Origin of the sequence: Actinoplanes sp. NPDC051346, assembly GCF_040682215.1 — a bacterium.
Lineage (GTDB): Bacteria > Actinomycetota > Actinomycetes > Mycobacteriales > Micromonosporaceae > Actinoplanes.
Map to the genome: position 1 here is coordinate 616,285 of NZ_JBFBAJ010000002.1, position 56,184 is coordinate 672,468.

General features: G+C 71.0%; 54 protein-coding genes and 3 pseudogenes (2 of these 57 cut by a window edge). 31 read left to right on the forward strand and 26 right to left on the reverse strand.

The genetic code is table 11. The annotated features are described in order from the left end of the window. From AB0M36_RS07025 to AB0M36_RS07035, 3 genes and pseudogenes are all read left to right on the forward strand, one after another. Window positions 1-2,430: pseudogene (locus tag AB0M36_RS07025) on the forward strand (amino acid adenylation domain-containing protein) (its annotated part extends 2,061 nt beyond the left edge of the window); the annotation flags it as partial. A gap of 10 nt (window positions 2,431-2,440) precedes the next feature. Further along, entirely contained in the window at window positions 2,441-3,901 is a 1,461-nt protein-coding gene (locus AB0M36_RS07030; RefSeq protein ID WP_364154285.1) for an MFS transporter, read from the forward strand. Beyond that, complete coding sequence (locus AB0M36_RS07035; protein ID WP_364153619.1) at window positions 3,901-4,941, forward strand: methyltransferase; 1,041 nt, start codon at window positions 3,901-3,903, stop codon at window positions 4,939-4,941. The genes AB0M36_RS07030 and AB0M36_RS07035 overlap by 1 nt, the downstream gene beginning before the upstream one ends. 3 nt (window positions 4,942-4,944) lie before the next feature. Here AB0M36_RS07035 and AB0M36_RS07040 read toward each other — a convergent pair whose 3' ends face one another. From AB0M36_RS07040 to AB0M36_RS07050, 3 genes are all read right to left on the reverse strand, one after another. Beyond that, window positions 4,945-5,292, reverse strand: coding sequence for a hypothetical protein (locus AB0M36_RS07040; protein ID WP_364153622.1), 348 nt, complete (start codon window positions 5,290-5,292; stop codon window positions 4,945-4,947). A gap of 27 nt (window positions 5,293-5,319) precedes the next feature. Next, a complete protein-coding gene (locus AB0M36_RS07045) occupies window positions 5,320-5,646 on the reverse strand; it encodes a hypothetical protein (protein ID WP_364153624.1) in 327 nt (108 codons plus the stop codon). A gap of 152 nt (window positions 5,647-5,798) precedes the next feature. Further along, window positions 5,799-5,951 carry a hypothetical protein gene (locus AB0M36_RS07050; protein ID WP_364153627.1) on the reverse strand — a complete coding sequence of 51 codons (153 nt, stop codon included), beginning with the start codon at window positions 5,949-5,951 and terminating at the stop codon, window positions 5,799-5,801. Between the two features lie 17 nt (window positions 5,952-5,968). Here AB0M36_RS07050 and AB0M36_RS07055 point away from each other — a divergent pair, with 17 nt between their 5' ends. The 8 genes from AB0M36_RS07055 to AB0M36_RS07090 all read left to right on the forward strand — a co-directional run bounded on the left by AB0M36_RS07055 (window position 5,969) and on the right by AB0M36_RS07090 (window position 14,864). After that, entirely contained in the window at window positions 5,969-6,289 is a 321-nt protein-coding gene (locus AB0M36_RS07055; RefSeq protein WP_364153629.1) for a hypothetical protein, read from the forward strand. Window positions 6,290-6,465: 176 nt separating this feature from the next. Then, window positions 6,466-7,431 carry a hypothetical protein gene (locus AB0M36_RS07060; protein ID WP_364153631.1) on the forward strand — a complete coding sequence of 322 codons (966 nt, stop codon included), beginning with the start codon at window positions 6,466-6,468 and terminating at the stop codon, window positions 7,429-7,431. A gap of 21 nt (window positions 7,432-7,452) precedes the next feature. Continuing rightward, complete coding sequence (locus tag AB0M36_RS07065) at window positions 7,453-7,746, forward strand: hypothetical protein (RefSeq protein ID WP_364153633.1); 294 nt, start codon at window positions 7,453-7,455, stop codon at window positions 7,744-7,746. A gap of 310 nt (window positions 7,747-8,056) precedes the next feature. Beyond that, window positions 8,057-9,013 (forward strand): AraC family transcriptional regulator, encoded by a 957-nt coding sequence (locus AB0M36_RS07070; RefSeq protein WP_364153636.1) that lies wholly within the window; start codon window positions 8,057-8,059, stop codon window positions 9,011-9,013. A gap of 89 nt (window positions 9,014-9,102) precedes the next feature. After that, window positions 9,103-10,254 (forward strand): CaiB/BaiF CoA-transferase family protein, encoded by a 1,152-nt coding sequence (locus AB0M36_RS07075; protein WP_364153639.1) that lies wholly within the window; start codon window positions 9,103-9,105, stop codon window positions 10,252-10,254. Beyond that, window positions 10,251-11,393 (forward strand): acyl-CoA dehydrogenase family protein, encoded by a 1,143-nt coding sequence (locus AB0M36_RS07080; protein WP_364153642.1) that lies wholly within the window; start codon window positions 10,251-10,253, stop codon window positions 11,391-11,393. Before AB0M36_RS07075 ends, AB0M36_RS07080 begins: the two co-directional genes overlap by 4 nt. A gap of 31 nt (window positions 11,394-11,424) precedes the next feature. Then, window positions 11,425-12,639 carry an acetyl-CoA C-acetyltransferase gene (locus tag AB0M36_RS07085; protein WP_364153645.1) on the forward strand — a complete coding sequence of 405 codons (1,215 nt, stop codon included), beginning with the start codon at window positions 11,425-11,427 and terminating at the stop codon, window positions 12,637-12,639. A gap of 35 nt (window positions 12,640-12,674) precedes the next feature. Beyond that, the gene (locus AB0M36_RS07090) at window positions 12,675-14,864 is read left to right on the forward strand and encodes a 3-hydroxyacyl-CoA dehydrogenase NAD-binding domain-containing protein (protein ID WP_364153648.1); all 2,190 of its coding nucleotides are present in this window, start codon (window positions 12,675-12,677) and stop codon (window positions 14,862-14,864) included. Window positions 14,865-14,900: 36 nt separating this feature from the next. Here the strand turns inward: AB0M36_RS07090 and AB0M36_RS07095 are convergent, their stop codons facing one another. Then, window positions 14,901-15,122 carry a helix-turn-helix transcriptional regulator gene (locus AB0M36_RS07095; RefSeq protein WP_364153651.1) on the reverse strand — a complete coding sequence of 74 codons (222 nt, stop codon included), beginning with the start codon at window positions 15,120-15,122 and terminating at the stop codon, window positions 14,901-14,903. Next, entirely contained in the window at window positions 15,122-15,607 is a 486-nt protein-coding gene (locus tag AB0M36_RS07100) for a DUF2975 domain-containing protein (RefSeq protein ID WP_364153654.1), read from the reverse strand. The genes AB0M36_RS07095 and AB0M36_RS07100 overlap by 1 nt, the downstream gene beginning before the upstream one ends. Window positions 15,608-15,835: 228 nt before the next feature. Between AB0M36_RS07100 and AB0M36_RS07105 the strand changes: the two genes are divergently transcribed. Further along, window positions 15,836-17,692: a glycosyltransferase gene (locus AB0M36_RS07105; RefSeq protein ID WP_364153657.1), complete on the forward strand. Its 1,857-nt coding sequence runs from the start codon at window positions 15,836-15,838 to the stop codon at window positions 17,690-17,692. 31 nt (window positions 17,693-17,723) lie between these two features. On the opposite strand, the gene AB0M36_RS07110 is transcribed toward AB0M36_RS07105, so the two are convergent. From AB0M36_RS07110 to AB0M36_RS07120, 3 genes are read right to left on the reverse strand one after another with little or no spacing between them, the layout of a single operon-like run. Further along, window positions 17,724-18,185 carry a hypothetical protein gene (locus tag AB0M36_RS07110; protein ID WP_364153659.1) on the reverse strand — a complete coding sequence of 154 codons (462 nt, stop codon included), beginning with the start codon at window positions 18,183-18,185 and terminating at the stop codon, window positions 17,724-17,726. A gap of 12 nt (window positions 18,186-18,197) precedes the next feature. Continuing rightward, window positions 18,198-19,256 (reverse strand): hypothetical protein, encoded by a 1,059-nt coding sequence (locus AB0M36_RS07115; protein WP_364153661.1) that lies wholly within the window; start codon window positions 19,254-19,256, stop codon window positions 18,198-18,200. Further along, on the reverse strand, window positions 19,253-20,179 hold the full coding sequence (locus AB0M36_RS07120) for a tetratricopeptide repeat protein (RefSeq protein ID WP_364153663.1): 927 nt from the start codon (window positions 20,177-20,179) through the stop codon (window positions 19,253-19,255). The genes AB0M36_RS07115 and AB0M36_RS07120 overlap by 4 nt, the downstream gene beginning before the upstream one ends. 156 nt (window positions 20,180-20,335) lie before the next feature. Between AB0M36_RS07120 and AB0M36_RS07125 the strand changes: the two genes are divergently transcribed. Then, the gene (locus tag AB0M36_RS07125) at window positions 20,336-23,464 is read left to right on the forward strand and encodes a BTAD domain-containing putative transcriptional regulator (RefSeq protein ID WP_364153665.1); all 3,129 of its coding nucleotides are present in this window, start codon (window positions 20,336-20,338) and stop codon (window positions 23,462-23,464) included. On the opposite strand, the gene AB0M36_RS07130 is transcribed toward AB0M36_RS07125, so the two are convergent. Together AB0M36_RS07130 and AB0M36_RS07135 are read right to left on the reverse strand one after the other, a co-directional pair. Then, window positions 23,461-24,354, reverse strand: coding sequence for a hypothetical protein (locus tag AB0M36_RS07130; RefSeq protein ID WP_364153668.1), 894 nt, complete (start codon window positions 24,352-24,354; stop codon window positions 23,461-23,463). The two genes, AB0M36_RS07125 and AB0M36_RS07130, sit on opposite strands and share 4 nt — an antisense overlap. Before the next feature lie 156 nt (window positions 24,355-24,510). Continuing rightward, window positions 24,511-25,707, reverse strand: coding sequence for a hypothetical protein (locus AB0M36_RS07135; protein ID WP_364153671.1), 1,197 nt, complete (start codon window positions 25,705-25,707; stop codon window positions 24,511-24,513). A 233-nt stretch (window positions 25,708-25,940) separates the two neighbouring features. Between AB0M36_RS07135 and AB0M36_RS07140 the strand changes: the two genes are divergently transcribed. Further along, window positions 25,941-27,581 (forward strand): BTAD domain-containing putative transcriptional regulator, encoded by a 1,641-nt coding sequence (locus tag AB0M36_RS07140; RefSeq protein WP_364153674.1) that lies wholly within the window; start codon window positions 25,941-25,943, stop codon window positions 27,579-27,581. A gap of 231 nt (window positions 27,582-27,812) precedes the next feature. Beyond that, window positions 27,813-29,249 (forward strand): glycosyl hydrolase, encoded by a 1,437-nt coding sequence (locus tag AB0M36_RS07145; RefSeq protein ID WP_364153677.1) that lies wholly within the window; start codon window positions 27,813-27,815, stop codon window positions 29,247-29,249. On the opposite strand, the gene AB0M36_RS07150 is transcribed toward AB0M36_RS07145, so the two are convergent. After that, a complete protein-coding gene (locus AB0M36_RS07150) occupies window positions 29,233-29,367 on the reverse strand; it encodes a hypothetical protein (RefSeq protein ID WP_364153679.1) in 135 nt (44 codons plus the stop codon). The two genes, AB0M36_RS07145 and AB0M36_RS07150, sit on opposite strands and share 17 nt — an antisense overlap. 16 nt (window positions 29,368-29,383) lie before the next feature. On the opposite strand from AB0M36_RS07150, the gene AB0M36_RS07155 reads away from it, so the two are divergent. The 3 genes from AB0M36_RS07155 (at window position 29,384) to AB0M36_RS07165 (ending at window position 31,663) form a co-directional block, all read left to right on the forward strand. Next, on the forward strand, window positions 29,384-29,788 hold the full coding sequence (locus AB0M36_RS07155) for a hypothetical protein (RefSeq protein ID WP_364153681.1): 405 nt from the start codon (window positions 29,384-29,386) through the stop codon (window positions 29,786-29,788). Between the two features lie 153 nt (window positions 29,789-29,941). Beyond that, entirely contained in the window at window positions 29,942-30,895 is a 954-nt protein-coding gene (locus AB0M36_RS07160; RefSeq protein ID WP_364153683.1) for a serine hydrolase domain-containing protein, read from the forward strand. A gap of 252 nt (window positions 30,896-31,147) precedes the next feature. Then, window positions 31,148-31,663, forward strand: coding sequence for a hypothetical protein (locus AB0M36_RS07165; protein ID WP_364153685.1), 516 nt, complete (start codon window positions 31,148-31,150; stop codon window positions 31,661-31,663). A gap of 82 nt (window positions 31,664-31,745) precedes the next feature. Here AB0M36_RS07165 and AB0M36_RS07170 read toward each other — a convergent pair whose 3' ends face one another. Then, complete coding sequence (locus tag AB0M36_RS07170) at window positions 31,746-33,578, reverse strand: alpha/beta hydrolase (protein WP_364153688.1); 1,833 nt, start codon at window positions 33,576-33,578, stop codon at window positions 31,746-31,748. Window positions 33,579-33,732: 154 nt separating this feature from the next. On the opposite strand from AB0M36_RS07170, the gene AB0M36_RS07175 reads away from it, so the two are divergent. Continuing rightward, window positions 33,733-34,356, forward strand: coding sequence for a hypothetical protein (locus AB0M36_RS07175; protein WP_364153690.1), 624 nt, complete (start codon window positions 33,733-33,735; stop codon window positions 34,354-34,356). Here the strand turns inward: AB0M36_RS07175 and AB0M36_RS07180 are convergent. Beyond that, window positions 34,319-34,678, reverse strand: a complete 360-nt coding sequence (locus AB0M36_RS07180; RefSeq protein WP_364153692.1) for a hypothetical protein — start codon at window positions 34,676-34,678, stop codon at window positions 34,319-34,321. The genes AB0M36_RS07175 and AB0M36_RS07180 overlap by 38 nt on opposite strands. Window positions 34,679-35,024: 346 nt before the next feature. On the opposite strand from AB0M36_RS07180, the gene AB0M36_RS07185 reads away from it, so the two are divergent. After that, on the forward strand, window positions 35,025-35,528 hold the full coding sequence (locus AB0M36_RS07185; RefSeq protein ID WP_364153695.1) for a hypothetical protein: 504 nt from the start codon (window positions 35,025-35,027) through the stop codon (window positions 35,526-35,528). A 185-nt stretch (window positions 35,529-35,713) separates the two neighbouring features. On the opposite strand, the gene AB0M36_RS07190 is transcribed toward AB0M36_RS07185, so the two are convergent. From AB0M36_RS07190 to AB0M36_RS07200, 3 genes are read right to left on the reverse strand one after another with little or no spacing between them, the layout of a single operon-like run. Continuing rightward, the gene (locus AB0M36_RS07190) at window positions 35,714-36,505 is read right to left on the reverse strand and encodes an SDR family oxidoreductase (protein WP_364153698.1); all 792 of its coding nucleotides are present in this window, start codon (window positions 36,503-36,505) and stop codon (window positions 35,714-35,716) included. Then, window positions 36,502-37,167, reverse strand: coding sequence for a TetR family transcriptional regulator (locus AB0M36_RS07195; RefSeq protein ID WP_364153701.1), 666 nt, complete (start codon window positions 37,165-37,167; stop codon window positions 36,502-36,504). Before AB0M36_RS07195 ends, AB0M36_RS07190 begins: the two co-directional genes overlap by 4 nt. 60 nt (window positions 37,168-37,227) lie before the next feature. Further along, window positions 37,228-37,695 carry a MarR family transcriptional regulator gene (locus tag AB0M36_RS07200; RefSeq protein WP_364153704.1) on the reverse strand — a complete coding sequence of 156 codons (468 nt, stop codon included), beginning with the start codon at window positions 37,693-37,695 and terminating at the stop codon, window positions 37,228-37,230. On the opposite strand from AB0M36_RS07200, the gene AB0M36_RS07205 reads away from it, so the two are divergent. After that, complete coding sequence (locus AB0M36_RS07205; protein ID WP_364153707.1) at window positions 37,696-37,923, forward strand: methyltransferase domain-containing protein; 228 nt, start codon at window positions 37,696-37,698, stop codon at window positions 37,921-37,923. Between the two features lie 91 nt (window positions 37,924-38,014). On the opposite strand, the gene AB0M36_RS07210 is transcribed toward AB0M36_RS07205, so the two are convergent. Genes AB0M36_RS07210 through AB0M36_RS07225 form a run of 4 tightly spaced genes read right to left on the reverse strand, consistent with a single transcriptional unit; the run spans window position 38,015 to window position 39,901 of the window. Beyond that, window positions 38,015-38,425, reverse strand: a complete 411-nt coding sequence (locus AB0M36_RS07210) for an arsenate reductase ArsC (RefSeq protein WP_364153709.1) — start codon at window positions 38,423-38,425, stop codon at window positions 38,015-38,017. A 19-nt stretch (window positions 38,426-38,444) separates the two neighbouring features. Beyond that, entirely contained in the window at window positions 38,445-39,203 is a 759-nt protein-coding gene (locus AB0M36_RS07215) for an MIP/aquaporin family protein (RefSeq protein WP_364153712.1), read from the reverse strand. Then, window positions 39,200-39,508 (reverse strand): metalloregulator ArsR/SmtB family transcription factor, encoded by a 309-nt coding sequence (locus tag AB0M36_RS07220; protein ID WP_364153714.1) that lies wholly within the window; start codon window positions 39,506-39,508, stop codon window positions 39,200-39,202. The genes AB0M36_RS07215 and AB0M36_RS07220 overlap by 4 nt, the downstream gene beginning before the upstream one ends. 27 nt (window positions 39,509-39,535) lie before the next feature. Further along, a complete protein-coding gene (locus AB0M36_RS07225) occupies window positions 39,536-39,901 on the reverse strand; it encodes a metalloregulator ArsR/SmtB family transcription factor (protein ID WP_364153717.1) in 366 nt (121 codons plus the stop codon). Between the two features lie 76 nt (window positions 39,902-39,977). Between AB0M36_RS07225 and AB0M36_RS07230 the strand changes: the two genes are divergently transcribed. From AB0M36_RS07230 to AB0M36_RS07240, 3 genes are read left to right on the forward strand one after another with little or no spacing between them, the layout of a single operon-like run. After that, window positions 39,978-40,187, forward strand: a complete 210-nt coding sequence (locus AB0M36_RS07230) for a hypothetical protein (protein WP_364153719.1) — start codon at window positions 39,978-39,980, stop codon at window positions 40,185-40,187. Window positions 40,188-40,215: 28 nt separating this feature from the next. Continuing rightward, on the forward strand, window positions 40,216-41,661 hold the full coding sequence (locus tag AB0M36_RS07235) for an NAD(P)-binding domain-containing protein (protein ID WP_364153722.1): 1,446 nt from the start codon (window positions 40,216-40,218) through the stop codon (window positions 41,659-41,661). After that, a complete protein-coding gene (locus AB0M36_RS07240) occupies window positions 41,661-42,899 on the forward strand; it encodes an MFS transporter (RefSeq protein WP_364153725.1) in 1,239 nt (412 codons plus the stop codon). The genes AB0M36_RS07235 and AB0M36_RS07240 overlap by 1 nt, the downstream gene beginning before the upstream one ends. Here the strand turns inward: AB0M36_RS07240 and AB0M36_RS07245 are convergent. Together AB0M36_RS07245 and AB0M36_RS07250 are read right to left on the reverse strand one after the other, a co-directional pair. Then, the gene (locus tag AB0M36_RS07245) at window positions 42,896-43,744 is read right to left on the reverse strand and encodes a hypothetical protein (protein WP_364153728.1); all 849 of its coding nucleotides are present in this window, start codon (window positions 43,742-43,744) and stop codon (window positions 42,896-42,898) included. The genes AB0M36_RS07240 and AB0M36_RS07245 overlap by 4 nt on opposite strands. Before the next feature lie 14 nt (window positions 43,745-43,758). Next, window positions 43,759-44,847 (reverse strand): NAD(P)/FAD-dependent oxidoreductase, encoded by a 1,089-nt coding sequence (locus tag AB0M36_RS07250; RefSeq protein ID WP_364153731.1) that lies wholly within the window; start codon window positions 44,845-44,847, stop codon window positions 43,759-43,761. Window positions 44,848-44,919: 72 nt separating this feature from the next. Between AB0M36_RS07250 and AB0M36_RS07255 the strand changes: the two genes are divergently transcribed. After that, window positions 44,920-45,225, forward strand: coding sequence for a metalloregulator ArsR/SmtB family transcription factor (locus AB0M36_RS07255; RefSeq protein WP_364153734.1), 306 nt, complete (start codon window positions 44,920-44,922; stop codon window positions 45,223-45,225). Between the two features lie 101 nt (window positions 45,226-45,326). Then, window positions 45,327-45,638 carry a DUF6506 family protein gene (locus tag AB0M36_RS07260; RefSeq protein WP_364153737.1) on the forward strand — a complete coding sequence of 104 codons (312 nt, stop codon included), beginning with the start codon at window positions 45,327-45,329 and terminating at the stop codon, window positions 45,636-45,638. Window positions 45,639-45,700: 62 nt separating this feature from the next. Here the strand turns inward: AB0M36_RS07260 and AB0M36_RS07265 are convergent, their stop codons facing one another. Beyond that, a complete protein-coding gene (locus AB0M36_RS07265) occupies window positions 45,701-47,698 on the reverse strand; it encodes an ATP-binding protein (RefSeq protein WP_364153739.1) in 1,998 nt (665 codons plus the stop codon). 359 nt (window positions 47,699-48,057) lie between these two features. Between AB0M36_RS07265 and AB0M36_RS07270 the strand changes: the two genes are divergently transcribed. After that, window positions 48,058-48,348, forward strand: coding sequence for a hypothetical protein (locus AB0M36_RS07270; protein WP_364153741.1), 291 nt, complete (start codon window positions 48,058-48,060; stop codon window positions 48,346-48,348). 172 nt (window positions 48,349-48,520) lie between these two features. Then, window positions 48,521-49,465: a hypothetical protein gene (locus AB0M36_RS07275; RefSeq protein WP_364153744.1), complete on the forward strand. Its 945-nt coding sequence runs from the start codon at window positions 48,521-48,523 to the stop codon at window positions 49,463-49,465. 373 nt (window positions 49,466-49,838) lie between these two features. Here the strand turns inward: AB0M36_RS07275 and AB0M36_RS07280 are convergent, their stop codons facing one another. Continuing rightward, window positions 49,839-50,243 carry a hypothetical protein gene (locus AB0M36_RS07280; RefSeq protein ID WP_364153747.1) on the reverse strand — a complete coding sequence of 135 codons (405 nt, stop codon included), beginning with the start codon at window positions 50,241-50,243 and terminating at the stop codon, window positions 49,839-49,841. Window positions 50,244-50,498: 255 nt separating this feature from the next. On the opposite strand from AB0M36_RS07280, the pseudogene AB0M36_RS07285 reads away from it, so the two are divergent. After that, window positions 50,499-51,692, forward strand: a pseudogene (locus AB0M36_RS07285) (phage holin family protein); the annotation flags it as partial. 430 nt (window positions 51,693-52,122) lie between these two features. Here AB0M36_RS07285 and AB0M36_RS07290 read toward each other — a convergent pair. Beyond that, a complete protein-coding gene (locus AB0M36_RS07290) occupies window positions 52,123-53,733 on the reverse strand; it encodes a glycoside hydrolase family 13 protein (protein ID WP_364153750.1) in 1,611 nt (536 codons plus the stop codon). 412 nt (window positions 53,734-54,145) lie between these two features. Between AB0M36_RS07290 and AB0M36_RS07295 the strand changes: the two are divergent. Then, window positions 54,146-54,514: pseudogene (locus tag AB0M36_RS07295) on the forward strand (alkaline phosphatase PhoX); the annotation flags it as partial. A 539-nt stretch (window positions 54,515-55,053) separates the two neighbouring features. On the opposite strand, the gene AB0M36_RS07300 reads toward AB0M36_RS07295, so the two are convergent. Next, window positions 55,054-55,317, reverse strand: a complete 264-nt coding sequence (locus AB0M36_RS07300; RefSeq protein ID WP_364153752.1) for a hypothetical protein — start codon at window positions 55,315-55,317, stop codon at window positions 55,054-55,056. 132 nt (window positions 55,318-55,449) lie between these two features. Here AB0M36_RS07300 and AB0M36_RS07305 point away from each other — a divergent pair, with 132 nt between their 5' ends. Then, on the forward strand, window positions 55,450-56,184 hold the 5' portion of the coding sequence (locus AB0M36_RS07305) for an alkaline phosphatase PhoX (RefSeq protein WP_364153755.1). 705 nt of this gene lie beyond the right edge of the window; only the first 735 of its 1,440 coding nucleotides appear in the window; it begins with the start codon at window positions 55,450-55,452; its stop codon lies beyond the right edge, outside the window.

A 56,184-nucleotide genomic window follows, 5' to 3' on the forward strand; every position in this document is an offset into this window, starting at 1 on the left:
GACGTGTTCCCGGCGCTGGTCAGCGGGGCCGCGCTGGTGCTGTGTGAGCGGCCCGCGGAGCTGACCGGTGCGGCGCTGCTGGCCTTCTGCGCACGGCACGGCGTCACCGCCGTCGACGCCCCCGCGCCGCTGTGGCGCCGCTGGGTGGCCGACCTCGCCGACGTCCGCCCCGCCGAGATCCCCCGGGCACTGCGGCTCATGATGGTCGGCGGCGAGGCGGTTCCGGTCCTCGCCGTGCGGCGGTGGGCCGCGCTGACCGGCGGCAGGGTGCCGCTGGTCAACCACTACGGCCCCACCGAGGGGACGGTCTGCGCCACCACCCACCGCAGCGTCGACGCCGCCGAGACCTCCGGCGCCCAGCTACCGATCGGCGTTCCGCTGCCGAACGTACGGGCGTACGTGCTCGATGGCGCCCAGCGTGAGGTGCCGGTCGGGGTGACCGGCGAACTCCACCTCGGCGGCGCCGCCCCGGCCCGCGGCTACCTCGCCGACCCCGCCAGCACCGCGGACCGATTCCCGCCGGATCCGTTCGCGGACCGGCCCGGCGCCCGCATGTACCGCACCGGCGACCTCGCCCGGCAGCGGGCGGACGGCAGCCTGGAGTTTCTCGGCCGCGCCGACCGGCAGGTCAAGATCCGCGGGCACCGGATCGAGCTGGGCGAGGTCGAGGCCGCGGTCGCCGCGCTGCCCGGCGTCCGTCAGGTCGCCGTGGTCGCCCGCCCCGAGCTGATCGCGTACGTGGTCGGCGACGACCCGCCACCGGCGGTCGCCTGGCGGCGGGCACTGCGCGAACGCCTGCCCGAATATCTCGTACCGGCGGCGTTCGTGGCCGTCGCCGCGCTGCCGCTGAACCGGCACGGCAAGCTGGACGAGGCGGCTCTGCCACCGCCCGGCTCGGCCACCTCGGCGGCGGCACATGTTCCCCCGCGAACCGGCACCGAGAGGCACCTCGCGCGGATCTGGGCCGACCTGACCGGTACGGCGACACCGATCGGTGCCGGGGACAGCTTCTTCGACGTCGGCGGGCACTCGCTGCTGGCCGGACCGCTGATCGCCCGGATCGCCGGGGAACTGGGCGCCGAGCTGCCCGTCCGGGCCGTCCTGGCCGCCGCCGACCTCGGTGCGCTGGCCTCCCTCGTGGACGGCGCCCGGTCCGGGACCTCGACGGACGGTGGCGCGGCGGCGGAGCTGGAGCGGACGCTGCGGGCCGACGCGGACCTGCCCGACGATGTCTGCGCGGCGCTACCCACCGGGGCGCCGCCGGCCGTACCGGTGTCCGCACTGATCACCGGCGCTACCGGCTTCCTCGGCGCCTACCTGTTGCGCGACCTGCTCGACGCCGGTACGGCCCAGGTGTACTGCCTCGTGCGAGCCGCCACCGGCGATGCCGCGCTCGCCCGGGTCCGGGAGAACCTGGCCCGCTACGGGCTCTGGCGCGCCACCGACGCCGAGCGCCTCACCGGGCTCCCCGGCGACCTGGCCGCGCCGAACCTGGGGCTGACCGCCGCCGTCGCCGACCGGCTCGCCGACACGGTCGACGCCGTCTACCACAACGGTGGCGCCGTCAACTTCCTCCATGCGTACGCGGCCCTGCGCCCGGCGAACGTGGCGGGCACGCTCGAGGTGCTGCGACTCGCCGGGCGGGGCCGGCCGTGCGCCGTGCACCTGGTGTCCACGCTGGGCGTCTACCTGACCTCCGGCCGGATCGGCACCACCGTGCGCGAGAGCGACCCGCCGGACGACAGCGGGCTCGGCGACGGGTACAACGCCAGCAAATGGGTGGCGGACGCCCTCGCCCGCGCCGCCCGCGAACGCGGCCTGCCGGTCTCGATCTACCGACCGGCCCGGGTCACCGGCGACGCCACCACCGGCGTCGGCAACGTCGACGACTGGTTCAGCCGGCTGCTCGTCACGTGCGTGCAGCTCGGCGGCGTACCGGATCTCGGCATGCCGGCCGACCTGGCCCCGGTGAACCACGTGGCGGCGGCGATCGGCCGGCTGTCCCGCCAGGGCGCCGCAAGCGACTGGCACTTCTACGGCCGGACCCTCGGCCACGACGAGCTGGCCGCCGCCCTGGCCGGGTACGGCTATCAGGTCGAGCCGATGCCGTACCCGCGCTGGCGGGCGGCTCTGCTCGCCCGCCCCGACGCCGCTCTGGCGGCGTTCGCGCCGCTCTTCCCACCGCCGGCCGATGAGGCGGGGACGCCGGGTGGCGGCCAGCCCCGCTTCGACTGCTCGGCGACCGAGGCGGCGGCCGGTGCGCCCTGCCCGCCGGTCGATGCCGCGCTGCTCCACCGCTACCTCGACCACCTCGTCCGCGCCGGTGCCCTCGACGGTCCGGCCACCGTCCGCGCCGGTGCCCTCGACGGTCCGGCCACCGTCCGCGCCGGTGCCCTCGACCGGCCGACCATGGGGAGCCGACGTGCCTGAGACTGCCACTGTGCCGCCGGAGCGCGTCGACCCCCGGCGGGTCCGGTTGCTGGTCACCGTCTGGGCGGGACAGCTCGTGTCGCTGGTCGGCTCCAGCCTGACGGCGTTCGTCCTGGGCGTCTGGGTGTACCAGCGCACCGGCTCGGTCAGCCAGTTCGCGATGATCTTCCTGGCGAGCACACTGCCGGCGATCCTGGCGGCGCCGTTCGCCGGCGTTCTCGCCGACCGGTGGGACCGGCGCCGGTTGATGCTGGGCGCCGACGCCGTCGCGGCGCTCGCCACCGGTGCCGTCGCAATCCTGTACACAGCCGATGTGCTGGCGGTATGGCATATCTACGTCACCACCGCGGTCGGTGCGGCGGCCGGCGTGCTGCACCAGATCAGTTACGCGTCCCTGACGCCGCGACTCGTCGGCAAGCGGCACCTCGCCCGGTTCAACGGGATGATGCAGGCCGGGCGCGCCGTACAGATCGCGGCGCCACTGCTCGCCGGAGCTCTCGTCGCGTCGATCGGCGTGGGCGGCGTGATCGCGCTCGACCTGGGCACGTTCGCGGTCGCCGCGGCCACGCTGCTCGTGGTGCGGATGCCACTAGAGGTGACCCGGCCGGCCGGCGCGGGCGGCGCCGGGACCCCTGCCGGGCCACCGGGACCGGCCTGGCGGAATGCGGCGGCGGGCTGGCGTCACCTGCGCGAGCGGCCCGGGCTGCCGGCACTGCTCGTCGTCTTCGGCCTCTACAACGCGCTCTTCGCCCTCGCCGGGGTACTCGTCCAGCCCCTCATCCTGTCCTTCGCCACGGCGGCGACCCTCGGCGCGCTGATGTTCGCCGGAGGTGCCGGGCTCTTCGCCGGAAGTCTCCTGATGAGCGCCTGGGGCGGGCCGCGCCGGCGGGTCACCGGCATCCACGCCGGACTCGCCGCCGGCGGCGTGGCGCTGGCGCTGCACTCCCTCGCCCCGTCGCCGTGGCTGATCGCGGTCGTGGCACCGGCGTTCCTGTTCACCCTGCCGGTCATCAACACCGCGGCGATGACGCTGCTGCAGACCAAGGTGGAGTCGGCCGTGCTCGGCCGCGTGATGGCCACCGCCCGGGTCGTCGGCGACGCCGCCGTGCCGCTGGCGTACGTCGCCGCCGGGCCCCTGGCGGACCGGGTCGCCGAGCCACTGATGCGCGACGGTGGTGCGCTCGCCGCCGGCCCGGGCGCGCTGCTCGGCACCGGCCCCGGCCGCGGCATCGCCCTGATCTTCGCCGTGACCGGCGTGGCGATGCTCGCGCTCGCCGCCGCCGCGTACGCCGTGCCCAGCCTGCGCCGGGTGGACGACCTGCCCGACGCAAAGGACCTCGACACCGCCCCGCTCGCCGCGACCGCTACCGATGCCCGCCCGCCCGGCAGAGACGCCGGCCCGCCCGGCGGAACGGCCGCGTCGGCAGCCGGAACGTCCGAGGATTCCACCGTCCGGGAAGGAGTCGGCTGATGCCGGTACCACTGACCCCCGAGGAGGCCGCCGGGATCCCGGGCGCCCACCTCGACCTGCTCAGCACAGTCGGTTTCCACGCCGCCGGAACCGCGCAGCGGCTCGGCGTCTTCGAGGCCCTCACCCACGGGGCGCTCCCTGCGGACGAGCTGGCCGACCGATTGGACCTCGACCCCGTCGGCGCCCGCGTCCTGTGCGACACCCTCGTCGCCTTCGGGTATCTGACCCGCGCCGGCGGCGCGTACACCAACAGCCCCGACGCGGCCCGCTGGCTGTTGCGCGAGAAACCCGACAGCTACGCGCCCGTACTGTCGTTCTGGCACACCGTGCTGACCGAACGGTGGGGCGGCTTGGAGGAGTCGCTGCGACGCGGCAAGCCGGACGGTGACTTCTACGCCTGGCTGGACACGCGCCCCGACACCCTCGCCGACTTCCACACCATGCTGCGCCGACTCGCCGGCTGGCTGGCCACGGAGGTTGTCCCGCGGGTACCGGTGCCGGCCGGGCCGGCCAGCCTGCTGGACCTCGGCGGCGGGCACGCCGCGTACCCGGTGGCACTGTGCACCGCGTACCCAGAACTGCGGGCGAAGGTGGTCGACCTAGCCGGCGCGCTGGAACAAGGCCGGGCGACCGTGGCGGCCGCGGGCCTCGCGGACCGCGTCGAGCTGTGCCCGGGAGACCTCTTCACCGCCGACCTCGGCACCGGGCACGACGTGGCCCTGCTGTTCAACATCGTGCACGGCTACCGCCCGGCGGAGGTCGCGACGCTGCTCGGCCGGGTGGCGGCCGCCCTGCGCCCCGGAGGCCGGCTGCTCCTGCTGGAGCCCCTCGCCGATGCCGGCCGGCCGCCGGGGCCGGGGGAGGCGTTCGTCGAGGCGTTCAGCCTCAACCTGTTCCACACCCAGGGCGGCCGGGCGTACGGCTACGCCGAGCTGACCACGCTGCTGACCGACGCCGGCTTCACCAGCGTGGACCGGCACGTGCTGGAACGCTCACCCACCGACCATCTGGTGACGGCCGTACGGGCGTCCAGATCGTAGGTGTCAGAAGAAGGCGGTCAACAAGATCCAGGCGGCCTCGGTGAGGACCAGGGCGGCGATGCCGAACCAGCGAGCTCGGGGCAGCAGGAACCACCAGGTGATGATCGGAATTGTGAGGCATACGGGTATGCCGAGCGTGTAGAGCGCGAGCAATGGCAGCCGAGGCTCGTCGGCCAGGAAGCCTCCGCCGTATTGGAAGACCGCCATGATGGTGCAAAAAGAGGCTAGCGCCGCGCCGATGACCATCGCGACCGCAGCGACGACTACCCGGATCGCCAGCGGTATCCGGGTGGCGAGGCTCTGGGCCGGCTTGCCGGCTGCGCCGAATCCCCCGCTGTCGTTACTTGCCACTCGCTCTCCCGCTGGCAAGGCTGTGGATCAACTCGACGGCGTTACGCGGTAGTAGACGAATACCGCGATCCAGATGGTCTGGAGCGCCAGCAATGCGGCGGGCCCGAACCAGCGGGCCCGGGGCAGGAGCAGCCACCAGGCGATGCTCGGTACAGCGATGCACGCTACGACGCCCGCGCAGAACAGTGTGAACCAGAGTTTCCAGGGATGATAGGAGATCGGGCCCCCTCCGTAGTTGAGCGCCGCTACAAAGCTGAAGGCGGCGGCGAAGTACGCGCCGACGGCCATGAGGATGCTCGCGATGATTACCCGTACCGGCAGCGGTAGCCGTTGGGTCACGTCGCTCGCTCGCATGCTGTCGCTTCTTTCGTGTCGGGCCGGCGGTGTCGCGGGAATACGATCGGCCGGTGTGGCCGGTCCCGGCAGAGCGCGTTGGTGTCATGTCCCGCGGTACTGGCGGGGTATGAACGCGGCGAAGGTGACGAAAGGGGCCGTCATCATGAGTGCTATTTCAGCACCCGGATGGTGTCGGCGCCGATGAACCGGACACCGTTACGCAGCGTTCCGTACAGCGGCACGGTCGCTACCAGGCGATGCGGTCGCGGCCACGGCGCCTGACTGGTGCCCGCCATTGACCATGGTCCGGCGACGCCGGTCATGCCTGTACCCTCGGGCAATGTCATTTCGTGAGGAGCTTCGGCGTCAGTTCGCGGCGGAGTCGGAGAGCGATGCCGTCGGGCGCGTCCGGTTCTACGCCGCTGCACTGAACATCCTGGGTGGCATCTTCGCGTTTGCCCTAATTTTCTTGATGGTGGGCGGTCGTCTGTCGTGGGCGGCCGCGCCCGGATGCGTACTCCTGATCGCCGGTGGGGTGTTGGGAGTCATTGTCCAGCTGACCAGGGACGTTTTCGCAGGGCGACAGCGTCTCTGGTGGGCGTGGGGCTGCACCGTTCTAGGCGTTCTGGAAATCGTCGTGGTGGCGAACCTGGCGTCCTGAACAGGGCAAGTGTGCAAGTCAACGGGGGAAGGCAGTTCATGACGTTCACGGTGGCCCCGGAGGGTCTCGACGGGTACGCGAAACAGGTCGGCCGGGCTAGCGGGGACGCCCGCGCGATCGGTGGCTACCTGCACCGGTACCCGCCGCCGGACGGAACATGGTCCAGCGGCGGGTTGATGAAACTCTTGGGGGAGAACGGGCCCCGCGCGTTCGCTGCCGCGCAAGCGAATCTGAACAAAGTCGGCACGTTGCTCGAACATGACCAGGACGGGCTTACCGATTCCGCCGCCTATTACCGCCGGACCGATGTCAACGCCGCGGCGCGTATGGACGCTACCCTGCCAGACCGCCCCGACCGCGCCGGCCTGACGGCGCTGGAGCAGGCGTGGGCTGGTAACCCCTGTGGTCCCTCGTTCGCGGACTCCCGCGATCCGTCCGGCCGCTTGGCCGCGGTGGGTGACGTCGAGCTGAGTCACCCTCTGGCCGTCCTGGACAACATCAGCATCTCGCACTGGGCGCTCAAGGGTATCGACTGGGTGTTCGGCTACGACATCCTCGGCGAAGCGACCGACTTCTTCCTCGGCGACTGGCAAGCCCTCGCCAAGGCAGGCAAAGCACTCGGCAACGCCGCGGACGCCACCACCGACCTCGGCTACAACCTCCAGGGCGGGGCCATCTCGCTACGCGCGCAGTGGCAGGGCCATGCGGCCGAGGCCGCCGATCAGCACTTCACCGACCTCGCCGCAAAGCTGGACGCCATGGGCCATCCCATGCGCGTGGTGGCCAAGCAGTTCGAGCTGGCGGCCGAGGGCGCGTACAACGCCGGCGAGTCCGTCTCCGGCATCATCAAGGGACTACTGGACGCGGCGATCATCGCCGGCATCGCCGCCGCGGCCGGCACCGTCACCGCGGAAACCGGCGTCGGCGCGGTTGTCGGCTACGGCGTTGCCGCCATCGAGGTGGCTCGCATGCTCGACATGTGGGCCGAGGCCACCAAGGTCATGGCCAGCGTCTACGCCGCCACTCAAGCCCTCATCGGCATCACGCAGACCGGCGTGGCCAGCTTGGAAAGCGTTCAGATGCCGGAGGTCGCCGGCGGTAGCTACCGCAACCCCCTCGTCCCCGAAGACCCTCACCGATGAGGAACATCGATGCATGACAGTGTGTATGAGATCGCCGGCGACCCTCGGCTCGCCAAGTTTCTGCGTACCAGCCTCACGACCCTGGCCAACGGCTCCGAGCCGCTGCTGCGGGAGTTGGCCGAAGGCGTGCTTTCCGGGCGGGTCAACCTCCGCGAAGCCGTCGCTTCCGATGCCTACGGCGAGGCGCTCAGCTCAGCCTTCGAGCGCTTCTCGGCATACTACGACCGGCTCGATGGCGACGAGAAGGAACGGCTGACCAGCGAGACCGCACAGCAGCTCGACGACCTCCTCGATGAACGGCATCCGAAACCGTAACCAAGGATTCGCATCTGGCTTGAAATCACCAACATCGCCGCTAGTAGGCGATCGCAGCGACGATTACCCGGATCGCCAGCGGTATTCGGGTGGCAAGGCTGCCGGCGCGGGACAGCGCGAACCGGTGTCCGGGGTGGACCCGTGCAGCATCAGGTCGGCGCGTCAGGCGTTGCCGTCGGACACCGCGCTCGGGTACATCAGCTCTGCTGGACGTACGATCATGGGTCATGAGCCCGCCACTGACCTCTGTCGGTCGGATCGGGCGGTCGTCGGCATGGTGACCCGATCGGTGGCCATCCACCACGTACGAATGGCTCTGCGCGGAGCCCGCCGTCAAGGCGTGGACACCACCGCGATGCTGCAGGCGGCCGGCATTCCGCCGGCGCTGGTGGAGCTCGACCGCGCCCGGGTGTCGACGGAGCAGTTCGCCCGGCTGATCCGATTGTTGTGGGACACCCTCGACGACGAACTGCTGGGCCTGGCCGCGAAGCCCCTCAAGGTCGGCACGTTCGCGATGATGTGCCACGCGGTCGTGCACTGCCCGGATCTGCGGTCAGCGCTGCGTCGCGGCGGGGACTTCTACCGGCTCTTTCTGGACGGCCCCCAGCCGTGTTTGGCCGAGTCCGGCGGCGAAGCGTCGATGAGCTTCTCCGCCGAGGTCGACGACCCGGACCACTTCCTGGCCGAAACGGCGCTGGTGGTGTGGCACCGCTTCGCCGGTTGGTTGATCCGGCGCCGGATCAGCCTGCTTCGCGTCGAGTTCGCCTATCCCTGTCCGCCGCACGTTCTGGAGTACGAGCTGCTCTTCGGCGCTCCCTGCGTCTTCGGGGCCGAACGCACCGCAGCCGTGTTCAGTGTCGCTTTGCTCGACGAGCCGGTGCTGCAGGACGAGGCTGGTCTGCGCACCTTCCTTCGCCGCGCCCCGGCCGACGTGCTCGCCCGGATCGACTACGGCAGCACGGTGGCCGCTCGGGTGCGGCGGGTGATGAGTCAGTCGCTACCGGAGCGGCTGCCCGGACAGGACGAGGTGGCCGCCCGACTGTCGGTCAGCGCCCAGACCCTGCGCCGGCAACTCGCCGCCGAGGAGACCTCCTTCCAACAGGTACGCGACCAGCTGCGCCGCGACGTGGCCGTTGCCGCTCTGACCGGAGGGCGGTTCCCCATCGAACAGCTCTCCGCGCAGCTCGGCTTCTCCGAGCCGAGCGCCTTCCATCGGGCGTTCAAGCGCTGGACGGGATCGACGCCGCGCTCGTATCAGCCGGGCTGAGGACGATCGGGCACGCTGGCCGCTGCGGTCAATCACTATGAGCGCTGAGGTCATGGGGACCGGTCGGCCTCGAGCCGTAGCGTGCGGGCATGACCGACGCGGCAGCCACACCCACCGGTCCGCTCGACGGCGTGCGGGTGGTGGAACTGGCGGGTATCGGTCCCGGTCCGTTCGCGGCCATGCTCCTCGCTGACCTGGGAGCCGACGTCGTACGGGTCGACCGGCCCGGAGACGTCGGACTGGGCGTCGACCCGGCGCGCGACCTGACCAACCGCAACAAACGTTCGGTCCTGCTCGACCTGAAGACCGAGGACGGGCGACGGCGGGTTCTCGATCTGGTCGACCGGGCCGATGTGCTGATCGAGGGCTACCGGCCGGGCGTCGCCGAGCGCCTCGGTGTCGGGCCGGAGGACTGTCACGCGCGTAACCCCCGGCTGATCTACGGGCGGATCACCGGCTGGGGCCAGGCCGGGCCGCTCGCCCGTGCCGCCGGTCACGACATCGACTACATCGCGGTCACCGGCACGCTCGGCATGCTCGGCCCCGATTCGGACGGGCCGCCCACGGTCCCCGCCAATCTCGTCGGGGACTACGCCGGCGGCTCCCTCTACCTCGTCATCGGAGTCCTCGCCGCTCTCCGGCATGCGCGCGAGCACGGCGAGGGCCAGGTCGTCGACGCCGCCATCGTCGACGGCGCCGCCCACCTCACCACCTTTATCCACGGCCTGCTCGCCTCCGGTGCCTGGCAGGACCGGCGCGGTGTCAACCTGCTCGACGGGGGCTGCCCCTTCTACGGGACATATCCAACCTCGGACGGTGAATACCTGGCGGTGGGCGCCCTGGAGCAGCGGTTCTACGACGAATTCGTCCGCCTGCTCGACCTCGGGGAGATCGCCTCCGCGCGGCATGACGTCGGCCGCTGGCCCGAGCTCCGGTCCGCGGTCGCCGAGCGGTTTCGCGCCCGTACGCGGGCGGAGTGGACGGCGGTCTTCGAGGGCACCGATGCCTGCGTGGCCCCCGTCCTGTCGCTGCGGGAGGCTCCCACCCACCCGCACCTCGCCGCCCGCGGCACGTTCGTCGAGTACGCCGGAATGGTCCAGCCCGCCCCGGCACCCCGCTTCTCCGCCACCCCCGGCGCGGTCCGCACCGGCCCGGCGCGGCCGGGCGCCGACGCCGACGAGGTCGCCCGAGACTGGGCCGTACCGTCCCTGAATTCCGAGATCCGGGAGCCCTGTGCATGAAGCGCCAGCTCTACACCGCCACCCACGACGCTTTCCGGGAGACCGTACGGAACTTCCTCGCCAAGGAGGTCCTGCCGCACTACGCGCAGTGGGAGCGGGACGGCGTCGTCTCTCGTGAGGTGTGGCGGGCCGCCGGGCGCAAGGGCCTGCTCGGCCTCGCCGTCGATGAGCGATATGGCGGCGGCGGTGATCCCGACTTTCGCTTCAGCACCGTGCTCGCCGAGGAGTTCGCTCGCGCCGGCACGCCCGGCCTCGCCCTGGTGCTGCACAACGACATGGTCGGTCCGTACCTCACCTCCCTGGCCACCGAGGAGCAGAAGCGGCGCTGGCTGCCCGGCTTCTGCAGCGGTGAGCTCGTCACCGCCATCGCGATGACCGAGCCCGGTGCCGGCTCCGACCTGCAGGGGATCCGCACCCGCGCCGAGGACCACGGTGACCATTGGCTGCTCAACGGCGCCAAGACGTTCATCTCCAACGGCGTTCTCGCCGACCTCGTGATCGTCGTGGCGAAGACCACCCCCGAGGGCGGCGCCCGCGGCTTGTCCCTGCTCGTGGTCGAGCGCGCCATGGCGGGCTTCGAGCGTGGCCGCAACCTCGACAAGATCGGCCAGAGGGCGCAGGACACCGCCGAGCTCTTCTTCCACGACGTACGCGTACCCAAGGAGAATTTGCTCGGCACGCTCAACGGCGCCTTCATCCACCTGATGACCAATCTCGCCCAGGAGCGGCTCGCCATCGCCGTCGCGGCCATCGCCGGCGCCGAACATCTCCTGGAACTCACCACGGCGTACGTCAAGGAGCGCGAGGCGTTCGGACGCGAGCTCGCCCGGCTCCAACACGTCCGCTTCGAGATCGCCGAGATGGCCACCGAGTGCGCCGTCACCCGCACCTTCCTCGACCGCTGCGTCGCCGACCATGTCGACGGCGAACTCGATGCCGTCCACGCCTCCATGGCCAAGTGGTGGGCGACCGAACTCCACAAACGCGTCGCCGACCGTTGTCTCCAACTGCACGGCGGATACGGGTACATGACCGAGTACCCGGTCGCGAAGGCTTTCACCGACAGCCGCGTACAAACCATCTACGGCGGCACGACCGAGATCATGAAGGAACTCATCGGCCGGTCCCTGCTCTCCTGACGCCGCCCGCTTGCCCCGAAAGGCCGCCGACATGAGTACCGAAGCGTACGTGTACGACGCGATCCGCACCCCCCGCGGACGCGGCAAGTCCAACGGTGCCCTGCACGGCACCAAGCCGATCGACCTCGTCGTGGGTCTCATCCACGAACTCCGCCGCCGTTTCCCGGGACTGGACCCCGCCGCCGTCGACGACATCGTGCTCGGCGTCGTCAGCCCGCTCGGCGACCAGGGCTCCGACATCGCCCGCATCGCCGCCCTCACCGCCGGACTGCCGCACACCGTCGCCGGAGTCCAGGAGAACCGCTTCTGCGCCTCAGGTCTCGAAGCCGTCAACCTGGCCGCTGCCAAGATCCGCTCCGGCTGGGAGGACCTGGTGCTCGCCGGCGGCGTCGAATCGATGTCGCGGGTACCCATGGGATCCGACGGCGGCGCCTGGTTCGCCGACCCGATGACCAACTACGAGACCGGCTTCGTCCCTCAGGGCGTCGGCGCCGACCTCATCGCCACCATCGACGGCTTCACCCGCCGCGACGTCGACGAGTACGCCGCGCTCTCTCAGGAGCGGGCCGCCACCGCGTGGAAGGACAACCGCTTCGACCGGTCCGTCGTCCCGGTCATGGACCGCGCCGGACTGACCGTCCTCGGCCACGACGAGCACATGCGGCCGGGCACCACCGCCGACTCCCTCGCCACCCTCGCGCCGTCCTTCGCCGGGATCGGCGAACTCGGCGGCTTCGACGCCGTCGCCCTGCAGCGGTACCACTGGGTCGAGAAGATCGACCACGTCCACCACGCCGGCAACTCCTCCGGCATCGTCGACGGCGCCTCCCTCGTGGCCATCGGCACCAGGGCGGTCGGCGAGCACTACGGGATGACACCCCGCGCCCGGATCGTCTCCGCCGCCGTTTCCGGCTCCGAGCCCACCATCATGCTCACCGGTCCCGCCCCCGCCACCCGCAAGGCGCTCGCCCGGGCCGGACTGACCATCGACGACATCGACCTCGTCGAGATCAACGAGGCGTTCGCCGCCGTCGTCCTGCACTTCGCACGCGACCTGGACCTGCACCTCGACAAAATCAACGTCAACGGCGGAGCGATCGCCTTCGGGCACCCGCTCGGCGCCACCGGCGCCATGATCCTCGGCACGCTGATCGACGAACTCGAACGCCGGGATCAGCGGTACGGCCTGGCCACGCTCTGCGTCGGCGGCGGCATGGGCGTCGCCACGATCGTCGAACGTCTCTGACCCGCACCGGCCCACCTCGTAACGGAGAACCCCTCATGAGCGCGTTCGGCACCATCCGCTGGGAACAGGACGAGACCGGCGTCGTCACCCTCGTCCTCGACGACCCCGATCAGTCCGCCAACACCATGAACCAGGCCTTCAGGGACTCGATCACGGCGGTCGCCGACCACGCCGTGGCGGGCGGGGACGGCATCCGCGGCATCATCGTCACCTCCGCCAAGAAGACGTTCTTCGCGGGCGGCGACCTCAAAGACATGGTGCGGCTCCGCCCCGAGGACGCTCAGGCTACCTTCGACACCACGATGGCGATCAAGCGATCCCTGCGCCGCATCGAGACCCTCGGCAAGCCCGTCGTCGCCGCCATCAACGGCGCCGCGCTCGGCGGCGGGTACGAGATCGCGCTCGCCTGCCACCACCGCATCGCCCTCGACGCGCCCGGCTCCACGATCGGTCTGCCCGAGGTCACCCTCGGCCTGCTCCCGGGCGGCGGCGGTGTCACCCGCACCGTGCGGCTTCTGGGCATCACCGACGCACTGCTGAAGGTGCTGCTCCAGGGCACCCGATACACACCCCGGCGCGCGCTCGAGACCGGCCTCGTGCACGAGGTCGCCACCACTCGGGAGGAGATGCTCGCCAAGGCCCGCGCGTTCATCGACGCCCACCCCGAGTCCCGCCAGCCGTGGGACGTTCCGGGATACAAGATCCCCGGCGGCACCCCGTCGACCCCGAGATTCGCCGCCAACCTCCCGGCGTTGCCCGCCACCCTCAAGAAGCAGCTGAACGGCGCCCCCTATCCCGCGCCGCGCAACATCCTCGCCGCGGCGGTCGAGGGCACCCAGGTCGACTTCGAGACCGCACAGGTCATCGAGTCCCGCTACTTCACCGAGCTGGTCACCGGACAGACCGCCAAGAACATGATCCAGGGTTTCTTCTTCGACCTCCAGACGGTCGAATCCGGTGCCAGCCGCCCGACCGGCATCGAGCCGCGTCGAGTGAGCAGGGTCGCCGTGCTCGGCGCCGGCATGATGGGCGCCGGCATCGCCTACGCCTGCGCCCGCGCCGGCATGGACGTCGTCCTCAAGGACATCAGCCAGGAAGCGGCCGACAAGGGCAAGGCCTACTCCGAGGTCCTGCTCACCAAGGCTCTGAGGCGAGGCCGCGTCACGGAAGCCGACAGGGACGCGCTGCTGGCCCGGATCACCCCCACCGCCGACCCGCAGGGCCTCGCCGGCTGCGACGCCGTCATCGAGGCCGTCTTCGAGGACACCGCGCTCAAGCACAAGGTCTTCCAGGAAATCCAGGACATCGTCGCCCCGGACGCGCTGCTCTGCTCCAACACCTCCACCCTGCCCATCACCCTCCTCGCCGAAGGCGTCACCCGACCCGAGGACTTCATCGGCCTGCACTTCTTCTCACCGGTCGACAAGATGCCCCTCGTCGAGATCATCAAAGGCGAGGGCACAAGCGAAGAAGCGCTGGCCCGCGCCTTCGACCTGGTGCGGCAGCTCCGCAAGACCCCGATCGTCGTCAACGATTCGCGAGGGTTCTTCACTTCGCGGGTCATCGGCCACTTCATCAACGAGGGCCTGGCAATGGTCGGCGAGGGCGTGGACCCCGCGTCGGTCGAACAGGCCGCCGCCCAGGCCGGTTATCCCGCCAAAGTCCTGGCCCTCCTCGACGAACTGACCCTCACCCTGCCGCGAAAGATCCGCAACGAGAGAAGGCAGGCGGTCGAGGAGTCCGGCGGCACCTGGGCCGCGCACCCGGGCGAGACGGTCATCGACCGTATGGTCGACGAATTCGGCCGCCCCGGCCGCAGCGGCGGCGCCGGGTTCTACGACTATGTGGACGGCGAACGTGCCGGCCTGTGGCCGGGCCTGCGTGAGCACTTCAAGGCCGCTGAGGGTGGTGATATCCCCTTCGAGGACATGAAGGAACGGATGCTCTTCGCCGAAGCACTGGACACCGTCCGCTGCCTGGAAGAAGGCGTCCTCACCTCTGTCGCCGACGCCAACGTCGGCTCCCTGATGGGCATCGGCTTCCCCGCCTGGACGGGCGGCGCGCTGCAATACATCAACGGCTACGAAGGGGGGCTACCCGCCTTCGTAGCCCGGGCGCGGCAACTGGCCGACCGTTACGGCGATCGGTTCCTCCCACCCGCGATGCTGATGGAGAAGGTGGAGCGCGGCGAGTCGCTGACCGACGGGCCCGGTCGCGTCGGCTGATCGGAGTCAGGGGTCCGCGCGCCGACCTGGGACACGTCATGGGCCCGCGGACTCCTCGGCCTCCCAGCGCAGCAGGTCGCCTGGCTGGCACTCGAGCACCTCGCAGAGGGCGGCGAGCGTCGCGAAACGCACTGCCTTGGCGCGGCCGTTCTTGAGTACCGCCAGGTTGGCGGGTGTGATTCCTACCCGGTCCGCGAGCTCGCCCACGGACATCTTCCGCTTGGCAAGCATCACGTCGATGTCGACGGCGATCGGCATCAGATCACCTCGTCCAACTCGGCCCGCAGCCGCGCTGCTTCGCCGTCGCGCGTGACGGCCTGGGCGAGCAGCGTCCGCAGCACGCGCACGATGAGCGCGACCCCGAGGATGGCCACGCCGACCCCGCCCATGATGACCGTGACGCCCGGGTCGTCCCGCTGGCCCGGCGCGTTGACGGCCGTGACCGCGAACCACACGAGGGCGGCCGCCACGATCGCTCCGGTCATGACGTCGACGTACCGGAAGGCGGCGTGGGAGAACACGGTTCCGCGTCGCACCATCGTCACCAGCCGCCATACGCAGACCAGGGCGACCTGGGCCGACGCCATGCCCAGGATCGTGATCACCCTCAGCGGGGTCAGCGGGAGTGCCCCGTCCTCCGGGTCGGTGGCCAACGCCCACACCATCATCACCTGTACGAACACGGTGCCGGCGAGCACCACCACGAGCACGACGCGCAGCGCATGCACGGTCAGCTTTCCCATGGCCCGTCCTTCCATCGAATGACGATCGAATCCTATCGAGTCTCGATAGACTGGGCAAGGACGGGACCTGTCGATCGGGCCGGGGGAGACGGCCGGCAGATCGGGCACACGTCCGTACGGCACCCGCAGTCCGAGCCGCGAGGTCGCTCTGGGCCGCGAGCAGGCTGCCGACAGGCAGCGAGGCGCCTGGGCAGACAGCCGTTGCGGGAACGGTTTAGGGTCCGACCTGTGAAGGTCCTTTTCCTGCTGAACGACGGCTTCGGTATTGGCGGCACGATCTCCACGACCTTCAATCTCGGCAGCGCCCTCGCCGAGCGCGGTCATCAGGTCGAAGTGCTCAGCACCACGCGCGGGCGCGACATGCCCCAACTGCCGTTGCACCCGGCCGTGCGGCTGATGTCGCTCGTCGAGACACGAGCCGGACATCCCGACCACGCCGGAGACGATCCGCAACGCGGTCAGCCGGCGCGGTTCTATCCAAAGGCCGACTACCGGTCCAGCGACTACGACCGGATGGTCGAGGAGCGGTACGCGCGGTACTTGGGGAGCAGCGACGCCGACGTGGTGATCGCCACCCGGGCCGGTCTGATCGCCTATGCCGGCCGATTCGCCCCGGAGCGGATGATCAGGATCGGTCAGGAGCACCTGACCCGGCTTCAGCAGCGCAAGGCGATGCGCGAGGAGTTGCCGCGTCACCTGCGCAAGCTGGACGCGTTCGTGACCGTCACCGCGCGTGACGCCGAGGACTACCGGGCGCACGTGCGGCTCCCGAAAACCGAAGTGACGTTCATCCCGAACAGCGTGCCGGCGCCGGCCGTGCCACGGTCGCACGGCCGGGACAAGATCGTGGTGGCGGCCGGCCGGCTGATCCCCAGCAAGCGGTACGACCTGCTGATCCAGGCCTTCGCCACGGTGGCGGCCGAACGTCCGGACTGGCAGCTTCGGATCTACGGCCAGGGCAAGCTCAGAAACAACCTGCGCGCTCTGGTCGCCGAGTTGGGGCTGCAGGGCAACGTGCTGATGATGGGGCCGTACACGCCGATCGAGACGGAATGGGCGAAGGGTGCGATCGCGGCCGTACCGTCCGACCGGGAACCGTTCGGCATGACCCTGGTCGAGGCGATGCGGTGCGGGGTGCCGGTCGTCAGCACGGACGCGCCGCACGGTCCGGCCGAGATCCTGCAGGACGGGACGGACGGCCTGCTCACGCCGGTCGGGGACGAGGCCGCCCTGGCGGCCGCGCTGCTGCGGCTGATCAACGACGACGCGCAACGGGAAGCGATGGCCGCCGCCGCGCTGAAGAACTCGGAACGCTACGACCCGGCCCTGATCGCCGAACAGTACGAGCAGTTGTTCGAACGTCTCGCGGCCCGCAAAGCCACCCGCCGGCGCTGGTGGCCCCGCTCTAAGCGAACGACCGCCCCGCAGCCGGTGCTGGGCCCGGCGCCGACGTCCGCTGTCCCGACCGTCGACGCGCTGGTCACCGCGGACGGCGAACTGGTGCTGGACGGCGGCGCGGACCTGATCTGGTGGCGCGACGACGAGAAGGTGCCGGTGGGCGGCGACCTGACAGAGGGGAACTGGCAGCTCCGCACCCCGGACGGTGCGGCGGTCCGGGCCGGCAGGCTGGACACCCGGGCCCTGATTCCCGGCACGGCCACCCGGGTCCAGCTGCCCTACCGACTCGGCGACGGCTGCTTCGGCCTGCGGGTCTGGAACCGGTCGGTGTACGCCGAGATCGGCAACGTGCTGATCTACACGGACGGCCTGCGGATCGAGGGACGCGTGGTCGGCGCCGAGCCCGTCGCCCCGGTGCTGGAACTGCGGAGCACCGCGACCCGGGAGCTGCCGGGCTCCGTCACCGACTCAGGTTTCACGGTACGGATCGGCGCGCTGCCGGCGGGCACCTGGCAGCTTTGGCTGCGCTACGCGCCGGGGCGACCCGCGGTCCGGCTCGGCCGGCTCCTGGACGACGTGGCCCGCAAGGACATCGCGTACGTGCTGTCGCCGATCATCATCGGCGGCGTCACGATGCAGCCGCACTACGACGCGAACAACGAGTTCTCGATCCGCGTGACGAGCTGACCCGGATGAGCGGCACCACCGGCTGCCGCCCCTACGAGGATCGTCCGGCCAACTCCACCAACGCGTCGGCGGCCTCCGCACGCACGGAAAGATCAGCATGCTCGGCGAAGGAAGCGATGATCGACCGCGCGGCGGGATCGTGGGTCGCGCCGAGAATCCCCAGCACATAGCCGATCAGCACAGTCGACAATCGGGACATCAACGGCACCAGCGGTTCGAACAACGCCAACGGCAGGTCGTAACAGGCTTGCGCACCGCCGCACGCGTTCAACGCCGCTTCCTGGACACGCTCCTCATCGGCAGCAACGGCAGCCGCAACGAGCCTCTCTACCGCGGCCTGCGCCCCAGCATGGCTACACGCCCGGTCCCGGAGGTAATCGCCGGCCTCATCCGCCGCGAGCTCCCGCACTCTGGGGTCACGATCTGTGAGCCGCCCCACCACCGCGCTCAACGCTCGATCATTGCTCTCTGTCTGCCTGATCTCGTCGCGCACGCGCACATGATCTCAGCAAGAGTCGATCCGACCCAACGACTTTGCCACGTCGCCCAGATCGTAGAGGCGGGTGACCGTGGTGCCGGCGTCGGAGTGCATGGCGGCCAGCCTGGTGTCCGTCCACCGCCGCACCCCGCTCAGGTGTGGCCCGGCGATCTGCGGCGTATCGGTGGCGTACCCGTCGAAGGGCGCGAACCGGTATCCCTCGAGGCGCAGCTCGGCGACCGGGCGCAGCGGGTCCGAGCTGATCAACAGCAGGTGTTCCTCCCTGGTGAACGCCGCGAGATGACCGCCGGCGAGGTAGAACGCGTCGAAGTACCAGGCGTCGTCCGTGTCGTCGGCTTCGGCAGCCGCGCTCATCGTGAGCCGCCCGGTCGGCGCCTGCGTCGCGAGGTCGACGGTGATCAGCTCGCTGGGGTGGCCGCCGAGCACCGCCACGTACTCCCGGCCGTCGCCGCGGACGTCGGTGAGCAGCGCGTCCGGGCCGGGCTCACCGGTCACGACGGTGGCGCCGTCCCACCGCGGCCAGCTCAGGAACGCCCCGTCGCTGTCGGCGAGCAGGACGAGCACCCCGACCCGGTCGGCGAGCGGGTCGGGGACGATCGCGTAGCAGGCATGGTTGGTGCTCGGCGCGCTGACGGTGACCATGCCGGCCGGCGCCCAGCGGGTGGGGTCGATCGCCACCACCCGGACCGTGCCGGGCACCTCGGTGGGCGTCACCGTCCACAGCAGGCTGCCGCCCGACGTCCACGCGCAGGCGCCGCCCATCCGCCATCGGGGGTGCGTGAGCCGGTACCGCTGCACGCCGGCCAGGTCGAGGACCCGCAGCCCGTCATCCGCGGCGACCGCCACCAGCCCGGCCTCGGGGGAGACGGCGATCCCGTCCGGCGCGACGGCGCGCAGCCCCGGGACGGCCACCGTCGTGGTGGGCTCCAGGCCTGGGCCGAGCAGAAGGATCCGCTCGGCGGCGAGGTCGCGCACCACCATGCCGCCGTCGGGCAGCCCGCACACGAACGACCAGCCGCGCGTCAGCTCGGCCCAGATCGGCAGGGCCAGTGTCGGCAGCGTCACCGCTCCATCCCGTCCATCCCGTCCCGGGCGGCCGCGTCCTCGCCGAGCACGTCGGCGGCGCGGCCGCGCAGCGCCGGGTCCCGCTCCACCGCGGCGTCGAAGCTGCGCCGGGCCTGTTGGCGTTGTCCGTCCGCCGCGTACGCCCTCGCGAGCTCGAAGTGGCCGGCGCCGCTGTCAGGGTTCAGCTCGCAGGCGGCCCGCAGCTGCGTGATCTCCCCGGCCGCGTCGCCCACCTGCCGGTACGCCAACGCCCGCTCGTGCCGGAACCACGCCGTCTCCGGGAACCGCGCCACCGCCGCGTCGAGATGCCGGGACAACTCCTGGTGCGCCGCCGGGAACGACACCCAGGGGGCGATCCCCGCGACCCGGCTCGCGCGTTCCACCGACTGCGCCGCGTGCGCCAGCACCGCCAGTACGCGTGCCTTGCCGGCCCAGGCGCCGGCGTCGCCGTCGTCCAGCGCGAGGGCCCGATCGTAGGCGGCCACAGCCTGCCTTAGTCGCCCGTCCGGCCGTTCGTCGACATGTCCGTCCGGGGGCAGCGCGGCCAGCGCGTCGCCCAGCTCCCGATGGGCGCCGTGATCGCCGGGTCGCAGGACGGTCACCCGTGCGTAGTCCTCGATCGCCCCGTCCTGGTCGCCCTGGCGGGCCCGCAGGATCGCCCGGCAGCGCCAGCCCGGCACCAGCTCGGCGTCCAGCGCGAGCCCCCGGTCGAAGGCGGCTCGCGCCTCGTCCGCACGGCCGAGATCGGCAAGGGCGATGCCCCGGTTCACCCAGGCGGGCGCGAACGCGTCCTCGGCGGCGAGACTGCGGTCCAGGTCGGCGAGGGCCCCGGCCGGGTCGCCGTGGCGCAGTCGGGTGGTGCCCGCGTCGTACAGCGCGCGTGCGCCGGGCGCGGCCGTCCGGTCCGCGTCGTCGTTCGGCATGCGGGGAAGGCTAGCCGACCCCCGCGACCGTCGGGCACCGTGCCATCGAAGAGCATCGCGCTGTTCGGCTCGGCCGATTTCCGACACAGGCTTGTCGAACCATCCAAGTCAGCGCAAATCTATGGGCGCGTGCGAACGGGGGAGGGGAGAGGATCGGTGCGGTCGTCATCGAGAGCAGCCGCGGAACCGGTCGGGGGTCGCAGTACGTGCTGGTGGCTGGTGGCGGCGGCCGGCTACGGCAAGAGCACCGCGCTGCGCCGCTGGTTTCCGACGTCTGGCACGCACTGGCACCGGGTCGGCGGGTCACCGCCGGCCGGCGAGTTGTCGCAACTGGTCAGGGACGCCGCTCGGGCGGGCGCCGCGGTGATCGTCCTTGACGACGTCCCCCGGCTGGCGCGGGACACGGTGCACGACCTGGTTACCACTGTGGAGTCGACGCCCACCGCGGTCACCGTCGTGCTGTCCTCGCGGTGGCCGCAGCACCTCCCAGCGGCGAGCAGCCTCGGGCATGGCCTGTGGAGCCAACGGGGACCGGCCGATCTGGCACTCTCCGCCGAACAGGTCGCCGACGTGCTGCGCGAGGACTACGGTCGCGCCGATCCTGACCTCGCCGATCGCGTACACGAGGCGACGGCGGGCTGGCCGGCGCTGGTGCATCTGGCCGCCGATGTGGTCCGTGCCGACGGGGTCCCGCACGAGTCGCTGCTGGCCGCCCTGAGCGAGCCCGGTGGCCCGCTGGCCACCTACGTCGCCGGGGAGGTCCTCGCCGCGCTGCCGCCAGCCGTGGTCCGCCTGATCCGGCAGGTCGGTCACCTCGCGCCGGTGACGGCCGGCCTGTGCCGTGCGCTCGGGCACCGGGGCGCCGAGGAGTCGGTACGGCTGCTGTCCCGGGTCGGGGTGATCGCACCGGCCGGTCCGCTGGTGCCGGGCCTGCCGCCGGTGCACCGGATCGTGCCGGTGGTGGTCGAGGTCAGCCGGCGGGGGCGGCGCTGCCCTTCGACACAGCGGACGGCGGACGCCGCGCTCGCCGCCACCTGGTACCGCGACCATGGCCCGCCCGTCGCCGCGGCCCGCGCCTTCCAACTCGCCGGCGACGACGACGCCTGCGCCGGCGTGCTTGAGGCGCACGGCGCGGCCATCGTGGCAGGCGGGGACGCCGCCGCCGTGGCCGAGCTGACCGCCGGCCTGCCGCAGCGGCTGCTCACCCGGACCATGCGCCTGGTACGCGGCGACGCCCTGCGCACCGTCGGCGAGGTCGACGCCGCGGCCCGCGCGTACGCGGCGGTGGCCGACGCCGAGGCACGGTGGGACGCCGGACTCGCCTGGCGGATGGGCCGCATCGCCTACCAGCGAGGCGATGCACGGGCCGCGCTTGCCGCCCTCGCCCGCGCCGGTGAGCCGGAGGTGCCCACAGCCGACGCCGTACTGCTGCTGGCCTGGACGGCGCACGCCCACCTGCTGGCCGGTGACGTCGACCGGGCTACCGACCGCGCCCGGCGCGCGGTCGAGGTGGCGATGGCCGCCGGCGACGACCCGGCCCGGGCCAGCGCGCACCTGAGTGTGGCGTTGTGCCTGGGCGTGACCGGCGACGAGGCCGGCAGTGCGGAGCAGTACGGGCTCGCGTCGTCGATCGCCGAGCGCACCGGCGACATCGTCCTGCTGAGCCGGATCTTCACCAATCGCGCGTACCGGCTGCTGCGCACCGCCCGCTACGTCGACGCGCTCGCCGCCGCGCGACGCTCCGGCCGGTACGCGGCGGCGGCCGGCTATCCCAGCCTCGCCGCCCTGGCGCTCAACAACGAGGCCGAGGCGCTGACCATGCTGGGCCGCTTCGACGAGGCCGTCCAACGATACGAGTGGGCGCTGGTCCGCTTCCACCGGATGGGCTCGCGCCGCCTCGGCTGGGCACGGCTGGGTCTGGCCGAGGTGTACCGCCGCCGTGGCTGGCGCGAACAGGCCCGCGGGGCCTACGAGGAGGCGGTCCGGGCTGCCCGCGAGGCGGGCAACGCCCACGTTCTCACTGAGGCGCTGGCCGGGCTGGCGCTGGTCCTGCTCGACGATGACCCACGAGTGGCGGCCGATCATGCCAACCGGGCCGCGCGAGAAGCCGCTGCGGAGTTGCGCGTGCCGGCGCTGCTGGCGCAGGGATGGGTGGCGCAACGTACGGGCGACGCGGCCGGTGCGACACGCCTGGTGCGGGAGGCGGCGCGGATCGCCCGTACGCAGGGCGACCTGGCCGGGATGGCCGACGCGTTGGCGCTGCGCGCCGCGACCGAGACGGACCCCGCCCGGGCCCGGGCCGGGCTGCGGGAGGCCCATGCGATCTGGGCGGACGCGGGGGCGGCCGTGGAGGCGGCCCGGATCCTGGTGCTGCTCGGCCGCCAGCCCGGCGCCTGCGCCGACGACCGGCTCGACGCCCTGGTCGCGGCCGGGCACCTCGCCGCGGCCGGCGCGATCGCGGACCGGCCGGGTGACGCCGCGCTGACCCGCGATGGTGGGCCGGTACCGGGAGGTGAGGTGGTGATTCAGGCCCTGGGCCGGTTCGAGGTGCGCCTCGGCGGCGTCGCGGTGCCGGCGTCGCAGTGGCAGTCCCGCAAGGCCCGCGAGCTGGTGAAGATCCTGGTCGCCCGCCGCGGACGGCCGGTGCCGCGTGGCGAGCTGTGCGAACTGCTGTGGCCGGATGACGATCCGGAACGCACCGGCCACCGGCTGTCGGTGCTGCTGTCGATCGTGCGTGGCGTGCTGGACCCGGCCAAGGCCGTCGCCGCCGACCACTACCTCGCCGCCGACCAGGCGAGCGTCGCCCTCGATCTGTCCCGGATCCAGGTCGACGTGGTCGACTTCCTCGCGCATGTCGCCCACGGCCGGCGCCTCGCCGAGGCCGGCGCCTGGGCCGAGGCCCGTACCGTCCTCGCGGCGGCCGACGCCCGGTACCGGGCCGAGGCATTCGAGGACGAGCCGTATGCCGACTGGTGCGATCCGTTCCGTGAGGAGACCCGCGCGGCCCACCTGGGCATGTTGCGGATCCTCGCCCAGGCGGCCCAGGCAACGTCGGAGCCGGACGCGGCGGTCGGCTATCTGCTGCGACTGCTGGAACACGACAAGTTCGACGAGTCCGGTCACCGGGCGCTGGTCCACGCGCTGGTCGCCTCCGGTCGGCACGGCGAGGCGCGCCGGGCGTTCGAGCGGTACGCCGCCGCGATGCGGGCGATCGACGTGCGGCCGCCGGACGAGGTGATTCTGCGCCCCGCCCGGGCGGCCGCCGCGCCGACTGCCGGGCGCTAGTGGAATGCGCCCGCGGCGATCACGTACACCGTCGTGCTGGCGGCGTCGCCGGCGCCGGCCGCCGCGCCCCGCCGGGCCCGCGCGGCGCCTGCGGGCTCCGGCTGCCGGGCACGTACGACCTGCGCCCGGCCGACGCCGCCGTCGGGATTCGGCATGAGCGCCTCGGGGAACGCGTTCGCGACGCCCCGCACCTCCACCCCCACCGAGTACACGGAGTAGCCCGTGAGGCCCGTGGTCACGGCGGTGGAGCCGGTCTCGGACAGGCCGGTCGCGGCCGCTACGCGCACGCTGAGAGGACCGTCGGATCGTGGGGGCTCGTGGCAGATTGCGTACGCGGTGAGCGTCTGCGGAGGCGGGCCGCCGGTATGCACCTCGACGCTGTTCAGGCCAGCGTCCGGGATCAGACCCGTGACGTGGCCGGAATCGACCGTACCCTCGTATCGGTATCCCATCCCGAGCAGCCGCGTGGAACCGGGGCACCGCGCCGTCACGGCCGCGGCCCCGTGGACGACCTCGGGTTCCAGCACCGGTGCGTTGGCGGACACGTTGCAGACGACCGCCCCTTCGAACGCCCACGGCTCGGCATGGCCGGTGCGCGCCCGCGCCTCGATCCGCGCCGAGGTGAGCCCGGCGTCGGGCTCCATCCGCGTCACCGCCACCGAGCCGCGACCGTCGATGATCCGATAGCCGACGGCGAACACCTGGTACGGCGTCGGGCAACTCACCGTAACCTCCTTGGCCTCGTCGGTGTCGTGCAAGCTGTACGCCGTCCTGCGCACCGGCGCGCCAACCGCGTGCCCCGGCGCGGTGGCCACGGCCACCGACCCGAATCCCACGACCGCTGCGACGACCGCACCGACGGCCCGCCGGCTGAACCTGTACCGCTCCACGTCGACGTCCTTCCCGAACTCCGGCCGTCCCGTATGGACGGCGCGCACACTGTCCCGGGAGCGCGTCACGGTGGCGTCATGGTGGCCGGCCGGAAGCCGGCGGCGCGGCGCGCCCGACGGGCCCCACCCACCGGGGCCCGTCGGCGGCGCGGGGTGTCACAGGATGACGGTGACGCCGAGCGCGGTGTACATGTTGGTGGCCAGGCTGTAGACGTTGCGCCAGCTTCCGCCCGTGTAGTAGTCGCCCAGGTGCACGCCGATGCCCTCGGTGCCGAACGCCCAGGTGCCGCCGCTGTCGCCGCCGGTGGTGTGGTCAGTGGTCATGGCCACCAGACTGCCGACGGTCACCGTCACCACATACGTCGAGTACACCTGGTCGCAGGCGCGCAGGTTCGAACCCCGCCCGTAGACGCAGGACCAGAAACCGGTGGCGAGGTTGTAGTACGGAGTCATGGCGGTCAGCGTGCGTACCTCGGAGGAGGTGGCGTAGAACTCGGGAAGATCGACGTGATTCTGGGTCGTCATCCACTGGAAGTCGCCGTACACGCCCTGGTGCTCGCGCTGGAAGGTGACCCCGTAGTCCGGGTCGCCGTCGGGCGGGCGGTACTCGTCCAGCCCGGTGCAGTGGCCGGCCGTGCTCACGCCGGTGGTCCCGGTGGCATTGTCGATCACCGTGAACCCGCTGGTGCACTCGAAGACGTTGTTGTCCAGCAGTTCTGCCCCGCCTCGGGTGTGCTCCTGCCGGGTGACCGCGGCCGGCACCGTGGTGACCCGCACGCCCTCCCGCAGCTCCACGGGCAGCACGGGAGCCGGTGCGCCGCCACCGATGGTCAGGTCGATCGTGCCGTCGAACCTCACGGCGGCGGTGGCGTCGGCGTACCCGAGGCCGCGCAGATGCTTGATGACCGCGTCGGCGCGGGCCCGCAGCTCGGTCGACGAGTACCTGGCCCCACCGGTCAGGTCCACCCGGATCCCCGCGGCCGCCGCGTCGGCGGCGGCGTCGGCCGGCACCTGGCCCTTGAACCGGATGTCGGACGCCCCGCCCGGCTGCCCGGCGAGCCGGCCGCCGGCGAAGGTGCCCGGATGCCGCTCCGCGAACCGGCCGAGCAGGGCGCCCAGCCGCTGCTGGACTCTCAGGTGCTCGGCGGTCGCGGCCGGTGCCCAGCCGGTACGGGCCGCCACGAGGGCAACGTCGTGCTCGACGGCCGTGCGCTGGTCGACCCGCTCGACCGGGCCCTCGTCGTCAGCGGCGTGGCCGTTGTGGGCCGACACCGCGCCGACTGGGACGACGAAGCCGATGAGCAGCGCGGCGGCGAGCCCGGCCGTCCACATCGGTTTTCTCTCGACCTTCATGTGCTCTCCCTTCGGACCCCTGCGACGATCCCGCCGCCGGAGGGCGCCCACCGGACGGATGGGCAGGGAGAGAGTGGCCCGGTCCCGTCACGGCGGCCTCAGGGTCGGCTCATGGTCGGCAACCGACCGTGGTGCCATCGGGGAGCCGACGGCCCGGATCGACTTGATCCTTCAGTTGATAGCCTGCCCTCGATCGCGCGAGCCGGCGACGGTCGGGCGGGGAGGTTTGCGCGGTGCAAGAGCTGCGGCTACTCGGGCCGGTTGAGGTCCACGCCCGCGACGGGTCGGTCCACACCAGCGAACCACGCCGTCTCGCGGTGTTGACGGCGTTGACGGTGGATGCGGGACGGTTGGTGCCCACGACGACTCTGATCGACCGGGTGTGGGGCGATGACCCGCCCGGGCAGGCCGTCAGGACGCTCGGCACCTACATTGCCCGAATCCGGCGGACGTTGGAGGAGTCGTTCAGCGACCCGGCGGTGACCGTGGTCAACCAGGCGGGCGGCTACCGGTTGACGGTAGGGCGCGACCAGATCGACCTTTTTCGGTTTCGTGACCTGGTCGTTGAGGCCCGGCGGCCGGCCCGCACTCCGCAGGAACGCGTCGACCTGCTGCGGCAGGCCGTGGCGCTGCACCGCGGCGACCCACTGACCGGAGTGGCGGGAACGTGGGCGACGCGCACCCGCGAACATCTGATCGGTGAGTTGTTGACGGCCCGGGCGGACTGGGCCGACGCGGAGGTGGCCGTCGGCAACGCTCCGGTGGTGCTGGCACCGCTGAGCGCGCTAGCCGACGGGTATCCGCTGGCGGAGCCGTTGATGGTGGCGTTGGTGCGCGCGCTCGTCGCCGTCGGTCGTCCCACCGAGGCGCTGGAACGGTGCCGCCTGCACCAGGTGCGGCTCGCTGACGAGTACGGCACCGACCCCAGCCCGCAACTGACGACGCTCTACGAGACGGTCCTGCGCGGCGATCGGCAGCTCGTCGCCATGCCGAAGGAGCAGTCCGAGGTGTCGGGTTTGTCGGCGTCGACGGGGCCGCAGCCCGCAACGCCGGTCGAGGCGGAGACCGTGACGGCAGGAGCGGAGGTCGAGCGGCGGCGTTGGCGTCTCATGGCCGCCGTCGCGTTCTGCACCACGCTCGCCGTCGCGTTCGGCGCCGTGCGGTTCTGGCCGTCCGATCGGCCCGCCCACTCGGGCCCGAGCGTCAACGGCCAGGTCACCGCCACCGAGGACTTCTCTGGTACGGCGTTGGAGCCCACCCAGTGGGCGGCTCACCAGACGCGCCATGAGAACGGTTCGTCCTGGTCGCCGGCCATGGTGCGCGTCCGCGACGGCGAGCTGCAGATCCGTGCCTCGGGCCGCAGCCCGGTCGGCAGGGGCAATATGGCCGGCTCCGTCTGCTGGTGTTTGGAACGCGGAATCGTGCGGACCTTCGGGGTCTGGGAAGTCCGGGCGAAGTTCGACGTCGGCGCCGGTTACGCCCCGATGATCGGTTTGTATTCGGGCGTTGCGGAGAGCACCCCGGGGTGGGGTTTTCTGACGATGGCACGGCTCGACGACGGCGAGCGACGCAGCATGTATCCGGTGGTGCGTGGCGCCGGGGGCCGGCCCATCGACGGAGCTCCGGTTTCTGGAGATTTCACCGCCTGGAACACCTATTCCATCGAATGGCGCGCTGATTTCGTCACCGTCTCCCTGAACGGCGTCGTCATCCTGGACACGCGGGAAATGTCGGTGCGGGTGACCATCCCGACGACCCCCATGTTTCTGTACGTCCAGGTGGTGCCGGGACCCGAAGGCGCCGTACCAGCCCCGAACCAGGAGACGCCGAACCAGGTCGCCACATATGTGGACTGGGTTCGATACGCGAGCTGACCTGCGCCTCAGCAATTCCACAGCCTTGCCGTCTCCGTGCCCTGCAACCCTGACGAGGCCCACATGGAGGGCCGGCGTGGCTGCGTGACGGGGGTACGCCGGCCTTCCTCCGGGCGCCGGTGAATGCACGTACCCATGTCATTCAAGGAGAGCAGCTTGACATTCCGACGTAGAGATCCGCTGCCGCACCAGCCGCGGTGGCGGTCGATCGGGCGTGTTCTAGCCCCGATCATGGCAATCGCCGCCGCGGCGACCGGAGTGGCTTTCGGCAGTGGCGCAAATGCGGCGGCTGCCGGGGACGAGGGCTTCAAGGTGCCGAGCCGCTCGGGCGCGGCGTGGGCCAGCGGGGTCTTTGTGCGAGGATTCGATGTCCCACGCTTCGCCGAGTTCGGTCGCTACCGGGGCCGACCCCTGGATGTCGTCTCCACTTTCCCGGGTCGGGGAACCTGGAACGAATTCATCCAGCCCGGCCCGGCCTACTCGACCTTCACCGGACAGCCATACACGATGGTGTACGGCATTCCCCCCATCCCCGAAGCCGAGAACGCGTCGATGGCCCAGTGCGCGGCCGGGGCGTACAACGACAAGTGGCGGACCTTCGCTCGTACCCTGACCGATGCTCGGCTGGGGACATCGATCATCCGCCTGGGCTGGGAGATGAACGGTTCCTGGTTCCGCTGGGGCGGCGACAAGAACCACCCGGAGGACGCCCCACGGCACGCCCGCGAATATCGGGACTGTTTCCGGCAGGTCGTCACCACGGTCCGCGCGCTCGCGCCGGGGCTGAAGTTCGACTGGAACGTCAACCGGGGCCGCAGCGACGGCATTCCGAACATCGACGATGTGATGCTGGCGTACCCGGGTGATGACGTTGTCGACATCGTCGGCGTCGACACCTACGACAGCTGGGTGGACTGGAACTGGGCGCTCAACGACCCCGACCAGGGCATGAACGCATGGCTCTCGTTCGCCCGCGCGCACGGCAAGAAGCTGTCCTTCCCCGAGTGGGGCCTCTACACGGACCACAAAGACAACGGCGACTGGGCGCCCGGGCACGAAGACCAACCCGAATACATCCAGCACATGTACGACTTCTTCAAGGACAACGCGAGCGACATCGCCTACGAGGCGTACTTCAGCAACGAAACCGAGGACGGCCGCAACTCGCTGTGGAACCCGGTCAACATGCCGGACTCGTCCGTGAGGTATCACGAGCTGTACAAGACCACCGCACCGCCGCCGGGCACGCTGTCGATCCAGGACACCGCGCGAGGCTCCGTCGCCGGCCAGGTGCAATTCTCGGCGAACTGGCACCAGTGCACCACGACGTGCCACAAGGTGTCCGATCGCAGTTATGTGTGGACCGCGATTCCGGGTTCAACGGCGACAGTCCGGTTCACCGGAAGTCAATTGCGCTGGTTCGGAATCAAGGAACCGTTCTCGGTGATCGCGACCGTGGCGATCGACGGTGGCGCTCCGGTGGACGTCGACCCGTACGCGGCGACGGCGAGTGCCACCAGTGAACAGTTGTACGCCTCACCGGTGCTGTCCGAGGGGACGCACACCGCGGTGATCACCATGACGAACCGACGCAACCCGGCGTCGACCGGCGGCAGCTCGATCACCTTCGACCGCGCTGACGTGACCGTCGTCAGCCAGCAGCGATAACGCCGCCGCGTCTCTGCCCCGCAGCTTCCATTGCTGTTTCGTCAGTCATCGCCGGCATCGCCTCGACCTTGGCGACCGGCACGAAGAAGGGAAAGACCATGAAGACTCGCTTCTCCATGCACAAGAAGGTTGCCTTGACGGCACTTGCCGGCGCCGGCCTGGGACTGGCGGTGCTGCAGGTGCCAGCTCAGGCGGCGGGATGGGACCTGAACGGCACTGGCGCCGGAGTCGTCGGCGCGCACGCCTACGGCAACGCCTCCCGTCGGGGAGACGACCGCGTTCAGATCACGGGCACCATCAAGGACACCGAGGAGGACGGAAAGCTCGCCATCGTCGAGCTGCGTGCCACGTACGCGGAAGGTTCGCCCCGCTACGAGCGCGACGCCACGGGCAGCAGCAAGGCCCTCGGCTCGACGGGCGGCTACAACTTCGCGCCCACCGTTCGCACCATCTCCGGACGCGAGTGCCTGGGTCACAAGACAGCTTCCGGCGCACTCGTCGTCGATCGCTGCGCCGCGGAGTGGTACCGCATCTGGTAGCAGCGGCCGCGGCGACGGAGCCGCCTGACCGTTGTGGACGGCGCGACCCTTCGAGACCATCCAGGTGCCCGGCCGGATGCCTCGCTCGAAGGGTCGCGCCCCTCGCGGCGCTGGACTCAACAGTGTGGTCTGGTCACGGCATACTCGTCAGCCATGGGCTTCGAAGAGGACTGGCGAGGTGTGGTGTCTGGCACCGACCGGGATCCCGGCATCGGAGTCGCGGTCGGCGGGCGTGACGGCGACGTCTGGACTGCCGGGCCCGACCTGCTGTTTCCGGCGTGCTCGATCAGCAAGCACGTCGCCGCGTTCGGCACGCTGAGATTGGTCGCCGACGCGACCCTCGACCTCGACACCGACGTCAACGCTTATCTGTCCACGTGGCAGCTGCCCGGGAGCGGCACGGTGACCGTACGCCAGCTGCTCGCCCACACAGCGGGCCTCACCAAGAACTGGTACCCCGGCTACGCCGCGGGTGAGCCCGTACCCTCGCTGCGGCAGATCCTGCGGGGTGAGCCGCCGGCCAACACGCCCAAGGTCCGGCGCGAACTGCCGCCCGGGACCGAATTCCGGTATTCGGGCAGCCACTACGCCGTCCTCGAGCAGCTCCTGACCGACGTGACTGGGACGCCGTTCGCCACGCTGATGTCGACGCTCGTCCTGGAGCCGGTAGGTATGGCGGACAGCAGCTACGACCAGTGCTTCCCGTACGAACACCAGGAACGCGCCGCTCGCGGCCACCGCGGCGGCACTCCTGTGCCCGGCGGCTGGCACACGCAGCCGGAGATGGCCGCCGCCGGCCTGTGGAGCACCCCGGCCGACCTGGTGCGGTTGGAGCGCGAGATCAGCCGCGCCACCACCGGTGAATCCGCGCTTCTGCCACCGGATCTAGCCGCGCAGATGCTGACACCGCAGGTGCCTGGCGGCTTCGGTCTCGGCACCGAGATCGGCGACGGATGCTTCGGGCATACCGGGCAGAACACCGGCTACAGCTGCTTCTCGTTCGCCTGGCCGGCGTCGGGCACGGCGGTCGCCGTAATGACCAACGCCGAAGACCGCCACGACACGCTGCAGGCCCTCATGACACTCGCCGGCCGCCACTACGGCTGAAGCCCTGCAAGGGATGAGCTGGCGAGCTGCTATTCCTTCATCTCCGCGTGGAACAGCCTTCTCCGTCGCTTTGCGCACGAAGAGCACCCGGAGTGCGTCGGAAGCGCGTTCAATGACGTCATGGCGATCGTCGACACCGGCATCCGGTCGGGCTAGGGGACCGTCATGCCACGTCGCCGACACGCGAAGAAGATACCGCCGAGAGAGGTACCCGGCTACGGCGAAGCGTGGGAAGCCGGTCTCATTCCCCAGGTGCCGTCCACCCCGCCGCGCCTCACGGTAGCTCCCACCGCGCGGGCCCAGTTCCGCACCTTCGTCGTCACGACCATCACCACTTTCCTGACGGCGCTTCTATTCGTCAAGATCCTCGAATGGCTAGGCGCCCCCAATGTCGCGTTCATGATCGTCGGGGGCTTGGGCGGCATACTGTGGTTGGTTCTGATCTGTCGGCTCCAGGCCCGCATCGGCGATCAACTTGTCGCCGAGTTCCGTCACGGATACACCACGTTGGAGTGGAAGTCAGGGGGTTTCTGGGTCGGAGAGGGATATACCGGCGGCACCGGAGAGGACTGGTCGCGCTGGGATTGTCGGGGCCTCTGGTTGCTGGACGCCAAGACGGGGGCCGTGCTGCGCGGTCCCGTCCCCGGCGGCGATCCCCCCGGAATGTATCCATCCCCGCACCACCCCGGACGATGGGAGCTGTGGACGGGCTTGCAGTGGCACGGTCACTACGACCGTCCCGCCGACCACAAGTCCCATCGACATTGAATGACGCCGACACAGGAAACAGGTGCGCCCCGCCCCTCCGTGTGGAGTGGGCGGGGCGCCTTCCTGCTATGGGGATTGTTGATTAGCGGGTGCCGTTGAGGGTGGATGCGGGTACCCGTACCGTGACGGGAGGCAGCTGCTTGGCCTCATCGCTGGTCGGGGTCGCGTCGGCGGCGATTTCAGCCTTCGATTCGTCTGCCCGGTCGGCCTTGCGGGCGGTCGGCTCGTCGGGCTGATCGCCGGTAAGAGGCTCGGTGAACGGCTGGATGTCACCCTCGCAGACGGTGCCCACGGCGGGCAGGGTTCCGGTCAGCAGGTAGGTGTCGATGGCATCGGTGGCGCACTTGGAGGTGCCGTACGCGGTGTGTCCCCAGTTGGTGCTGGACAGCAGGCGGCTGTTGGGCAGCAGCTTGGCGGACTCGACGGCCTCGACGTAGTTGGTGGCCGGGTCCCAGTAGTTGCCGACGACGAGCACCGGCGCGGCGGTCCGCTTGGTGAAGGGGCCTCGGTAGGCGTCCTCGTCACGTACGGTCCACGTGTTCGCCGCGCAGGCGGCGGTGCTCCAGGCCCAGGCGCGACCGAAGTACGGGGCTCGTTTGTCGGACTTCGCGGTCAGCGCCGGCCAGGATGCGGCGTCCTTCGGGTGCAGGCCGTCGGTGCACGCGACGCCGGCGAAGGTCTCGAGGCCGTTGTCGTACGGGAAGTCGCGGGCCGGCGCGGTTCGGCGAGCGTCCGCGATTCGCTTGGCCAGGGCCGACTGCGCGGCGGCCTGCCGTGCGGCGGTGACGCTGCCATCGGGGTTGACGGCTTCCCACACGTACGTCGTCATGCCGATGACCAGCTCGCCCGCGAACGGGCTGTACAGCGATCCGAGGAGTCCACCGATGAAGTCGGCGTAGGTGATCGTGGAGGTGCCCGTCTCGTCAGTGATGACGGCCGGCTTGGCCTTCAGTTTCCTGGTGAGTGTCTCGAAGTTCTTCACCGGGTCGCCGGCGGCGAAGGCGCAATGCGTCTCGCCGGCGGTGTCGCAGCGCTTGAGGATCTCGATCAGTGCCTTGTAGGCGCCGTCGGCCGACCGGAGCCGGTCGTCGAGTATGAGCTTGCTGGTCTTGGGGGTGCCGGCCCAGTTGACGGGGTTGATGACACCGTCCACGGTGATCGCGCGTACCCGGTCGGGGAACATGTTGGCGTAGTACTGCCCGAGGGCGCTGCCGTAGCTGAAGCCCAGGAAGGTCAGTTTCTTGTCGCCGACCGCACGGCGCAACACGTCCATGTCGCGGGCCACCTCGGCGGTGGACATCGCACCGGACAACGGCTTACCGGTGGTGGAGCAGCCGCGCCCGATGGCCTTGGCCGACTTGATGTAGGCGGCTTCCTCGGCCTTGCCGTAGGGGAAGGCCACGTTGAGACCGGCGTACGCCTTGGTCTGGTCCTTGACCGAGGCGAAGCACCGCACGTTCTGGCTGCTGGCGATGCCGCGGGGGTCGACTCCGACGATGTCGAAGCGCTCCAGCACCGATTCACTCAGGAACTGCGGCGCGGCCAACGCGATCTGGGTGCCCGAGCCACCCGGGCCGCCCGGGTTCACGAACAGGCTACCGATCTTGGCCCGCTGATTCTTGGCCTTGACCCTCAGTACGGCGATCTCGGTGGTGGCGCCGTTGGGCTTGTCGTAATCGAGGGGAAGCTTGACGGTGGCGCACTCACCGTGCCCGTAGCAGGGGTACCAGCCGAGCTTCGGGGTCTTCACGCTGTCGACGCGCTTCTTCTCGGCGGCGCTGGTCTTGTCCGAAGCCCGTGCCGCGGCGGTGATCGCCGGCTGGTCGACGGGGGCCGCGAAGGCGGGAGGAGTCGCTGATACAGCGAGGAGCGCGCCGCAGAGCGTAGCTGTCAGGAGACGTTTGGTGGTCGGCATGCAGGTGACCTTCCAGAGGTGGTGGACCCTTTCGCGGCAAGATCATGCATGGTTGTCGATCTTCCGCGGTCCACACTCAAGCGGGTCGGGTGTGAAACCCCTGTGAAGCACGTCCCGACCCGCCCCGCTTCAGTGGATGATCCAAACTACGTGGATGAGTGATCACCTGGCGGGCTCCGAGCCCCAGCTCGCGGAGCTCACGGACTACCAGCGAGGACTACGCAGACGCTTCCTTCAGTCTCAGGTTGTACCCGTGCCTCGACCTTGGCGGCCCGCGGAGAAACACTGCACGCCGGTTGGTGGCCTGCAGGGCGTCGGCTTCGCCGTGGACCCGGCCAGCCGCAAAGATCTGTTGTTGGTGACCTCCCTCGACGGGCACGGCTTGTTCGATACCGTCAGCGGCCAGAAGCTGGCTCGAGACCGCGACCCCTACCCCGACCTTCCCTGCCCGGATGAAGACATGAGCTGTCCTGGGCTGGGCCCGATCGCTGGGATGCCTGTGCGGATTGCTGGATTGCACGGCGGCGGGCTGCACACCGGGACCTACGATGGCTGGCTGATTGACATTGTCAGTCCCGACTGGCCGAACGACCGAGTTCTGCTCTCCCGCGAGGGCGACCCCTTCAGCGGGGAGGAGGGTGTCACGTGGTGGCACATTTTCCATTCGACCTTCTCGGCGCTTCGGGCGGCCGGTTTCTCGCCTTCCGGCAACACCTTGGTAGTTGCCACTAGCAGCGACGTCACCGTATGGACGAGAGAGCAGCCGCGGATCGTCTGAACTCAAACACGTTGACCACCATGGAGATGCGCGGTGCCGCCTTGCGGGCGGTGAGGGTGAAGTGGGTTGCGGCCTCGGGGTCTTCGCCGCCGAGCAGGCGACGGTCGGTCTGCTCTTCATCGGCGTAGATCTGCCAGCCGTCGGCCTTCCACGTGTCGCGTAGGGCGCGCAGCGCGGCCTCGTGCTTGCCCTCCGGCAGGCTCACAGTCGCGTACACGGTCATGGCCCATCGTCCGTCCGAGGCGATGGCGCCGGTTTTCAGATGGCAGGGCCCGGTGCGCGTCTCCCATTCGGCAAGCTCACCGTCGGCAAGTTGGGCCATGGCGTCGGAGTGCTTGCGCGCGAACGTCTCGATGTCGGCCTTCGGCGTGGGCGGCGCCGGGTCCTCTGGTTCGACCGGGCCCAGCTCGTGAAGCCGAAGCAGCCGGCCAGCATCAGGGTGGCGACGGGAATCTCACCCCATCTAAGATCGCCGCCGGCGACGAGTGCCACGGCGCAGGAGAACCCTTACAGGGGCGGCGCCGAATCCTTACAAGACGCAGACATCCATCGGCCCTCGCCCCGGGTAGCGTGTTCGCGTGATCAACACGGCCTGTCCATGCGGTAGCCCTATCCAGGTCGCTGCGCACCTCTCCGGTCATCCAGTCCGCTGCCGAGCCTGCCAACAGGTGCTCGTCGTCCCGGCCCAAGGCGCGACGGTGCCATACGCCGCCCCGGTGCCATACGCCGCCCCGGTGCCATACGCCGCCCCGGTGTCGTACGCGGCGCCCACGGACCCGGCCTACCACGAGTCGGCGGTGCTGAAGGGCGTCTACGTCGCGTCCCTCGCCGGCGGGGTCGCGCTGGCCGCTGTCATCTACACGGTGCTCTTTAACAGCCTGTCAGAGACGGCGCTGGTGCAGCTCACGGCCGTCTGGTTCCTCCCAGTCGTCTTCGGGGCGTACGGCCTGCTGTCGCAGCGGCTGATACGGCTACAGGTCACCGGGCGTGCCGCGACCATAACCAAGGCGGCCGGGGTGTACCTGCAGGCGACCGGACCGCTTGGCGCGGTCGCGCTGTTCCCGTTCCTCTTGCTGAAGAACCGCAACCCGTTCCTCATCTCGGTCGTGGCCGCCGTGTTCTGGGCCGGGCTATTGTGGATCTTCCTGACGGGGATCTTCCCGCTACTATGACGGCGGCGGCATGGCACGCCCGAACACCATGCCATCGAGCGATGACGAATTACCAGAACCTCGCAAACCGACCTCTGAGATCCGCTCGGCAAGGCTGACAACAGACCAGAGCCGGTTGGGCACCGCCTGCACCGAAGGCGGCTGCGTTGACCCGCCAGGCGGACCGTCCCCGCCGGGGCATCGGCTTACACAGCGGCCTTTTCACTTGGTGCGGTCAGGCGGCCTGCCATCGAGATGACCATGCGCCTGGGCGCCCACCTCGTCGCCACCGCGAGTATCGCGTTGGCCAGGCCGTCGACCCGGCTCGGCCGGCTCTTCTCCAGGGCCGCCAGCGTCGTCGCGACCACCTGCCGCGGGGTGCGCTTCTTGCCGACGGCCGCGTCCTCTCCGGCCACGTCGAAGAACGGCGTCTCCGTCGCGCCCGGGCAGATTGCCAGGACCTTCACCCCGGCCGGCCGGGCCTCGGCGTAGAGCGCCTCGCTGAACGACAGGACGAAGGCCTTCGTCGCGCCGTACACGGCCATGTTCGGCAGCGGCTGGAACGCCGCCGTGCTTGCCACGTTGACGACCGCGCCCCGGCCGCGGGCCACCATGCCGGGCAGGAACCGGCGGGTGAGATCGACCAGCGCGACGCAGTTGAGCTGGATCTGCGCGGTGAGCCGGTCGGCGTCGCCGGCGATGAACTCACCGTGCATTCCGAAGCCGGCATTGTTGACCAGCAGGTCGACGTCGATTCCGAGCGCGGCCACCCGCGCGGCCACGCGGTCCGCGGCGCCGGGCTCGGCGAGATCCGCGGGCACGATCTCGACCCGGTGGCCGTGCGCGGCGCGCAGTTCGCCGGCCAGCCCGTGCATCGCGTCCTCGCCGCGGGCGACCAGCACGAGATCGGCGCCGCGCGCCGCGAACTCCCGTGCGTACGCGGCGCCGATGCCGCTCGACGCCCCGGTGATCAGGGCCGTCTGTCCGTTGAATTTCATGAATCCTCCCGGGGTGCCTTGCTCTTCTTGGGGTGTGGGACGAGGGCGAGTTCCACGATCGCCAGGAACGTGCGCACCCGCTCGGTGAACGCCACGCCGCCCCTGTCGCCGGGCTCCAGCACGTCGGTCAGGTCCTTCAGTCCGTCGAAGGCGCCCACCAGCACCGCCGCGACCGACTCGGGCTCCAGGCCGGCGCGCAGGTCGCCGTCGGCCTGACCGCGCCGCACGATGTCGGCGATGAACGCGAGCCAGTCGACCGGAACCTTGGAGACCTCGGCCGCCAGCGCCGGATCGGCCGACAGTTCACGGGTCAACCGGGTGACACTCCACGCCGCAGGCTCGCGCGAGATGAGGTCGAGCATGGTTGGCACGAGTGCCCGCAGCTGCTGCGACGCCGTCGGTTCGGCGATGACGCGCTCGCCGACCTCCGTGAGCCATCGGCCCTTCTGCTCCCGGAGTACGGCGAGGGCGAGGTCGGCCTTGCTGCGGAAGTAGAAGTAGAACGCGCCCTTCGTCAGGCCGGACGCGGCGATCAGGTCGTTCTGCGTGGTGGCCGCGTATCCGCGCTCGGCGAAGATCGCAGCGGCCGTGCGCAACAGATGCGCCCGCGTCGCCTCTCCCTTGGCCGTGGCCGGGACCCGCTGCGTGTTGGTCTCCTTCACGCCCGCCAGCATAAAACCGACCGCCCGGTATGTACATACCAACCGGTCGGTTTCTTGGAACTAGTCCGGCTGTTGCTGGGCCCGGTGTGTGCGGTCGAGTTCGGCTGCCATGGCCCGGCCGAGCGCCGGGAGCCCGACGGTCACCGCGCGCCGCTCGGCCTCCGAAAGGCTGGCCAGGATGCGTTCGTGTCGGCGGCGCATCGCATCGGCGAGTTCCGCCGCGGTGTGACGCCCGGCGTCGGTGAGCCGTACCTGGTGGTATCGGCGGTTGCTCGGGTCGCGCTCCTTGACGACCCAGCCCTTGCCGACCATCGCGTCGATGAGCCGGCTGATCGTGCTCTTCTCCAGTCCCAGGTGAGAGCCCAGCTCGGACTGGGTCGCCTCGGTGCGTGACACGAGTTCCTGCAACGCCATCGCCTCGGACAGCGACGCGCTCGAGCCGGGGATGGCCTGCGTCGGGTCGAGGACTCCGCGCAGCCGGAACAGCAGACTGAGGCCCGCTCGCAGAACGTCGGACTGCTTCGTCACGTGGATCTCGTGGTGTCGAGCGTCAGCTTTCATCACTGGAGCAACGCGCCGGCCGCGGTGCGCGAACTGCGCCGGGTGACCCGCCCCACCGGCCGCATCTGGATCTACGACGCCCGGATCGCGCCATGGCGACGCCTCGCCGACGCCGTGGGCGGCACGGTGCCGCGTACATCCGCCGGGTTGCTGTTCACCCGCGCCGAGATGCCCCATCCGGCGGGCGTCCGATGAGGATCCTGGTCCTCGGCGGGTACGGCGCCGTCGGCGCCCGGATCGTCAGCGAGCTGCGCGCGGCAGGGGCGACGCCCTCCATGGGTAGGCGTTAGCGCGCCGTGACGCCCAGGCTGGCGATCAGTTCCTCGATGCGGGTACAGATGGCGTCGCGGATCGGGCGGACGGCGTCGAGCCCCTGGCCGGCGGGGTCGTCGAGCTTCCAGTCCTCGTAGCGTTTGCCCGGGAAGATCGGGCAGGCGTCGCCGCAGCCCATGGTGATGATGACGTCGCTCGCCTGCGCGGCGTCGTACTCGAGCTTCGTGGGTGTCTGGTCGGTGATGTCGATACCGACCTCGCGCATCGCTTCGACGGCGGCGGGGTTGATGGTGTCCGCGGGTGCGCTGCCGGCGGAGCGGACCTCCACCTGATCGCCGGCGAGGTGGCGCAGCCAGCCGGCGGCCATCTGGGAACGTCCGGCGTTGTGGACGCAGACGAACAGCACGCTGGGCTTGTCGCTCATCGGTTGGTTCCTTCCGGATTCAGGTAGCGGTGGCAGTGGGCGTGCTTGTCGGGTCGGAGCCCTCAGGCGGGACGACGACGTCGTCGGCCGCGGCGCCCGCGTTCGGATACAGCGCCAGCAGCAGCCCGACTCCGATGAGCAGGCCGACGAGTTGGGCGCCGACGTACGCGGGGACGGAGCCGGGGGCGATGCCGGCGAAGGTGTCGGTGAAGGCCCGCCCGATCGTCACAGCGGGGTTGGCGAAGCTGGTCGAGGAGGTGAACCAGTACGCGGCGCCGATGTACGCGCCGACCGCGGCCGGGGCCACCGGCGCGCGGCCGGACCGGGCCAGCGCGAAGATCAGCAGGATGAGGCCGGTGGTCGCGACGATCTCGCCGAGCCACAGGTGCCCGCCGGAGCGGGTCGTGGTGGAGATGTCCACCGCGGCCAGGTCGAACATCAGGTTCGCCAGCACCGACCCGGCGATCGCACCGACGGTTTGGACGACGACGTAGCCGCCGAGGTCCGTACCGGTCAGGCCGGTACGGGTACGGCGGCCGAGCCACCAGTCGGCGGCCGAGACGACCGGGTTGAAGTGGGCGCCCGACACCGGGCCGAAGGTCAGAATCAGCGCGCCCAACGCGAACGCGGTCGCGATCGAGTTCTGCAGCAGTTGCAGTCCGACGTCGTTCGGGGACAGTCGGGTCGCCATGATCCCGGAGCCGACCACGGCCGTGACCAACAGTGCGGTGCCCAGAAATTCGGCGAGGAGGCGGCGCGGCAGCGGCGGGGTGGTCATGGGCATTCCCGTGGGGTGCTGGCGTTGGCGCGTGCCTTCGCGGCGAGGTCGGTGAGCTGCCCGGCGGCAGCGTCGAGCGCGTCGGGCAGCAGCCGGTAGTAGGTGAACCGTCCGCGAGGCTCCGCGACGACCAGGCCGGCCTCGCGAAGTTGGCGCAGGTGGCCGGAGACGTTGGGCTGCTTGGCGCCGGTGTCCTCGACGAGGTGGCAGGTGCAGGCCGGGCCGTCGGCGAGGATCTCCACGATGCGTGCCCGCAGGGGGTCCGCGAGCAGGCGGATCACATCAGGTGAAGCTGATATCAGCACGGTCTGATGAGATCACAGCGCTCGCCGCTATGCGGAGGTGGGGGCGGCGGCGATGTCGAGCAGGGCGCCGAGGGATCGGAACGCCTCCGGTCGTACCCAGTAGTAGACCCAGGTGCCGCGACGCTCGCAGTCGACCAGCCCGGCTTCGCGCAGCAACCGCAGGTGGTAGGAGACGGTCGGGCCGGTCAGCTCGAAGGCGTCGGTCAGGTCGCAGACGCACGCCTCGGCGGTGGAGGCGATCAGCGACATCAACCGCAGCCGGACCGGGTCACCGAGGGCCTTGAACATGGGCGCGACCTCGGCCGCCTGTTCGCTGCTCAATGCCTGGACCGACATCGGCGCGCAGCACGCTGCCGCGGTCGGGTCCGACTCTGACGCCTTTGACTTTGACATTTCTCTAGGTTGACAGATCTCTAGGCAGGGTGCAAGGTTGAGCCTGCTTAGAGAAACCTCTAGTCAGGGAGTTGAGATGAGCACCGAGCCGAACACCACCACCACGACCACCTCGTCGGGCTGCGGCTGCGGCACCGCGACCGCCGCCACGGAAGCCCCGACCACCGCAGCGCCGGCGGCGAGCCCGTGTTGCGGCACCGCGCGGGCCGCCGCCGAGGCAGGAGCCTGCTGCGACCCGAAGGCCAAGACCGACGCGCTGTCGGCCGGCGCGACCTGCTGCGGCTGACCCACCCCTGTTCCGAGGAGCTACAGCGATGACATCGCAAAAATCTGACCTGCCGGTGGTCGTTATCGGCGCCGGCCCCGTCGGCCTGGCCGCCGCCGCCCATCTGTACGAACGCAGCCTGCCGTTCCTGGTCCTGGAGGCCGGCACCACGTCCGGGGCCGCCGTGGCGCAGTGGGGACACGTGCGGCTGTTCAGCCCCTGGCGCTACAACGTCGATGGCGCCGCCCGCCGGCTCCTGGACGCCGCCGGGTGGGCTACACCCGACCTCGACGCCCTGCCGACCGGCGCCGACCTCGTCGAGGAGTACCTGACGCCCCTGGCGAAGCTGCCGGCGCTGGCCCCGCACATCCGCTACGACGCCCGGGTGGTCGGCATCGCCCGTGCCGGGGTCGACCGGGTGCGGACCGCCGGCCGGGATGCCGCGCCGTTCCTGATCCGCCTCGCCGACGGCACCGAGCTCACCGCCAGGACCGTGATCGACGCCTCCGGCACCTGGCGCAAACCCAACGTGCTCGGGGCGACCGGCCTGCCCGCCCTCGGCGAGACCGAGGCCGCCGGGTTCATCGACGGGGCCATGCCCGACGCGCTCGGCGCCGACCGCGACCGCTTCGCCGGCCGGCACGCCCTGGTCGTCGGCGCCGGGCACTCGGCCGCCAACACACTGCTGGCCTTGGCGGCACTGGCAGAGGCAGAGTCGGGCACCACGATCACGTGGGCCATCCGTGGCAGCAGCGCGGCCCGCGCGTACGGCGGCGGCGACGCCGACGCGCTGCCGGCACGCGGGGCGCTGGGCAGCCGGCTGCGTGAGCATGTCCAGGCGGGCCGGATCACTCTGGTCACTGGGTTCCACGCCCACCGCGTCGAACGCGACGGCGACCGGGTGACCGTGGTCAGCCGCGACCCCGCCGGCGTCGAGCAGCGGGTCACCGTCGACCGGATCGTCGTGGCGACCGGCTACCGACCCGACCACTCCATCGCCGGCGAGCTGCGCCTCGACCTCGACCCGATCCTGGAGTCCACCCGGTCCCTGGCGCCGCTGATCGACCCGAACGAGCACTCCTGCGGCACCGTGCCGCCGCACGGCGTGGACGAACTGACCCATCCGGAGTCGGGCTACTACGCGGTCGGCATGAAGTCTTACGGCCGGGCACCGACGTTCCTGATGGCGACCGGCTACGAGCAGGTCCGCTCCATCACCGCCGCGCTGGGCGGGGACTGGGCCGCCGCCCGGGACGTGCGGCTGGACCTGCCCGAGACCGGGGTGTGTTCCACGAACCTGGTCACCGACGACCAGCTCCCCGGGGCACAAGCCGCCGCCGGCTGCTGCGGCAGCGAACCCGCCGCCACGGCCCCGCCGGCCGGGCGGGGGCTGTCCACCGGCGTCAGCGGTGGCCTGCTCGCCGCGCCGCTCACGGTCTCCGCCGTCGCGTCGAACGGCGGCGGGCAGGAGCCGGCCGGCGGTTGCTGCGGCTGATGAGCACCACCAACACCGCCCTCGACCCGACCATGGTCGGGGGCGGCGCTGACCCCCGGCGTGGGTGGACGATCGTCGCCGCCCTCGCCGCCACCCAGACCGTCGGCTACGGCGTGCTCTCCTACGCCTTCACCGTGCTGCTCCTGCCGATCGCCGCCGACCTGCACACCTCCACCACCGCCGTCACCGGCGCACTGACCGCCTCGGTCCTCGCCGGTGCGGTCGCGGCAGTGCCCGTCGGGCGATGGCTGGACCGCCACGGCGGACGCGCCCTGATGACCGTCGGTTCGCTCGTCGCGACCGTACTGATGGCGGCATGGTCGAAAGTCGACAACCTTCCCGAGCTGTACGCCGTCCTGATCGGCGTCGGGCTGACCGGCGCGATGGCGCTCTACGAACCGGCGTTCGCCGTGATCGTCGCCTGGTTCCCCGACCCCCGCCGCCGCGCCACCGCCCTGCTCACCGTCACCGTGGTGGCCGGCTTCGCCAGCTCGATCTTCCTCCCGCTCACCGGCTACCTCGTCGCCGCATACGGCTGGCGTCACGCCCTGCTCGTCCTCGCCGCGATCCACGGCACGGTCACCGTCCCGCTGCACTGGCTGCTAGTTCGTCGCCCTGCCACCGGCTCTCTCCACGGCGGCCAGCGTCCGGCGGTCGCCCGGCGGCCGCTGCGATCAGTTCTCGCCGACCGGCGCTTCCTGTTGCTGGCGGTCGCGTTCGTGGCGCAGGCCGCCGCCCTGTCGACCTTCACCATCCACCTCGTGGCCTACCTCATCGAGCTGGGACATCCGGCCACGCTCGGCGCGAGCATCGCCGGGCTGCTCGGCGTGCTGTCGGTGACCGGCCGCCTCGCCACCACCGCGGCACAACGCCGCCTGCCGCCGACCATGGTGGTGGCCGCCGTCTTCGCCTTGCAGGCTGTCGCAGCGGTCATCCTGCCGCTGGTCGGCGCGAGCGCCGGTGGCGCGGTCGCCGCGGTGATGGCGTTCGGTCTCGGCTTCGGCGTCGCGACCATCGCCCGGCCACTGCTGCTCACCCATCTGTACGGCACCGCCGGGTACGCCACGCTTGCCGGGGTGCTCGCCGTCCCGGTCACCGTGGCCAAAGCCGTCGCACCCCTCGCCGCCGCGACGGTGCACGACGCGACCGGCTCGTACCCGGCGGTCTTCATCGCCGTCGGCGTGGGCTGTGCCATCTCCGCGACCGGTATCGCCCTCGCCGGCCGCCGAGCACGCTAGGACTTCACCGCGAACGGGCGAGCGGCGGCGCGGCGCATCGGGGCGATCGCCGCTACCGCCACGGCATACATCACCAGGCCGTAGGCGAGCACGGTGAGAATGGTCTGTCCGGCGTCGGGGGCGAATGCGGCGACGAACAACGCCAGCGACAGGTTGCGTACGGTGGTCGTCATCGCCACCGCACCCCGCGCCGCCGCACCGCCCAGGCCTGGCGCCGCGTAGCTGACCAACCCAACCGCCACCACCACCGCCATCACCAGGTACGCGGCCCCGGGAACCTCGCCCAGCCGATCCGCGTTAGCCACCAGAGACCACAGCACGATCCCGGCGAGCAGCACATCGGCGATGCGCCGTGCCACCGCGTGAACCCGGGCCGCAAGATCCGGCCGGCGAGCCCGCAGCGACATTCCCACCAGCAGCGGCACCAACTGACCGGCGAGGCTGCCCGCCACAAGCAGCACCGCACCACCGACCGGCAACGCCGACAGCCCCAGACCCACCCGCGAATCGGCCACGGTCAGCCAGGCCGGCAGCGCGACGAGACCGACCAGAGCGAGGAGCGCCTGCGCGCTCACGGACAACGCCGCGTCGCCCCGGGCATGATGGGCCAGCAGCGCCCCCGACCCACCCCCGGGTGCCGCCGCCGCGAGGAGGATCCCGACCGCTACCGGCCCGGACACGCCCAGCGCGTCAAGAAGCAGCAGCGCCACCGCCGGCATCACCAGTACGTTGACCGTCAACGCCACCGCGACCGGCGCCGGCCGCCGCAGCACCCGCCCCAGCGCCGCCACCTCCACGGTCGTGCCGACCGCGAGCATCGCCGCGACCAGGAGTGCAGCCAGCACTACGCCACTGGCGTTCACCGCGCCCCGACCGGCGTCGCGACCCGAACACCGGCCGCGAGCCGGCGCACGACGTACTCGGCGTCGCGACCGACCCCGCGCAGCGTCGCCGAGCCGATGCCTCGCTGCCCCTCCAGGCCGACGAAGCCCAGTCCTGCCACCGTGGTCGACACACCACGATCATGCGCGGGATACCCGGCCGCGTCGAGAGCCGGGCGCCCGCCCACGCTGGTGCAGCCGGCCAGATAGGAAAGCCTCGGACGGTAGCCGGTGGCGAGCAGGACGACGTCGATCCGCTCGGTGACGCCATCGGACCAGATGAGGCCGTCGGTGGTGGCGCGGCGAAACATGGGCCGCCAGTCCGGCCGGCCGGCGGCCAGGGCCGCCCGGTACCGACCGTCGTCGAGAACCCGCACCGTCCTGTCGCGCAGCAGCCGGCCGAGTGGCAGCCGCTCCACGCGGGTGCGGTGCAGCCACTCGTGCAGGTCCCGCCCCAACGGGCGCTGCGGCAGGAACCGCACCGGCGCCCGCGAGGTCAGGGTCACGGCTGCGACCTCGGCCAGCTCGGCGGCGATCTGTACGGCCGAGTTCCCGGCCCCGACCACCGCGACCCGCTTGCCGGTGAACGGCTCGGGCCGCCGGTACTCGGCCGCGTGCAGCAGCGTGCCGGTGAAGCCGTCGAGGCCGGGTAGAGCCGGCCGGTGCGGGGCGCCGAAGCCTCCGCTGGCGCCGACGACCAGGCGGGCGGCGAACTCCCGCCCGTCCGTGGTCGCCACCCGGAAACCCCCGGCGACGCGAGTCACCGCCGTCGCCGCCGTGTCCAGCTCGATCGGGGCGCCGAGCCGGGCGGCGTAGTCGGCCAGGTAGTCGACAACCTCGTCGCGGGTCGGGTACCGCCGCGGGTCGCCCGGGAAGGGCAGGCCGGGAAGCGCGCTGTGCCCGGCCGGGGAGAACAGGGTCAGGCTGTCGTAGTAGCGCGACCAGGACCCCGTCGGGGTCGGTCCGGCCTCCAGCAGCAGCGGCTGAAGGCCACGGGCACCCAGCGCGTGGGCGGCGGCGAGACCGGCCTGGCCGGCGCCGATGACGAGAGCGTCGAGGAGTGACATGACGCCATACTATCGTCATTCCATGGATTAGCGATATGACGATGTGAGGGTAAGATCGGCGCGGAGGTACCGATGCCCGACACACCCACGCTGAGCGAACGCACCCGCGAGTTCCTGCGCGCCCTCGCCAGCGAGAACCGCCAACAGCTCCTGCTGCTGTTCGCCGATGGCCGGCCCCGCAGCGTCGGCCAGATCGCCACCGAACTCGGCATCGGCCAATCCACCGCCTCCGAACAACTCGCCGCACTCCGCCGCGGCGGCATCGTCACCGCCCGCCGCGAAGGCAAGACCGTCTACTACTGCGCCGACGGCACCGGCATCACCACCGCCCTCGACGAACTCCAGACCATCCTGCGCGCCTGCTGCCCACCCACCTGACCGATCCGCCGTGGCGCGATCATCAACATGTAACGCGCGCGTCCCATGCGGACGCGATCAGGTCAGCGTCGACCCGCGCGTTGGGTCTAGGCTGCACGGTCATGGCATTGACACACTGGACGTTCGTCTACTGCTCCGCCGGTCTGCCCGACGCGGGCGACCTGCGCACCGTCACCAGCCCAACCTCCACCACGGTGTTGGCCGGCTTCGGCACGGTTGCCGCCGCGCGCCGGGCGTTCGAGGCGGGACCCCTGGCGCAATGCCTGACCGAGACCCAGCTGGTGGAGCTGTGCGGCGCATTCGGTCACGACGATGTGGCGACGCTGCGGCGGCTGCGACCAGGGCTGCCGGTGGGCTTGGTCGGCTACGCGGGAGAGATGACAGCTGAGCTGCACGCCGTCTTCGGCGACTGACGCGGACGAGGCCACGCGGGCTCAGCAGCCCGACCACGGGCTTCGCCCCGGAGGTCGGGGACCTATCGGACGTCGTGGAGTTCCTGCTGCCAGAGGGCACCGCAGAGCAGGTCGAGGCCTTGGCGCAGGTGGCGACGGTAGGTGCCGTACGGCATGCCGAGGCGGCGGGCGGCGGCCTCCTGGGTCGGCGCACCGGAGAAGTAGCCCGCGGTCAGCGCGTCGCGGGCCCGTACCCCGCGCGGATCCTGGGCCAGTTCGTCGACGGCCTGGCGCAGCAGGGCGCGCAGTTCCGCGACGGGATCGGTGAGGTCGGCCGCCAGGCGCACCCGCATGAGGGCGCAGGCGGCGAAGGCGCCGTCGTCGCGCCAGTGCACCAGGGCTTCGCGGACGGCCTGGTCGAACGTCGTGCGCGAGATGGCGGAGGGTTCGGGCTTCCCGGGCGTCTCGGTGGCCGAGATGATTTGGCGAAGCCAGTACTCGATGGGCGTCCGGCGCCAGTCGAGGGCGAACACGCCGTAGGTGTGCGCGCCGACCCGCGGTCGCGCGCCGGTGTCGGTCAGGTTGTTGTTAACGCGTACGGCCCAGGCCTCGGCGTCCCTCCAGACCGCGAAGTTGTACGCGCGACTGCGGTCCCGGGCGACCTGCGCCTGGATCCGGGAGTGGTACAGGTCGTTGACGCGCGAGAGGGTCTGGTACCGCTCGGGGTAGATCAAGAAGCGCGAGAGGCCGATGTGCTCGCCGGGGTTCACCGGCGCGGTGGCGTCGGCGTACGCCCAGGCCGCCGCGACGACGGGGTCGGTGGTGAGATCCTGGGGGTCGGGGGCCGAGAGGATGAGTTGGGCGGTGAACGCGACGGTCCGGCCGGTGCTCAGGAGGCGGTAGACGCTGAACGCCTCGGGTTGGCGCCTTATCCAATACCGGACCAGCTCGGCGGATTCGGGCCCCTCGGCCTCTTCGGCCATCCGCAGGACGACATCGATGTCGTCCTGCGTGAGGGGGCGGTCGTGCACCTCGTCCTCGCGGGACCACGTATACAGCTTTGCCAGGTTCTCCGCCTCGCGGAAGAGGTAGTAGAGCTCCTCGGCGGCGATCCAGGCCCGCTCCTCGGATGCCTCGCGCAGCATCCGCAGATATTCCTCGGCCAACCGCTCGCGCATCGCCCGGAAGGCGTGGGGTGCACGCCAGCGCAGGTCGGCGGCCAGGGTCTCGCGGGCGGCGTCGTGCGGGTACAGCCCCCGGTGGGTGGACTCCATGAAGGGCAGGTCCCGCAGCCAGGTGAAAAGCAGGTGGGCATCCTCGTCCGGCAGGACCGCGGTGAGCAGTTCCTCGGAGGTCGAGTGCGCCTGTGCCGCGACCTCGAGGGCGCGGCGGTGGGCCGCGGAGGGCACCTCGCCGACCAGCCCGGCCAGCAGGCTGCGCAGCACGTCGGCCGAAGGCGTCCAGATGTCGTCCCTGCTCGAGCCCGGTGTTCCCGCGGCGGCGGCCAGGGACAGGGCGAGCGGGTTGCCGCCGGCGAAGCGCAGAACGCGGTCCCGCAGCTCTGGCCGGATCCGCGCCGCGGTCAGCAGGCTGCGGGCCTGTTCATCGGAGAACGGCGGAAGCTCGGTGGCGTGCAGGACCCCGGCCCAGGCGGGATCGGCGGCCCACTGCACCTGCGGCGGCACGCGACCGGCCAGCACGACCAGGGCGCCGGCCGCGGCGCGGGGGAGGAACCGCTGCCAGAGCCAGCTCTCCAACCACTGGCAGTGCTCGAACGAGTCTACGAACAGCACCGTGCCCGGGACCTCGAGGAAGCCGCCGGCCGCGCGCTCGAAGTCGGCCGGGTCACGGCTGATGAAGCGGCCGTCGAGCTCGACGAACGGGCGCCCGGCGGAGCGGGCCTGGTCCGCCAGCCGCCGCAGCAGCGCCGACTTGCCGATGCCGCCCGGCCCGAAAACGTAGAACGCCAACGGCGCCCGCGGATCCCCGCCGAGTGCCTGCCCGAAGCGCTCGAGCTCCGCTTCCCGGCCGATGAACCCGCGCGTTCGCGCGGTGCTCAGCCGCTCTCCCAGGGACGCCATCAGCCGAGGGATCCCGGCTTCTCGTCCTCGCGGTGGCCGGTGATCACAAGAGTGGTCTCATCGACCTTCGGGGCGAAGCACCGGGAGGCTCGGGGGATGTCGGTCGGCATCATGCGCCGTGTTTCTCCTGGCGGGCTGATTGGGGGGTGAAGTCCAAGCTCAGAGACGGGGGCCGCGAGTCTACAGAGCTGCCGCCAAATATTTCCAGCCGTGTCTCTAGAGCATCCACTCGCTCGGGATGAGGTCTGCCTGCCCGCCGGACTGTTCACTGGAGCGGTGAGACCGATCTGCCCGTTCCCCGGCTGCCCGGGAGCGATCTACCAGCCGATGCGCGGTCGTCCGGGTTAGAGGTGATCCTGGTGTTGTGCGCCGTTCTGCTGCTGATCGGCCTGGCGGCGGCTGCCATGGTGGCATGGCCGAAGATCCGCTGGGCTGCTCAGGACGCCACCAGCGAACCGGCCGGGCCGAGCGCTGCCCCCGTGCCGGAGCGGAGCCCGCAGACCCTCGAGGGTGCCCTGACCCTTCAGCTGGTGGCTGGTGAGATCACCGGGCCGCAATACCGGCACGCCATGTCCACCCTCGCGGCCCGTGACGCCGAGCGAAACCCGCTCGAGGTGCCCCCTGACTGCATCCCGCCGGAAGCTGCCTGAGCGGCGCCGTCCCAGCGCCGAGTCCCGCCGAGCGTCCGGCGCCCGTCGTGAAGCTTTGGTCGGCCATCACCGTTCACCGTGCCGGCGGAACGAGATGAATCGTCTGTCTCGAATGATTCGGGGGCGGCTGCGGCCGGGTTAGCGTCGCGCCACCGACCAGCGAGGAGCCGGCATGGGATCCAGACGCAATCATCGGCGGACCGGCGCGGTATCCGTGCTGTCAGCGTTCATGATCGGCGCGGTGCTCGGTCTGACCGCATGCGCGACAGGCGAGGGGGATCCGTCCACCCTGCCCTCGCCCCGTGCGTCGCAGCGGTCGGCCGACCGCCCCGCATCACAGGAGCCGGAGGCCGAACCCACCGCGGTGCGGCCCAGCCGGGCCGAGGGCACGCAGCCCACCCGGTCGCGGCAACCGGAGCCGACCACGGAGCCCGCCGAGCCCACCGCTACAGAGCCGGCGCCGGCCCGCACGACCACTACTACCACCACCACGCGGACCGCCGTACCGGCGCCGGCTACGACCCGGCCGCCGACGTCGGCGGTCGTAGTGGTACCCGTGCCGACGCAGACCACTACACCGGCGCAGGCCAGTCCGGTACCCAGCGCCTCGGCGGTTGCCGCTTCGACGGGCCTCGGACCGTTCGGCTGGTTCCTGCTGTTCGTCCTGTTCGCGGCGTTGATCGTGGGCGGGTTGCTGGTGTATCTGGCGCAGCGGAAATCGGCCTGGGACGCGGAGGCTCGCGAACTGGCGCGGGAGACCCGTGCCCTGACCGGTACGCGGTTGCCGCCGGTGTTGACCGCGATCACCGCCGGGCAGCGGGAGGTGGCGTGGCTGCCGGTGCGTGTCGGTCTGACCGAGTTGGTGGGTCGGTGGACCGTCCTGATCGAACGGGCCGCCGGTGAGCCGCGACGGAACTGGTCGCTTGAGGTCAGTGGCCTGTTGCAGGACCTCGTGGCCGCGGTGGACGCCGAGAACGAGGCGCTCGCCCTCGGGCGGGAGTGGATGCTGTTGCGGCCCCGGGTCAACCGGGTGGAGGAGGCGCTCGCCGCGGTGCTTGCGGGTCGACCGCAGCCCGAGCCGCCGGCTGCCGGGGAGCCAGGGCCGTTACCCGCCTAGGTCATGGGATTGTTCCTCCGATCAAGACAGCGGGTTTCGGCCAGCTTCCGGGCCTAGCGTCGCTTGCGGGCATCCCCGGCTCGGCGGCCTCGTCGCTCCAGCCTGCGGTAGCGCTCGCAGCGCCGCCCACCAGGCGTCCCGGGTGTCATTCACCGGTGCCGGCCCGGTCCCATGATGCTCGACCGCAGCGGTCGCTCGTGGCTGTGATCCGCGTCGGTGACGGACTCGGGCAATTCACGCGGGGCACGGACACGGTGTTATCGACCGCTCGCGGCTCCCACCCCCTCAGCGGGGCCGGGCCGACGGTTCCAGCATCGGCGGTCCTGACGGCGCGCGCCTCGTCCGCATCGGATGAATCCGCTACCAGCGGTCCTTAACCGGGAGGCGTGCCGGTCTCGGGCGGCGGTGCAGCCGCCGAGGGATCCCCGGAAGCCTGCACCTCTATTTGCTCGGTCTTGTCGGCGCCCACCACCTCGATACCGAGGTTGCCGATGGTGTCACCAAGGTCGAGCTCCACGACGTACGGGACGATCGCGGGCTGACCGATCTGCGGCATCGTGCCGACGACCTGAATCGCCCAGTAGTCCGGCGGGCTGACGTAGACGCACGGCACCAGGCTGACTGTCATGTTCGCCCATGGCTTTCGTCCGCTCACCACGAGCCTGGGACGGGGTGGGTAGATCATCGGTGAGATGACGTCCGCCCGCTCGAACTCGATCAGCTGACTGGAGTCCGGGGCTGATCCGGACTGCGGCGCTGGGCTCTGCTCTGTGGTCACGGCGGGCCTCCTGACCGGACATTCTCCTCCACCGGCCCGAATCGGCCGCAGCGGCTGCACCATCCGCAGGTTCTGGCCATGTCATCGGCGGCGGCCGATCACTCGCAGCGGACGATCCACCGGCCCGAGCTTCGCGGTGGGATGGGGCGTGACCTCGATCGCTCTGGGACTGATCGCCCGCTGTGGTGCCCGTGCGCGGGCGTACCCCCCGCCCAACCGACGAGCCGGCCGGGGCCACGATGGACGAACGGCGACATGAGCGTGCGGAGGTCGCCGATCGTCGTCGTGCTCCTGCTCGGCTGGGCGGCACTGGGCGTGACGATCGCGGTCCTGCCGGGCGTTTCGGCTGCCAGCGGATGGGCCGTGCTGCTCGCGGCGGTCGTGCTCGGGCTGCTTGGCGCGGCCCTGCGCCCGGCGGCGGCGGTGCTGCTCACCCGCGTGGGCTGGGCCGGCGTCTTTGGCGGCTGGCTGCTGGGCCAGGCGCTGATCGTCTACCTGGCGCTGTCGGTGACGCCTGGACTGCACGTGGCCGGCTTCTGGCCCGCGTTCTGGGCTTCCTGGGTGTACGCCGCGCTGGCCAGTATCGGACTGTGGTTCGTGACCGCCGGTCAGCCGGCGATGATCACCCGGCATCTGCTCCGGGCGAACCGCCGCCACCGTCGGGCCGCCGCCCCGAGCGACGTGCCGGGAGTGGTGTTCATCCAGATCGACGGACTGTCCGCGCCGCTGGCCCGGTGGGCGATCGCCGCCGGCTGCCTGCCGACGCTGGCCCGATGGCTGCGCTCGGGCAGCCACATCCTGGCGGAGTGGCACGCGCAGCTACCCGCGACGACACCGGCCGGCCAAGCCGGTCTGCTGCATGGCGCGAGCGCCGCGGTGCCGGCATTCCGATGGTACGAGAAGGAATCCGGCCGCCTCGTCGTCACCAACCGGCCCCACGACAGCGCCCTGGTCGAGGCCCGTCTCCGCAATGGGCGGGGTCTGCTGATCGACGGCGGTGTCAGCGTCAGCAACGTCTTCTCTGGCGATGCCCCGACGAGCCTGCTGACGATGAGCACCATCGGCGCCCGCGAGACCGCCGGCCGCCCGGCCCGCTACGTCAGCACGTACCTGCTGGATCCGTTCGGCCTCACCCGTTCGCTGTGCCTGACCGTCGGTGAGATCGTCAAGGAGCTGTACCAGGCTCGGCGGCAGCGGCTGCGGCAGGTCGAACCGCGGATCCGCCGGACCGCCTCGTACGTGCTGCTGCGCGGCCTGACCAACGTCCTGCTGCGCCACCTCAATCTCTCGATCGTCGCCGAGCACATCATGCGCGGCGCACCAGCCGTCTACTGCGACTTCGTCGACTACGACGAGATCGCGCACCACGCCGGACCGGCGCGCCCGGAGGCACTGGCGGCGCTCGAAGGCATCGACGGTGTCCTCGCGACGTTGCGGGACGTGGCGATGGCGGCTCCTCGCCCGTACCGGTTCGTGGTCCTGTCCGACCACGGTCAGAGCCAGGGCGCGACCTTCGCCCAGCGGTACGGCCACACCTTGGAGGAGGTTGTCCGTGGGCTCAGCGCCGAGCCGGACCCGGGGGTCTTCGCCACCGGTGACGACGAGCAGGCCGGCCGTGCCCGGGCCCTGCGCGACGGGCTGGTGGGCCGCACCCACGGGCGGACGGGCAACGGTGGCGCCGCGCCCGAGATCGTGGTGGCGGCCTCTGGAAACCTCGCCCTGGTGTATCTGACCCGTCATCCGGGGCCGGATGACGATGGAGGACCTGGCGAAGCATCATCCGCGGCTGCTTCCCGGCCTCGTGCACCACGACGGCATCGGGTGGGTCATGGTCCGGTCACGCCGCCTCGGCCCTCGGTCCCCGCCAGGGGTCGCTGGCTCAGCCAGCGACCGACCACCAGGCCGCCGTGTCGGGAGGCAGCATGCCACTGGCGACGGCGCTGCTGGCGAGCAGTGGCGCGTCGGTCACCCGTACCCCGGCAGCAGCCAGGTCGACCGGGGCGTCGGTCAGGTTGACGGTGCACACCAGCGACGGGGTGCCGGCCCGGCGAAACGCCAGTACCCCGGCCGGGGCGGGCAACCACTCCAGTTCCTCCGAACTGCCCTGACCGAGCGCCGGGTGCTCCCGCCGGGTGCGCAGCGCCGTCCGGTACAGCGCCAGCATCGACGCCGGGTCGCCGTCCTGCGCCGCCGCGGTGAGCTCGGCCCAGTCGGCCGGCTGCGGCAGCCAGGGCGTCGAGCTCGCCGGCCCGAACCCGTACGGCGGCGCGTCGCCGGACCAGGGCAGCGGCACCCGGCAGCCGTCGCGGCCCGGCTCGGTCCCGCCGGAGCGCAACCAGATCGGGTCCTGTCGCGCCTCGTCCGGGAGGTCCAGCACCTCCGGCAGCCCCAGCTCCTCGCCCTGGTAGACGTAGGCCGATCCGGGCAGGGCGAGCATCAGCAGCACCGCGGCCCGGGCCCGGCGGAGCCCGATCTCGCCGCCGCCGAACCGGGTGACGTGCCGCCGCTTGTCATGGTTGGAGAGGACCCATGTGGTCGGCGCACCGACCGCGCCCATCGAGGCGAGGCACTGGTCGATCACCCCGCGCAGCTCGACGGCGTCCCAGGCCGCGCGGAGAAATTCGAAGTTGAACGCCTGGTGCAGCTCGTCGTAGGCCACGTACCGGGCCAGCCGTTCGTAGGTGGAGGCCCAGGCCTCGGCGACGGCTATCCGCTGGCCCGGATAGCCGTCCAGGATCTTCCGCCAGGAGCGGTAGATGTCGTGAACGTCGTCTTGGTCGAAAAAGGGCAGATCGCCCTTGCCGAGCAGCCGTACCTGCTTGCGGGGGCCCACGTCGGGCAGGCCGTCCGCCTTGATCATTCCGTGTGCCACGTCGACCCGGAAGCCGTCGACGCCGCGGTCCAGCCAGAACCGCAGCACGTCCTCGAACTCGCCGCGCACCTCCAGGTCGCGCCAGTTCAGGTCGGGCTGGGCGGGGTCGAAGAGATGCAGGTACCACTCGCCGTCCGCGACCCTGGTCCAGGCCGACCCGCCGAAGACCGACTCCCAGTCATTGGGCGGTTGCTCCCCATTGGTTCCCTTTCCGGGCCGGAAGAGATAGCGCTCCCGCGCGGCGGAGCCGGGCCCGGCGGCCAGGGCCTCGACGAACCACGGGTGCTGGTCCGAGGTGTGGTTCGCGACCACATCGATGATCACCCGCAGGCCGAGCCGGTGCGCCTCGGCGACCAGCGCGTCGAAATCGGCGAGGGTGCCGAACATCGGGTCGACGTCGCGATAGTCGCAGACGTCGTACCCGGCGTCGACCTGGGGGGAAGGGTAGAACGGCGACAACCACACCGCGTCCACCCCGAGGTCACGCAGGTGCGTCAAGCGGCCCCGGATGCCGGGCAGGTCGCCGATGCCGTCCCCGTTCGCGTCGGCGAAGCTGCGCGGGTACACCTGGTAGATCACGGCGGTGCGCCACCAGGGCGCGCCGAGGATGTCGGCCACGGGAAGTCCTTACGAGAGGCGGACGGGACTCAGCAGAGGTACGGCTGCGGGCCCCGCGCCGGCTCAGGGCCGGCGTCAACAGAGGGTAGGACCCAAGATCCAGGGCCCCAGCCGGACATCGTTGCGTGGTGAGGCAGCCCAAAGGGCAGCTCTCCTTCACGGCCGACGGAGGACAACCAGCGCCACAACCAACAAGCGCGATGTGCCGTTCACCAGCGGTTCACGTCGGACCGCTAGACCAGCGACATGTGGTGTCCTGAGTCTCCTGCCCTCCTCGCCGGCGTTCGCCGGGAGTCGTCCCGTGCTCACCCACGGTGTGCAGTCGGGCGACGCGACCGCGGAGTCGGCCCTCGTCTGGACCCGGACGGACCGGCCGAGCGGAATGTGGGTCGAGGTGAGCCGCCGCCCGGACACCGTCTGGTTCACCACCAAGGGCGACAACCGGGTCTGGCAGATCAAACTGCTCACCGACACGTACGAGCTCGCCTACGACGACAACCTGGTCAACCCCGGCACCGCACCGCTGACCGGCGTCGACAACATCACCGGCTCCACCGCCGGAGACCTGTACCTCGCCGAGGACGGCGGAAACATGGAGATCTGCATGATCACCCCCGACGACAAGGTGTCGACCTTCCTGCGGATCACCGGTCAGAGCGGCTCCGAGATCACCGGCCCGGCCTTCACGCCCGCCGGCGACCGGCTGTACTTCTCCTCGCAGCGCGGCACGTCAGGCTCCTCCTCCGGCGGCATCACCTACGGCGTCACCGGCCCCTTCCGGCGACAAGCCGGCCTCCTCCTTACCGGGCGGTGGGCTCGCCCGGGGCGCCGCCGTAGGGATCGTCGCTCGCCAGAAGGCGGGAGAGGATTTGTGCGCACTGCTCGGCGCAGGTCATGGCGTCGGCGGTGATCCGCAGCCGCTCACCCGGCTCGATGGACCGCTTGGCGACGAGATCCCCTCGGAGGGTCGTCAGCCTCTGCAGGTGAGCGTCCAGCGTGTGGAGAACCTCGCTGTGCATGTACGTTCGTCGCCTCGCTCAATCGGGCGGCGGGCAGAACGTCGCTCGGCGCGACCGCCGCCGCGGACTTGACAGTGGACGGCTTGTCGGCCGGCCCGCCTCGCGTCTCGGTGTGCCGTGACGGCGGGGCGGGCCGGCGCAGGACTACTTCTTCTTGCCCTTCTTGTCCTTCTTGCTCTTCTTGCTCTTCTTCGCCATGGTCGCCACCTCATTCCTGCCGACTCGCGCTTGTTCGGCTTCGCGTAACCTTTCGTACTCACGCGGTTACTCTTTAGGCAGCGTACGCAGCAATCAATAAGCCTCAATGTCTGGATTGTTTCCCTGGGGTGAGCTCAGAACTGGTCGTCGTCGACGGCGTAACGGCGCAGGGCGGCGGGGTCGGCGGCGGGTGGACGTCGTGGTGGAGCACGGCGAGGCCGGGCCGGCCGGCGGTGACCTGGAACTGCGCGGCGGTGGCGTGCCGGTCGCCGGCCAGCACGACCGGGTTGCTGGTGGCGCACGAGCCGGCGACGACCCACGGTCGGCGCCCGGCCCGGTGGCCCGGCGGGAAATCCATCGATGCCATCGCCGCGATGTGTGAGTCGCCTTCACTCTTCACTCGGATGTCGCCGGTCCGTCATATGAACGGCGCACAGGTGTCGGTCCGCACGGGTTGGCTGTCGCCCGTCAAGCTCATGTGGATAAGGAGCTCACGCACGTGCCTACCTCTCGTCGTACCTTCCTGGCCGGTGGCACCGCCGCCGGCGTCGGTCTCGCCGTCGCCGGTGCCGTCCCGTCTCTGGCCGAGGCCACCCCGGGCCGGCCGCACAGGCCGGTCGGGAGCGGCCACGTGCCCTTCCCGCCGCTTGTCGACGACCCCGACGGCATCCTGGCCCTCCCTGAGGGCTTCAGCTACACCATCGTCACCCGCACCGGTGTGACCCGGCTCGACCGCGGCCAGGGCCTCACCCCGTCCAGCCACGACGGCATGGCCGCCTTTCCCGCCGGCCGTGGCCGCTACAAGCTGATCCAGAACCACGAGATCGACCCGGGCGCCGAGTTCGGCGTACCGCACGTCAAGGGCACCGTCTACGACTCGGGCGCCGTCGACGCCGGCGGCTGCACGGTGATCACGACCGACCGGGCCGGACGCAACCTGGGCGAGTTCGTCGCCCTCTCCGGCACCGCCACCAACTGCGCCGGCGGCCCCACCCCGTGGGGCACCTGGCTGACCTGCGAGGAGACCGAGGACCGGGCGGGAGATGTCTGGAAGGAGGGCGACCGTACCGGCGTCTTCCAGAAGGACCACGGCTACGTCTTCGAGGTCCGGGCCGACGGCAGCGCGGACCCGAGGCCGATCAAGTGCCTGGGCCGCTACGCCCACGAGGCGCTGGCGATCGACAAGGACCGCACCCACATCTACCTCTCCGAGGACGCCAGCAAGCCCAACGGC

Coding starts and splice junctions, on each gene's coding strand:
- AB0M36_RS07085 (WP_364153645.1), top strand. CDS start 11,425: ATGAGTACCGAAGCGTACGTGTACGACGCGATCCGCACCCCCCGCGGA.
- AB0M36_RS07230 (WP_364153719.1), top strand. CDS start 39,978: ATGAGCACCGAGCCGAACACCACCACCACGACCACCTCGTCGGGCTGC.
- AB0M36_RS07275 (WP_364153744.1), top strand. CDS start 48,521: ATGGGATCCAGACGCAATCATCGGCGGACCGGCGCGGTATCCGTGCTG.
- AB0M36_RS07150 (WP_364153679.1), bottom strand. CDS start 29,367: ATGGAGAAGCGAGTCTTCATGGTCTTTCCCTTCTTCGTGCCGGTCGCC.
- AB0M36_RS07035 (WP_364153619.1), top strand. CDS start 3,901: ATGCCGGTACCACTGACCCCCGAGGAGGCCGCCGGGATCCCGGGCGCC.
- AB0M36_RS07090 (WP_364153648.1), top strand. CDS start 12,675: ATGAGCGCGTTCGGCACCATCCGCTGGGAACAGGACGAGACCGGCGTC.
- AB0M36_RS07055 (WP_364153629.1), top strand. CDS start 5,969: ATGTCATTTCGTGAGGAGCTTCGGCGTCAGTTCGCGGCGGAGTCGGAG.
- AB0M36_RS07180 (WP_364153692.1), bottom strand. CDS start 34,678: ATGGCCCAACTTGCCGACGGTGAGCTTGCCGAATGGGAGACGCGCACC.
- AB0M36_RS07075 (WP_364153639.1), top strand. CDS start 9,103: ATGACCGACGCGGCAGCCACACCCACCGGTCCGCTCGACGGCGTGCGG.
- AB0M36_RS07145 (WP_364153677.1), top strand. CDS start 27,813: ATGGCAATCGCCGCCGCGGCGACCGGAGTGGCTTTCGGCAGTGGCGCA.
- AB0M36_RS07255 (WP_364153734.1), top strand. CDS start 44,920: ATGCCCGACACACCCACGCTGAGCGAACGCACCCGCGAGTTCCTGCGC.
- AB0M36_RS07050 (WP_364153627.1), bottom strand. CDS start 5,951: ATGACCGGCGTCGCCGGACCATGGTCAATGGCGGGCACCAGTCAGGCG.
- AB0M36_RS07060 (WP_364153631.1), top strand. CDS start 6,466: ATGAAACTCTTGGGGGAGAACGGGCCCCGCGCGTTCGCTGCCGCGCAA.
- AB0M36_RS07215 (WP_364153712.1), bottom strand. CDS start 39,203: ATGACCACCCCGCCGCTGCCGCGCCGCCTCCTCGCCGAATTTCTGGGC.
- AB0M36_RS07225 (WP_364153717.1), bottom strand. CDS start 39,901: ATGTCAAAGTCAAAGGCGTCAGAGTCGGACCCGACCGCGGCAGCGTGC.
- AB0M36_RS07235 (WP_364153722.1), top strand. CDS start 40,216: ATGACATCGCAAAAATCTGACCTGCCGGTGGTCGTTATCGGCGCCGGC.
- AB0M36_RS07045 (WP_364153624.1), bottom strand. CDS start 5,646: ATGCGAGCGAGCGACGTGACCCAACGGCTACCGCTGCCGGTACGGGTA.
- AB0M36_RS07070 (WP_364153636.1), top strand. CDS start 8,057: ATGGCTCTGCGCGGAGCCCGCCGTCAAGGCGTGGACACCACCGCGATG.
- AB0M36_RS07170 (WP_364153688.1), bottom strand. CDS start 33,578: ATGCCGACCACCAAACGTCTCCTGACAGCTACGCTCTGCGGCGCGCTC.
- AB0M36_RS07300 (WP_364153752.1), bottom strand. CDS start 55,317: ATGGCATCGATGGATTTCCCGCCGGGCCACCGGGCCGGGCGCCGACCG.
- AB0M36_RS07080 (WP_364153642.1), top strand. CDS start 10,251: ATGAAGCGCCAGCTCTACACCGCCACCCACGACGCTTTCCGGGAGACC.
- AB0M36_RS07265 (WP_364153739.1), bottom strand. CDS start 47,698: ATGGCGTCCCTGGGAGAGCGGCTGAGCACCGCGCGAACGCGCGGGTTC.
- AB0M36_RS07100 (WP_364153654.1), bottom strand. CDS start 15,607: ATGGGAAAGCTGACCGTGCATGCGCTGCGCGTCGTGCTCGTGGTGGTG.
- AB0M36_RS07175 (WP_364153690.1), top strand. CDS start 33,733: ATGAGTGATCACCTGGCGGGCTCCGAGCCCCAGCTCGCGGAGCTCACG.
- AB0M36_RS07095 (WP_364153651.1), bottom strand. CDS start 15,122: ATGCCGATCGCCGTCGACATCGACGTGATGCTTGCCAAGCGGAAGATG.
- AB0M36_RS07120 (WP_364153663.1), bottom strand. CDS start 20,179: ATGCCGAACGACGACGCGGACCGGACGGCCGCGCCCGGCGCACGCGCG.
- AB0M36_RS07210 (WP_364153709.1), bottom strand. CDS start 38,425: ATGAGCGACAAGCCCAGCGTGCTGTTCGTCTGCGTCCACAACGCCGGA.
- AB0M36_RS07135 (WP_364153671.1), bottom strand. CDS start 25,707: ATGAAGGTCGAGAGAAAACCGATGTGGACGGCCGGGCTCGCCGCCGCG.
- AB0M36_RS07240 (WP_364153725.1), top strand. CDS start 41,661: ATGAGCACCACCAACACCGCCCTCGACCCGACCATGGTCGGGGGCGGC.
- AB0M36_RS07190 (WP_364153698.1), bottom strand. CDS start 36,505: ATGAAATTCAACGGACAGACGGCCCTGATCACCGGGGCGTCGAGCGGC.
- AB0M36_RS07250 (WP_364153731.1), bottom strand. CDS start 44,847: ATGTCACTCCTCGACGCTCTCGTCATCGGCGCCGGCCAGGCCGGTCTC.
- AB0M36_RS07160 (WP_364153683.1), top strand. CDS start 29,942: ATGGGCTTCGAAGAGGACTGGCGAGGTGTGGTGTCTGGCACCGACCGG.
- AB0M36_RS07260 (WP_364153737.1), top strand. CDS start 45,327: ATGGCATTGACACACTGGACGTTCGTCTACTGCTCCGCCGGTCTGCCC.